The sequence below is a fragment of the Limnobacter litoralis genome (assembly GCF_030160455.1).
In the GTDB taxonomy this organism is placed as follows: Bacteria; Pseudomonadota; Gammaproteobacteria; order Burkholderiales; family Burkholderiaceae_B; genus Limnobacter; species Limnobacter litoralis.
The window spans coordinates 56,505-104,988 of record NZ_BSOJ01000028.1; the positions used below are offsets into that span (position 1 = coordinate 56,505).

The following is a 48,484-nucleotide window of genomic DNA, read 5'->3' on the forward strand; positions in this document are numbered from 1 at the left end:
AGCCATAGGTTTGCCAGACGCCGCGCGCGGCCGAGGTGACATGCAGTTTTTCTATGTCAATGGCCGCTTCGTGAAAGACAAGCTGTTGAATCACGCTGTTCGTGCCGCCTATGAAGATGTGTTGCATGGCGACAAGTTTCCGGCCTTTGTGCTGTTTTTGAATTTGCCGCCCACTGAAGTGGACGTGAATGTACACCCTGCCAAAACAGAAGTGCGATTCCGCAATTCAAAGGCGGTGCACCAATGGGTCAGGCAGGTGATTTTGTCCGCCTTGTCGAGTTCCCGTGCGGTGTCTGAGCTCAGTCCCGCACAAGCCGATCTCCAAGCCGCACCCTCGCAGGGGCAGCCTTCCTGGGTGAACAGTCAGGCGGGTCGCACTGCTTACCCCGCGCCGCAGCCCAGGGCTGGTGTTTTGCCCTTCGCCAGGGAAGGGCTGGCCGATTATCTCCAAGCCTATCAGCCCTTGCCGCAAACCATTGAGAAGCCAGTGGGGCAGCCTGTTCCCCGGCCCTTGTCGAACGCGTCGCCACTGCCCGTTTCAAGGCCCGATGAATATTTGGGTCAGGCCGTGGCTCAAATTCACGGCATCTACATTTTGGCTCAAAGGGCCGACGGTCTTATTGTGGTGGACATGCACGCCGCGCATGAGCGTGTGCTTTACGAGCAGTTCAAACAGATTCTGGATGGGCGGGTACAGGCCGCTTCCCAAGAGTTGCTGGTGCCCATCCTCGTCAATATCGACCCCCGACTCAGCGGCGAAGTCGAAAACGGAAGCGAAGTCTGGCAAAAACTGGGTTTCAGGTTGAGTCTGGTCTCACCTCAGGAAATCGCCGTGCGTGCCATGCCAACCTTGCTGCTGGGCCAAGACGTGGCGGGCCTGCTTCGCCAATGGCTGGGCGATCTTCAGAGTTTCGGGGTTGCGCATGTGCTTGAAAGGCATCGCAATGAGTGGTTGGCCACTTTGGCTTGCCACACAGCCGTACGGGCCAATCGAAGTTTGTCTTTGGTCGAAATGAACGCCTTGCTGCGCGCCATGGAGCAGACTGAACGGTCAGACCAGTGCAACCACGGACGGCCGACTTGGCGTCATTTTTCAATGTCCGAAATGGACAAATGGTTTCTCAGAGGGCAGTGAATCAATTGGGCAATTCCATTCCTGCGCTCGCCATTGTGGGACCCACGGCCTCCGGCAAGTCTGCGTTGGGTCTCTGGTTGGCCCATGAGGGTTTGCCAGTTGAAATCATCAGCCTGGATTCCGCACTGGTCTTTCAAGACATGAACATTGGCACTGCCAAACCCACACCTGAAGAACTGGCCCAGGTGCCACACCACTTGATCGACATCATCACACCGGAGCAAAGTTTCAGTGCGGCAGACTTCTTGAGCGAGAATGAACGCTTGATTTCAGAGATTCGTGGCCGTGGTAAAGTGCCGGTGATCGTCGGGGGCACCATGATGTATTACCGAGCGATGCTCAGCGGCATGGATGATCTGCCCCAGGCAGATCCGCAAGTGCGTGCAGACATTGACGCATTCGCAAAACAAAAGGGTTGGCCTGCTGTTCATGACGAGTTGGCCAAAGTGGACCCGGAAACGGCAGCCAGGTTGTTTCCAAACGATTCCCAGCGGTTGCAAAGGGCTCTGGAGGTGTACCGCCTGACCGGTTTGCCATTGTCGTCGTTTCACAAGCGTGGAGAGGAAGGTCAACAAAGGCAGCTACCCACCTTGTCGCTTGAGCCGGCAGATCGATCTGTCTTGCACGACCGCATTGAACAGCGGTTTCGCAACATGTTGGATCAGGGATTGGTTCAGGAAGTGGTCGGTTTGCTCGAAAAATACACCTTGAATGCAAACATGCCTTCCTTGCGGTGTGTGGGGTACAGGCAGGTTCATCAATACCTTCAAGGTCAATGCACTTACGATCAAATGATCGCCCAGGGCATTGCCGCAACCCGACAGCTGGCCAAACGTCAAATTACCTGGCTAAGGTCAACACCCCACAAACACGTGGTCGACCCGCTTCAATCCGGTTGGATGGAGCAAGTCAAACCGTGGTTGATTGCCCAAGTCAGTGAATTGGCAGCAGGAATACCAAGGGCAGGCTGAACGCAGCACCCACGGTGCTTAATGAAATCAGGCAGGCCACCAGTGGCGCATTGCCTCCCATTCGGGCGGCCAGAATGTAGGCACTGGAAGCGGATGGCAAAGCCGCAAAAATCACCAGCATCCGTGTTTCATCGATGGTCAGGTGGGCCCAGTGTGCATAACCCAGGGCCAGAATTGGGGAAACCAGCAATTTCAGTGTCAACCACCACACCGAGATTAACCAGTGGCCGCGCAAGCCCGAAAACAACAGGCCTGCACCCACTGCCATCAAACCCAGTGCAACAGCGGCTTGCCCCAGTCTGGACAGCGTCTCCATGACGGGTGCCGGCACTGGCAGGTGGAGCAGCTTGGCGCCAATTCCCAATAAAGTACTGATCACCAAAGGGTTTTTTAGAATTTCCAGCGGAATTTGATGGTATTTCCCCTTGCTCATGCTGCCCACGGCAATGACATTGCAAAGGGGGACTGCAATGGCCATCAAAATGGCGATGTGCGCAACGCCTTGGGCGCCATCGATTCGACTGGCAAGTGCCAGTGCAATGTATGAGTTGAAGCGGTAGGCGGTTTGTAAACCCGAGGCGAAGTCGACCCGATTCATGTGGCTCAGTGGTTTTGCCACCGCGCCCAGGAGAGTGGCGGCCAATACGACAAAGGCGCTGCCAGCCCCAAATACGCCGGCCTTGCCCAGTTCTATTTCGCTGTGAACTATCGAGTAGAACAACAAGCACGGGAACAAGACGAAATAAACCAGCTTTTCGATGGTGGCCCATGCAGACGCTGGCAACCAAAAGCGCCTGAGTGCGAACCCCAGCGCGATGACTGCAAAATCAGGAAACAGGATGAGTGGCGACAAACGTTAAAAACCCGCCATCAGGCGGGTTGCATACAGAGGGGTCAATCAAGAAGGGCTGACAGGGTCAGCCCTGTCAAACTTAAACCGAGAAAGACGACCCGCAGCCGCAAGTTGTGGTTGCGTTGGGGTTCTTGATCACAAATTGGGCACCGTTCAGGTCCTCTTTGTAATCAATCTCGGCGCCTGTCAGGTACTGAAAGCTCATGGAGTCGATCAGCAGGCTTACACCGCCTTTGTCCAGCACGGTGTCGTCTTCATTCACGTCTTCATCAAACGTAAAGCCGTACTGAAAGCCCGAACAACCGCCACCCTGAACGAACACGCGAAGTTTCAGGTTTGGATTGCCTTCCTCGTCGATCAATTCTTTCACTTTGGTGGCCGCTGAATCGGTGAAAATCAGCACGCTTGGCATTTCGGTAGTTGCTTCCATCTTGTGTTCCTGCTTAAGTGTTACTTGACGCCAAGGCCAGCTTGCCTGGTGTCGTATCCAGATGATCATGGTGAAGGGTTCCGTCTACGACGGCACCAGGATGCATCTCCAACGCCTTATATCTTACGTCACCCGAGACTTTAGCGGAAGGGTGCAGCTCCAAAAGTTCTTCGGCATGAACTGGCCCGGAAATTGAACCACTGACCACAATGTGTCCCACTTCCACAGACCCAGTCACTGTGCCGCTTTCTGAGATGACCAGCAATGACTTGTCATTGGAGTCTGTGGTGACATTTCCCAACACCTGGCCATCGATTCGCAGTCCGCCTTTGAAGTGGACATCGCCTTCAATGCGCATGTCTGCACCGATCAGGCTTTGAATGGGCAGCATTCCCTTGCGTTTTTTACCGAACACTTTCACTGTGGGTTTCACCTATAGTTTGAGTAGCGATTGGGCGCGGATCACCCCGTCTTCAAGAATTCGCATTTCCACACTGATCACCTTCTCACCCGGGGGAATGGCAAACATGCCGCTCACCCTTGAAAAACGCACCAGCTTGATCTTGAATTGTGGATCCTTCGCTTCCGACTTGTCTGGGTGAACTATGACATCCGTTTTGTCTTTGTTCAAGACTTTCACCAAGACCTGCACACCCAGATTGACTGCAGGACGCTGGCTACCCTGAATAACCAGTGCTTTGTAGCGGTATTGACCCGGGATGGTGTCCTTGTTGACTTGAAGGCGCTTCAGCGAGATTGCACCCTGCATGCTTCCGGGGATAAAGCCTTCGAAAAACGCAAGGTCTTCCTTGAGTTTGGCGTTCTCAGCCTCAAGGTTGTTGATCAGCAATGTGAGCTTTGCGTTGGCGTCTTTGTCCAGCTTCGCCAGTTCTCGCGTTCGATCGGTTTCTTCGCGCAGTTGCCCTGCCTCTGATTCAACCTTTTGAAGGCGCTCATGCAGGCTGGACAGTTCGCTTGTTGAAAAAAGACGTCGCACGGGGTTGGTTTCTGGACCCAGCAGCCCGTAAATACCAATGAGTACCAAAATCAACAGGCCGCTTGCCAGGCCGGCCAGGTAGGACACCCATTTTGCACGCTTGATCTCGGGCAAAAAGGTGCGCGTCATGTTTTTCAGTCGTCTGCCAGTCATCCGCTTGTGCGCTTTGCTTAAGGTGCCAGCGGAAGCTGCTCTAGACCCATGTGCTCGGGCAGATCAAACAACAAATTCATGGCCTGAACAGCCTGACCGGATGCGCCCTTGACCAAGTTGTCAATGACCACGAGAATCACCGCGGTGTCACGGCCTTGCGGCTGGTGAACGGCAATTCGAGCGTAATTTGAGCCGCGTACCGATTTGGTCTCGGGCAAAGATCCTTTCGGCATCACATCGATGAAATACTCATTGTTGTAATGCTGCTCGTACAGGGCTTGCAAGTCGATGGATTTGCCTTTGTCGTTGAGTTTGACGTAGATCGTGGCCAGAATGCCCCGAACCATCGGCACCAGATGTGGTGTGAAGGTCAACTGCACGGGGCGTCCCGACATGGCCCTTAGGCCTTGCTCAATTTCCGGCAGGTGTCGATGACCAGACACGCCATACGCTTTGAAACTTTCGCTGGCCTCTGAGAAAAGAGAGCCCACGGTGGCCTTGCGGCCTGCGCCTGACACACCCGATTTGCAGTCGGCGATGATGTTTTGTTCGTCGATAAGCGCTTCGTCTTGCGTCAACAGGGGCTTTAATCCAAGTTGGACGGAAGTGGGGTAGCACCCGGCCAGCCCAATTAGACGGGCATTCTTCATTTTCTCGCGAGTGGCCTCCACCAAACCATACTGAGCCTGCTTCAACAGCTCGGGCTCGCTGTGTGGCATGCCATACCACTTGGCAAATTCCTCGGTGTTTTGAAGCCGAAAGTCAGCGCCCAGATCAATCACGCGAATGCCGTGTTGCACGAGTTCAGCCGCTTGAGCCATGGCTACGCCATGTGGCGTGGCAAAAAACACCACATCGCAGGCTTTCAATGACTCCAATGTGGGTTCGGTGAAACGGATGTTTACCTTTTTTCGCAGGGCAGGAAACATGTCAGACACGGGCTGATCGACTTCTGCCCGGGATGTGATTGCCTTGAGTTCCACTTGAGGGTGTAGGGCCAGTAGCCTGAGTAATTCGGAACCCGTGTATCCAGTTCCTCCAACAATACCCACCTTGATCATTGCGTGTCCTCTTTCGTGCCTTGTATCAATAAAAAAAGCCGCATCGAAATGCGGCTTTTGATTGTAACCCAGCAGGGAGGGTTGCTGGGGTGTCTTCTGCAGTGTTGCAGAAGTGCGAATTAACGCTTGGAGAACTGCTTCCGGCGACGCGCTTTGCGAAGACCGACTTTCTTACGTTCAACTTCACGTGCATCGCGAGTGACCAGACCTGCTTTGGACAGGGTTGGCTTCAGTTCAGCGTCGAAGTCGATCAGTGCGCGGGTAAGGCCGTGGCGAACTGCACCAGCCTGACCTGTTTCACCGCCACCACGGACGTTGACTTTGATGTCGAAAGTTTCCTGGTTCTCGGTGAGAACCAGCGGCTGACGAGCAACCATTTGACCAGTTTCGCGGGCGAAGTACTCAGTGAGTGGCTTGCCGTTCACGATGAACTGACCTGTACCTTTTTTGATAAAGACCCGTGCCACAGAGCTCTTGCGGCGACCGGTTCCGTAATTGTATTCACCAATCATGCTGGACCTCAGATTTCAAGTGGCTTGGGTTGTTGGGCTGCATGCGGATGATCAGCGTCAGCGTAAACCTTCAGCTTTTTGATCATTGCGTAGCCCAATGGACCTTTCGGCAACATGCCTTTGACGGCTTTCTCAAGCGCACGGCCTGGAAAACGCTCTTGCATTTTGTCGAAGTTTGTTTCGTAAATACCACCTGGGTAACCTGAGTGGCGATAGTACTTTTTGTTCAGGCCTTTGGTGCCTGTCACGCGAATCTTGCCTGCGTTGACAACAACGATGAAATCGCCGGTGTCGACGTGGGGTGTAAATTCAGGTTTGTGCTTTCCGCGCAGACGACGTGCAACTTCACTGGCTACCCGTCCGAGAACCTTGTTCTCTGCGTCGATCACAAACCAATCACGCTGAACCTCATGAGGTTTCGCTGAAAAGGTTGGCATAGTAAATTCCTAATTAGGTTTGAGCTTGAAAATATTCACCTGTACCGCTTCTTATCTTTTGCGTTGGGTGCAACCCAAGGCAAATCGTGAAGGCTCTCCCGACAGGTAACTTTCTATTTTAGCAAAGAATTTTGGTTTGCGTTACACTTTTGCGAAAAAAAAACCCGAGCAAATCGAAATCTGCTCGGGTTTAATCCACACCAAAGGAGGAGGGTGGAGGAGACAATCTTGCGCGTTGCGGAAAACAATCCGGATTGAGCTGACTATTGGCCTTTCGGTTGTTGCATCGTTTCGCGACCACAACTGAAGTTTATTTGCTTTTCTTGTGCACCGCAAGGTAAGAAGTGCAAAGTTGTGTAAAGTACGCGACATCTGTGGTTTCTACTTATTTTTAAAATAATTTATTTAAAATCAATAGGTTAAATTATTTTTATATAACTGAACGGTCAGTTAAATAGGAAAATAAAATTTTCTTATCATCGCTATAAGTTTTTTGTGCTTTGCACAATGCTGAAAATGTTGCTTTTTAAAGAGGATTTTTAATGGAAGCAGTGGTTAGTTGGTCCGGTCTGCCCGGCATGAGTTTTGTGGCCACCACCGGCAGTGGCCATCTGGTTTGTATGGATGGTGCCCCTGATGGTGGCGGGCAAAACCTGGCCCCGAGACCGATGGAACTGGTGTTGGCTGGCACTGGGGCTTGCACCGCCTATGACGTTGTCTTGATTCTTAGAAAGAGTGGACAAGACATTCGAAATTGTCAGGTGTCGATGAAGGCCGAGCGCGCCGAGGCTGCGCCCAAGGTGTTCACCCGGATTGTTTTTCATTTCGTGGTGACGGGTCGTTCACTGAAGCCCAATCTCGTAGACAGGGCCATTAAGCTGTCTCATGAAAAGTACTGCTCGGCCTCTGCCATGTTGGGAAAGACGGCTGAACTTGTCTTTACCCATGAAATTGTTGAGGATCTGGATGGGACCGTGCTTGCCTCAAGCGGTGAGAGCGATTAAATCTTGTCTGCCAGGGTGGTCATGACCTTCGACATGGCCCGCATGGCAAGCTTGATCGGCAGCGGTAAATCCTGCCCGCCGTGATCTCGGGCGGTTTGGCCGTGCTCAATTTCGTCTTGTTTCATTTGTTCGACAATTGCACGACTGGCCCGATCCTCTTCGGGCAGTCTCTTCAGGTGACTGTCCAAATGCTGCTCTACTTGCTTTTCTGTCTCGGCCATGAAGCCGAGGCTGACCGCTTCGCCCATCTGCCCAGCCACCAGACCCAACGCGAAGGCGCCGCCATACCAAAGCGGGTTCAGCAGGCTGGGGCGGCCGCCGAGTGCTTTCAGTCTCTCCTGTGTCCAAGCCAAGTGGTCATTTTCCTCTTGAGCGGCCAGTTTGAATAAAGTCTTCTTTTCAGGGTCGTTGGTGCTCATGGCCTGGGCTTGGTAAAGTGCCTGTGCACAAATTTCACCCACGTGGTTGACTCTCATCATGCCAATGATGCTGCGTTTCGTGCCCTCGTCAAAAACCGTGTCGTTCGTGCCGAGGCAGTCAGCGGGGGATTGTCTTTGAGCCGTAGCGGGTGCAGCCAAAATTTTGAGCGCGCGGTCCGCCTCACTGATGAAACTGTCCAAGGTAGGGGGGAAGGGTTTCCTCATGCTGCTTAATCCTAAGGACGATTTTCTGAATCAACACTGTATTTTATCAAAGACAGTCTGTAAAATCCCGCTCAACGCGCAACGATTCATAACGTCCCCGTGTTGTCTGTATTCACCGGTCGGTGTCTTGGGCTGCATGTTGGCGTTTTTACACAGAGCCTCAACATGACCAAGAAAAAGCTGTTCATCAAAACCTTCGGCTGCCAGATGAATGAATACGACTCCGACAAAATGGCGGATGTGCTCGGTGCTTCCGAAGGGCTTGAAAGAACCGATTCCCCCGACGATGCGGACGTTATCCTCTTCAATACATGCTCGGTCCGTGAAAAAGCCCAGGAAAAGGTCTTCAGCGATCTGGGGCGGGTCAAGCACCTCAAAAAATCCAATCCAAACCTGATTATTGGTGTGGGCGGTTGTGTAGCCAGCCAGGAAGGGCAGGCCATTGTTCAACGTGCACCCTATGTGGATGTGGTGTTTGGCCCTCAAACCTTGCATCGTTTGCCGCAACTGATCGAGAAAAAACGTTCCACCAACCGGGCGCAGGTTGACATTTCCTTTCCTGAAATCGAAAAGTTCGACAATTTGCCTGTTGCCAAGGTCACCCATGCCAGCGCATTTGTGTCCATCATGGAAGGTTGCAGTAAATACTGCAGTTTCTGTGTGGTCCCTTACACGCGCGGGGAAGAAATTTCCCGTCCTTTTGAAGATGTGTTGACCGAGGTGGCCGATCTGGCGGACCAAGGCATCAAAGAAGTGAATCTGTTGGGTCAAAACGTCAATGCCTACCGCGGAAAAATGGGCGACAGCGCTGAAATTGCCGATTTTGCATTGTTGCTTGAATATGTCGCCGAAATTCCGGGCATTGAACGCATTCGCTTTACCACCTCGCACCCCAAAGAGTTTGGTCAAAGGTTGATAGACGTATACGCCAAATTGCCCAAGTTGGTCAGCCACCTGCACCTGCCGGTTCAGGCTGGCTCGGATCGTATTCTTGCGGCGATGAAGCGTGGCTACACGGCGCTTGAATACAAGTCCATTATTCGCAAACTCCGCGCCATTCGTCCTGATTTGTCCATGTCGTCAGACTTCATCGTGGGCTTTCCGGGTGAAACCGAAGACGATTTCGAGAAAACCATGCAACTGATCGATCAGGTTGGGTTCGACACCTCGTTTTCTTTTGTGTACAGCCCGCGCCCCGGTACGCCAGCCGCCGATCTGGAGGACCTCGTGGATCAAAAAACCAAACTGGCTCGTTTGGCTCGACTCCAGAAAACCATTGAAGACCATGCTGCTTCAATCAGTCGTTCCATGGTCGGCTCGGTTCAGCGCATTTTGGTTGAGGGGCCTTCGAAAAAGAACCCCGATGAATTGTCTGGTCGCACCGAAAACAACCGGATGGTGAACTTTGTCGGCAATTCAAGGTTGATTGGTCAAATGATTGACGTCCGTGTGGTGGACGCTTTGGCGCATTCTCTTCGAGGTGAAGTCCTCACCGTTGACGCTTGAGTGCTGTTAAATCAGGCCCTTTTTCGGGTATGCTTCAGGCATTATCGTAGAAAAAAGGTGACGGTCACCTATGTCCGACCCGAGTCATTCGCAGTCCTCGCATCGCAAAGAGCGTGGGCTGCTTGAACGTCTTTCCTACCTTCTGCTTCGCGAGCCGGAGGACAGGGAACAGCTACTGGAAGTGCTTCAACATGCGCATGAGCGCAATCTGCTGGATGCCGACGCGCTCTCCATGATCGAAGGGGTTCTTCAGGTGGGGGAGCTGGCTGCCCGAGACATCATGATCCCTCGTGCCCAGATGGACCTCATCGACATCGAGGACGATCTTCATCAAATCGTGACCTTCGCGGTCGAGAAGGCCCATTCCCGTTTCCCGGTTTACGAGGGTTCCCGCGACAACGTCATTGGTGTCTTGTTGGCGAAAGATCTATTGCAGGGTCAGCTTCAGGATGAGGTCGATCTGCGTGACATGTTGCGTCCGGCTGTGTTCATTCCTGAAAGTAAACGGCTGAACGTGCTGTTGCGCGATTTCAGACTGAACCGCAACCACATTGCCCTCGTTGTGGATGAGTTCGGTGGTGTAGCGGGCCTGGTGACCATTGAGGACGTACTCGAGCAAATCGTAGGCGACATTGAGGATGAATACGATTTTGACGAAGAAGCCGGCAATATCGTGAGTCTTGAAGGCAATGAGGTCGGTGTCTATCGTGTGCGTGCCGTCACTGAAATTGAGCAGTTCAACGAAGTCTTTGGCACCGAGTTTTCCGATGAACAATCCGACACCATTGGTGGCTTGATTGCGGATCATCTTGGTCGAGTCCCCAGACGTGGCGAAGTGATTGTCATGCCACCCATCCGATTTGAAGTGATGCGAGTCGATGCCCGGCAGTTGCATGTTGTAAAAGTGCAGCGCATCGATCCAGATCGCCCCACCGATTCGCCCAGCACTTTTGATTCAACCGCCTCCAGCAGCAACTCACAGTGATCTTTGTGTTCTTCTCCGGCCTTCTGGCGGGCGCTCCCTGGGTGGCGTCGTTTGCGCCGTTCGGTTTGTGGTGGCTTGGGCTACTGCAACTCGTGCTGCTGGGTTTGTACGTCAGTGGGCCATTTGCGGCTAAGCCACTGAAGTCTTTTGTATTGGGGCTGGGTTTCGGTTTCGGGGCCTTCGTCATTGGGGTGTCGTGGCTTTACATCAGCCTGCACACCTATGGCGGACTGCCCGCTGCTCTGGCAGGGCTGTCCGTGGCTGCGTTTTCCCTGTATCTGGCCCTGTTCGGCGCGTTTGCTTGTGCTGTAACGGCAGCAACTGCGCCGGTGTGGTCGCGTTATCCTGCTTTGTTGCCTTGGTGGTGGGCAGCCCTCTGGACATTTTTCAGCTGGTTCCGGGCCACCTTGTTCACCGGTTTCTCCTGGCTCAATCTGGGGGATTCTCTGGTGGATTCGCCGTTCTCAGGCGCGCTTGCCTGGTTCGGCAATTATGGTTTGTTGTTTTTCTTGCTGGGGGCCGTGTTTGCGGTTTGGGTCGGAATACAAAAAAAGCGCATTCTCGTTTGGGTCCCAGGTCTGGCCGTACTCGCCGCGCTGGCAGGGCAGACCTTGGTTCCCCTGAATATTCAATCGACCGCGCCCATCACGGTGGTGGGCGTGCAGACCAATGTGGACCAAAGTATCAAGTTTGATCCTGACCTCATCAGTCAAAACATGGCTTCGGTGTTTGAATTGGGTGATGCTGCTCGGCGACAGGTGCCGCAAGGTGGCCTGCTGATCTTTCCAGAGACGGTTGACCCGCTGATTTGGTCGGACACGCCACCCGAGTGGCAAACCAGATTTCATGATTACGCCAGTGACGGTAGAAAGGTGGTCATGGGCGCTGCACTTCAGGAAGGCCATGATTTTTACAACTCGATCGTCCTGTTTGACGGAACCGAGTCCAGGCTCGATCTCGAGGCGCCCAACGTTCGGCATGACAAAAGGCATTTGGTGCCCTTCGGTGAGTTCATTCCTTTTGGGTTTCACTGGTTTGTGAGAATGCTGAACATGCCCATGGGCGAATTTGCATCGGGCAAAGGTGCCATGGTGCCATTCGATGTGGGTGGCGGCAATCGCATGGCCTCGTCAGTGTGCTACGAGGACACTTTTGGTGGCGAGTTCGCAAATTTGCTGGCCAATGCGACAGTTGAGCCAACCGTGCTCTTGAATTTGAGCAATCTGGCCTGGTTTGGACAATCGTGGGCGCTGGAGCAGCACGCCCAGATGGGCCGCGCCCGTGCCGCAGAACATCGCAAGCCCGAGGTCAGAGTGACCAACACCGGCTTGTCTGGTCTGGTGGACGAATATGGGCAATGGATTCAGAAGGTGCCTCCAGGTGTCAAAGCCACGTGGAAGGCCCAATTTGTCGGTAAAAAAGGGCTGACGCCTTTTGCTCGAACCGGGCCCCTGTTGTGGTATTTCATCTGGATTGGCCTGCTTGTTGCTTTTGCGCTGTCAGCCTTGCGCTTACGGGCTTACAATAGGCACATTGTGTCATCCACCAATTAATACGCTATGGTTTCAATCAGTCCAATCAGCGAGATCGTTGAGGAAATGCGGTCTGGCCGCATGGTCATACTTGTCGATGAAGAAGATCGCGAAAACGAGGGCGACCTTGTGCTCGCTGCCGACTTTGTCACGCCCGAAGCGATCAATTTCATGGCCAAATACGGTCGGGGTCTGATTTGTCTGACCCTGACGGAACAGCGCTGTCGCGAACTGGGCCTAAGGCCAATGGTTGCAGCCAACGGTTCGTCCCACGGCACCAATTTCACGGTTTCCATTGAGGCGGCCGAGGGCGTGTCAACCGGTATTTCTGCAGCCGATCGCGCGCGCACCATTCGAGTGGCGGTCAACCGCGATGCTAAACCGGCGGATTTGGTCCAGCCCGGTCACGTATTTCCTTTGTCTGCAGTCAATGGCGGCGTGCTGATGCGTGCAGGGCACACAGAGGCGGGTTGTGATCTGGCCGCCATGGCAGGTCTGACGCCGGCTTCCGTCATTTGTGAAATCATGAAAGACGACGGCACCATGGCCCGATTGCCCGATCTCATGGAGTTTGCGAAAGAACACGGTTTGAAGATTGGCACTATCGCTGATCTGATTCATTACCGCAGCTCCCATGAATCACTGGTGGAGCGCGTTCATGAACGTCCAATTCAGTCGGATCACGGCGTGTTTCGCGGTGTTGCTTACCGAGACAAGCCAACCTCAGGTGCACATTTTGCGCTGGTGTATGGCGACGTCAAAGCCTCGGAAGAAACCCTGGTGCGCGTGCACGAGCCCAGTTCAATTCTGGACTTGCTGGAAGCAACCTTGTCCGAACACTCCTTCTCCATTCCGGCGGCCATGAAGCGCATCGTTGAACATGGTTCAGGGGTGATCGTGCTGCTGAATTGCAATGTGTCCTCCGAGCGTTTGTTGGGGCAGTTCAAGTCACTGGACGAAATTGAAGAAAGCGGGGCCACTTCACGCAAAGGCGCAGGGTCGAGCCCCGACCTCCGTACCTACGGGGTAGGCGCCCAGATTTTGAAAGACCTTGGCGTTGCCAAGATGAAGTTGTTGTCCAAACCCCGAAAGATGCCCAGCATGACTGGATTCGATCTGGAAATTTCTGGTTATGTTCACGGAGAAGCCAAATGAGTAACAGTCCCGGTAGTGTGCCCGCCAACCTCAATGGAGACGGCATTCGAGTAGGCGTTGTTCAGGCCCGCTTCAACGAAGAGATCACCAATGGTCTCTGGAAGGTCTGCTGCGCCGAGCTTCTTCGCCTGGGTGTGCAAAGTGAAGATGTGCTTCACATCACCGTACCGGGTGCCATGGAAATTCCTGTCACGCTCGACAGATTGGCCTTGTCCGGCGAATTTGACGTCCTGATTGCATTGGGTGCCATCATCAAGGGCGACACTTATCACTTTGAGATTGTGAGCAACGAAAGCGCTCGCGGCGTGTCGGACGTGGCCCTTCGCCACAACCTGCCGGTTATCAACATGATTTTGACCACCTACACTGAAGACCAGGCGATTGAGCGCATTGAAGACAAAGGTGTGGATGCCGCCCGAGGTGCCGTCGAAATGGGGAACCTCATGATGGCGATGGACGACAATCTTCCGCTGGAAGACGAGTTGGAAGAAGAAGACGATGAGTGAAGTGGATCAAAAAAGAAAAGGAATGCACACCCGCAATGCGCGCAGACGATCCAGAGAACTGGCGTTGCAGGGTTTGTATCAGTGGTTTTTAAACCCCGTTGACGCCGGGGCCCTGGATGCGCATCTTCGCGATGCGCCGGGGTTTGCCAAGGCAGACATGGTTCATTATCAATCCCTGTTGCATGGCAGCCTTAAAAATCTGCAGACTCTCGCGGATTTGCTGACCCCGCACCTTGACCGAGGCTGGGATGAATTAAGCCCAGTTGAAAAATCTGTGTTGGTCTTGGGGGCACGTGAGCTGGTAGAACATCCCGACATTCCCTATCGGGTGGTCATCAACGAAGCGGTCGAGTTGACCAAAACCTTTGGTGGCACGGATGCACACCGCTTCGTGAATGGGGTACTCGACAAACTCGCCCAGCAGGTGCGAGAAGTTGAGGTACAAGCCGCCGCTCGCGACTGAATTCTTCAGCGATGGAGTTTGATCTCATTCGAACCCACTTCGCACTGCCTTTTCAGCATTTGGCAGACGCATCGCACCCGCGAATTATTCGAGGCATCGGTGACGATTGCGCCCGATTGCGTCCAGATGATGGGCAGGTGATGGTGATCTCCACAGATCTGCTGGAATCCGGAATTCATTTCTTTGATGACGCTTCGGCGTTCGAGTTGGGCTGGAAATCACTGGCCGTAAACCTGTCGGACCTTGCGGCATGCGGTGCAGAGCCTTTGGGTTTTGTATTGGGTCTGGGTCTGTCGAGTGTTTGTCACGATTGGTTGTCCGGGTTTTCCAGAGGCTTGCTGGCCGCAGCCCAAGAATACAACTGTCCCTTGGTGGGCGGGGACACCACCCGACGGCAGTCGGGCCTGGGTATTTCCATCACAGTGATGGGTCAACACCCAGCCAGTCATCAAGGCTATGACCGCGCTGCAGCCCAGTTGGCTGACCGTGTCTGGGTCACTGGTGTGCCAGGTTTGGCTCGCTTGGGGCTGCTTCTGGAATGTCAATCTCGCGGTTTGCCGCTCTCTTTGCCCCCATTTTCTCAAGAACATTTACTTGCCCTGTTGAACAGCACGCCAGCTTTGGTTCGCTCCAAAGCACTTGATGCGCTGCACAAGCCCAGGCCCCCCCTTCAATTTTCAATGGCCTTGCGACCGATTGTTCATGCGGCACTGGATTTGTCAGACGGCATGACGGGTGACTTGGCCCACATTGCCAGTGCCAGCAAACTCGGGATTGAGTTGGAAGAAGACGCGCTGGATTGCGTGTGGCAGCAGGTGTGGGGCGATTCAAAGCTTGATTTTGCGTTTTCCAGAGCGCTTGCACTTAGCGGTGGCGACGATTACCAACTGGCGTTTTGTGCCCAAGAAACGCGCTCCGAGGAAATTCAATGGCTGGGTAGTCGTCACCAAGTGCAGGTCACTCCCATTGGGCGGGTTTGCTCAAGCGAGGGGATGTTTTTCAGGTCGCTCAATGGTAATGTAAGGCCACTGGCCATCGGCTCTTTCGCTCATTTCGCTTTTCTGAAGCCATCCCATGACTGACACGCCCTTTTCAACCACGCCGAGGATCAAAAAGCCAGGATGGGGTTTTATGCTGTCCAACCCCCTGCATGTTTTTTCTCTGGGGTTTGGCAGTGGTTTGGCCTGGTTCAGTCCGGGCACCTTCGGCACTTTGATGGGGTGGTTGCTGTATGTTTGGATCAACCCCCGGATGACCGAGGGCACATGGCCTGTGTTGATTGCCATTGCTTTCGTCGCCGGTTGTCTGTTTTGCCACGTGACGGGCAGGGCGCTCGGCGTGGTTGATCACGGCGGCATTGTATGGGATGAAATCGTGGCCATTTGGATTGTCCTGTTCGTGGCCGCACGGTATTTTTCATCGCCGTTCGAACAGTTGTTCTGTGTGCTGGTGTTCCGGTTTTTTGACATTGCAAAGCCGCCGCCCATTCGCTGGTTCGACCGCCATTGGAAAAACGGGTTCGGCGTGATGTTCGATGACGTCGTGGCGGCGTTGATGAGTTTGTTGACCCTGGCCGCTTATGTGTATGTTTTTCGCCTTGGGGGGCATTGATGGAACCCGCCTTGGTTGATTTACTGAGCAGTGTATCTGCGCTTTTTTTGGCAGAAAAGAAAAAGCTGGCCGTCGTCGAATCGTGCACGGGCGGGCGTTTGGGGGCAGCGCTGACCTCCGTACCAGGGGCCAGCCAGTGGTTTGAGGGTGGGTTCATCACCTATTCCAATGTCGTCAAAATGAAGCAGGTTTACGTCAGGGAGTCCACGCTTCAGGAAAATGGCGCGGTCAGTGAGGAGTGCGTCAAAGAAATGGCCAACGGCGGTATGATTGCCATGAACGTGGATTGTGCGCTGTCGATTTCTGGAATCGCTGGGCCTGACGGTGGTTCAGAAGACAAGCCTGTGGGTACGGTCTGGATGGGGTTGGCTGTCAGGCACCGGAAAATTGAAGCACACCGCTTTCATTTCCATGGCGATCGAGAGGCAATTCAACAACAGGCCGTGGCAGCAGCCTTAAATTTGCTGGGTTCTGTTAATTTTAAAAAGACTGTATAGAAATACAGCTTTATTTGTGCAATAATCTGCGTACTCCCAATTTCACGATCAAAGGCATCAACTCATGGAAGACTTGCGTACCAAGAATCAATCTGCAGACAAAGTAAAGGCCCTGGCTGCGGCACTGGGTCAAATTGAAAAGCAGTTTGGCAAAGGCAGCATCATGCGCTTTGGCGAAGGTGAGGTAATTGACGACATCGAAGTGGTGTCTACTGGTTCGCTGGGTCTGGATGTGGCGCTGGGTGTGGGCGGTTTGCCTCGTGGTCGTGTGGTTGAAATTTATGGCCCTGAATCTTCAGGTAAAACCACCCTGACCCTGCAGGTGATTGCAGAAATGCAAAAGCTGGGCGGCACTTGCGCGTTTATTGATGCTGAGCACGCTCTGGATGTCCAATATGCTCAAAAACTGGGTGTCAATCTGCCCGACCTCCTGATTTCTCAGCCCGACACTGGTGAGCAGGCTCTGGAAATTGTGGACGCACTGGTTCGTTCTGGCTCCGTTGATTTGGTGATTGTTGACTCGGTTGCTGCGCTTACTCCCAAAGCCGAAATTGAGGGCGACATGGGCGATTCCCTGCCTGGTTTGCAAGCACGCTTGATGAGCCAGGCCCTGCGCAAATTAACAGCCAACATCAAAAGAACCAATTGCCTGGTGGTTTTTATCAACCAGATCCGCATGAAGATCGGTGTGATGTTTGGTAGCCCTGAAACCACCACAGGTGGTAATGCGTTGAAGTTTTACAGTTCAGTGCGTCTGGATATCCGCCGAATCGGTTCAATCAAAAAAGGCGAAGAGGTCATCGGCAGTGAAACACGAGTGAAGGTTGTTAAAAACAAGGTCAGCCCACCGTTCAAACAGGCCGAGTTCGATATTTTGTATGGTCAGGGCACTTCTCGCGAGGGTGAAATCATTGACCTGGGTGTGGCCAACGGTTTCGTGGACAAGGCGGGTGCCTGGTATGCCTACAACGATGAAAAGATTGGTCAGGGTAAAGACAATGCCCGTGAGTTCTTGAAAGCCAATCCGGCCATCGCCGTTGAAATTGAGAACAAGATCCGCGAAAAGCTCGGCGTGAAGGCAGTTGCGTCTACTGCACGCAATGAGGCATCCGCTTAATAGGCGCAAAGTGGCCGCCAGAATCAAGGCGGTCGATCTATTGTCGCGTCGGGAACATTCCCGCCGCGAGCTATTGGCCAAACTCTTGACCAAAGGCTATTCTCAGGAAGAGGCTGAAGACGCCGTCGATTGGGCCATGAAACAAGGCTTCCAGTCAGATGAGCGTTTTTCGAACAGCCTCTTTCGTCGTCGTGCACCCACTTATGGCGATCAATTCATTCAGGCTGAGCTGGACCAGCATCAGGTCGGTGTCACTCTTTCGGGGCAGGTTGATGATTTGGAGCCCGAAGAGGTGCGTGCGCGGAAATGGCTTGAGCGGCGATATGCAGCCAAGCTAGCCGCTGCACTGGCATGCGAAGACACGGATCACCGTGAAAATCTGCTTCAACTGAAGGCCAAAGCCATCCGGGCGTTGGGTGCCCGTGGGTTTCACTTTCACAACATCAATTTGGCATGGACTCGTTTCCTTCAAGATCATTCGGAAGATGCGTGATATGATCCATCTCGGCTTATGTGTTTAAATAGAAGTGATAGTCTAGATACTTGACGAAGCGTCGGGTAGCGGCACAAACAGCAAAGACGAATTGATGAAAACAGTTTCCTCACGCATGTTCTGCATGCTTCATTTTTGTTTCGGCAATCTTCACGGGTCGCCAGCAGCACTGTCACGCATTTTCAAGCACTCTTCCAAATTTGAACTTGTCAGTCAACCGCCTGTCGGAATTTGATTGACTCAAGCTAACTCTTCCCCTCGAAGGATTGCAAATGAAAATTCATGAGTACCAAGGCAAGGAAATTTTAAAAAAGTACGGCGTGGCTGTTCCCACTGGATATCCATGTTTCTCTGTGGACGAAGCTGTGGCTGCTGCTGAAAAACTGGGCGGACCGGTCTGGGTGGTAAAGGCTCAGATTCACGCAGGTGGACGAGGCAAGGGTGGTGGCGTTAAGGTCGCCAAAAGCATGGACGAAGTAAAAACATACGCCAGCCAGATTCTCGGCATGCAGTTGGTGACTCACCAAACAGGACCTGAGGGTCAGAAAGTAAGTCGCCTCTTGGTTGAAGAGGGCGCAGACATCAAGAAAGAATACTACGTTGGTATTGTGGTCGACCGCGTTACCCAGCGCGTCTGCATCATGGCTTCCAGCGAAGGCGGCATGGAAATTGAAGAAGTGGCAGAAAAGACGCCAGAGCTGATTCACAAGGTGTACGTCAACCCAGTCACAGGTTTGACTGATTCTGAGGCCGATGATCTTGCCTCAAAAATCGGCGTGCCAGCTGCTTCAGTTGCCAAGGCGCGCGTTATTTTCCAGGCCTTGTACAAGGCTTTCTGGGACACCGATGCCAGCTTGGCAGAAATCAATCCTCTGATTTTGACCGGATCTGGTGACATCGTCGCGCTGGACGCGAAGATCAACTTTGACTCCAACGCCCTGTACCGTCATCCAGACGTGGTCGCCATGCGCGATCTCGCTGAAGAAGACCCCGCCGAAATTGAGGCCAGCAAGTTTGATCTGTCTTACATTTCTCTGGATGGCAACATTGGCTGTCTGGTCAATGGCGCAGGCTTGGCCATGGCCACCATGGACACCATCAAGCTGTTTGGTGGCGAGCCAGCCAACTTCCTCGACGTGGGCGGTGGTGCCACCACTGAAAAGGTGACTGAGGCCTTCAAGATCATGTTGAAGAACCCCAATTTGAAAGCCATTCTGGTGAACATCTTCGGCGGCATTATGCGCTGTGACGTGATTGCCGAAGGTGTGGTTGCTGCGTCAAAGGCCGTTGGTTTGAGCGTTCCACTGGTCGTTCGCATGAAGGGCACCAACGAAGACCTGGGCAAGAAAATTCTGGCGGATTCCGGTCTTCCCATCATCGCAGCAAACACCATGGGTGAAGCCGCGCAAAAGGTTGTGGCTGCTACCAAGTAAGGTTCAACAATTAACACGGGGTTGAGCCTTGCGGCTCCCCCGACTTTCATAGAAGGACAAACAGATGTCAATTCTGATCAACAAGGACACCAAGGTCATTACCCAGGGTATTACAGGTAAAACCGGTCAATTTCACACTCGCATGTGTCGCGATTACGCCAATGGCAAAAATTGCTTTGTAGCAGGTGTAAACCCCAAAAAGGCCGGAGAGGATTTCGAAGGGATTCCAATTTATGGCACTGTTTCCGATGCAAAAAAGCAGACAGGCGCTACTGCCTCGGTTATTTACGTTCCACCTCCCTTTGCGGCGGCAGCCATTTGGGAGGCAGTTGAGGCCGATTTGGACTTGGTGATCTGTATCACCGAGGGTATTCCTGTTCGTGACATGATCGAGGTGCGCGACCGTATGAAGCGCGAAGGGCGCAAAACCGTCTTGGTGGGTCCAAATTGCCCAGGCGTTATCACACCTGATGAAATCAAAATCGGCATTATGCCCGGTCATATCCACAAGAAAGGACGGATCGGCGTGGTTTCACGCTCTGGTACCCTGACTTACGAAGCAGTTGGCCAGTTGTCTGAGTTGGGCTTGGGCCAGTCCAGTGCCGTGGGCATCGGTGGTGATCCAGTCAACGGCTTGAAGCACATTGAGGTCATGAAGCTGTTCAATGACGATCCCGACACCGACGCCGTCGTCATGATCGGCGAGATCGGCGGCAGTGACGAGGAAGAGGCCGCATTGTGGGTGAAAGAGAACATGAAAAAGCCTGTTGTGGGCTTTATCGCCGGTGTTACTGCGCCCCCCGGAAAACGCATGGGCCACGCTGGCGCCATCATTTCTGGTGGCAAAGGCACCGCTCAGGAAAAGCTCGCCATTATGGAAGAATGCGGCATCACCGTGACGAAAGATCCTTCTGAAATGGGCAAGTTGCTGAAAAAGGCGATTGGTGCCTGATTAGCCATTTTCCTTGGTTAAGTAGAAATAAAAGCCCCCCTAATCCTGTTAGGGGGGCTTTGTTTCTTAACCTTATCAGGGGTGTTTAAGGCGATAACCCAAAGCGAACAATAGAGGCTCCTGCATCGCTTTTTACAAAGGGTTACGCACTCATGAACAGCACATTCAAATCACAAAACACGAATCGCGAGAGCGGTTTTACTTTGATCGAGTTGATGATCGCCATTGCGATTGTCGGTATTTTGGCCTCCATTGCGGTGCCTGCATTTTCCAATTATCTGGGTCGGGCTAGAATTTCAGAGGCAATCAATTATGCAGAGGGTTGCAAAACGGGTTTCCTTGAATATTATTCAACCAACGGTACGCTGCCAAATGACAACGTAAAGGCCAATTGTCCATCCATTCAAACTGACAACGTTCAGCGTGTTGTCATTTCAAATTATGGTATCCAAGTACAGATGGCCACCGGTGCCGGGAGGACAGCAATTCCGACCGACATGCGTGGACGATACGTCTACCTGCAGCCTTTGCAGGCGGATGGAACACTGGCGGTAGCAGGCAATCCGATCGTGTCCTGGAAGTGCTCAGTGTCAACCAATGCAAGCGGTGGGGTTGCCAATTCAAAAGCGAAAGACCTGGTGCCCGCGATTTGCAGGAACGATCCGGTCACACCATAAGAGCCGTAATTTCCGAATCTATCATTCAACCTTTGAAGTCACTTTTCCCACCCGTCTTCTCCAGAAGACGGGTTTCTTTCATGACCATGCCTTTGTCGATGGCCTTGAGCATGTCGTAAATGGTCAGAAGGCCAATCTGTACACCAGTCAGTGCCTCCATCTCGACTCCTGTCTTTCCGAAGGTTTGAGCCGTGCAGATGCACGCTACTTCGTGGTTTTCATCGTCAAGTTCAAAATCGACAGCCAGACGGGTCAGGGGTAGCGGGTGACACAGAGGAATGAGGTCTGAGGTGCGTTTTGCACCTTGAATAGCTGCAATCCGTGCGACTCCAAGCACATCACCTTTTTTGCTGGTCCCCGCCTTCAGGGCCGCGTAGGCTTTGTTACCCAGCGCAATTCGGCCAATGGCGGTGGCTTTGCGTTCGGTTTCCTTTTTTGCCCCCACATCCACCATGTGCGCGTTACCTTGCGCATCGAAATGGGTGAGCCCCTGGTCTTGAAATACTTGGTCTGGCCTGTCCATATTTACTTTTCTTTACTTCATTGAACCTGTTGGACACCGGCTGGATATTGAAGTCGGCGTTGCTCGCGTTATCATAGTCTAATTGCATTTCCTGGAAGACACCATGCGCCTCTTGCGCCCCAGAAAATGGCTGCTTTCAGCCTGTTTTGCCACTGTGTCACTGAGCGTGTTGAGTTCGAATCTCTATGCAGACGGCATTGGGAACCTCCCCAACCTTGGCGATGCTGGCAGCAGCGAGCTCTCCGTGCAGGATGAGAAGAAGCTGGGAGACCTCATCATGCGGGACTATCGCACGTTCGGTCAAATCAACGACGACAGCGAAATTACGGGTTTTCTGAACCGATTTGGTGCAAAAATCGTAACGGCTGCCGGTGCCTCTCCCTCTGACTTTGAATTTTTTCTGGTGACCGACAAAACCATCAACGCGTTTGCATTGCCTGGTGGTCACATTGGGGTGAACAGCGGTTTGATCGCATCGGCTCACACTGAGTCTGAACTGGCCTCGGTTCTAGCGCACGAGGTTGGACACGTCACTCAGCGACACATCGCACGCATGTACAGTCAGCAGAAGCAGACCAGTCTGGTCTCTGCCGCTGCAATTATTGCCGGTATTCTTTTGGCATCGAGCAATCCGGATGCCGCGCAGGGTGTCATCGCCGCTGGTGCAGGCTATTCAGTCAATCAGCAATTGTCTTTTTCCCGAGATTCAGAAAGGGAAGCAGATCGGGTCGGTTTTGCAACGCTTGAAGCGGCTGGGTTCAATCCCCAAGGTATGGTTGATTTCTTCGGTCGCCTTCAGAAGAGTGCGCGCCTGTATGAAAACAACGCGCCTGCTTATCTGCAAACCCACCCTTTGACCGCCGAGCGGATTGCGGACATCAGAAACCGCGCGGGATTGGTCCCCGAGAAAAAGGATTACAACGACGACCCGCTTGAGTTTGAACTGGTGCGGGTCAAGGCAATTGTTGTAGCAGACAAATCTCCCCAGGACCTGAATGATCAACTTCGAATTTTTCAGGAGCCCATGATTCAGGAGAACATTAAGAACCCGGTGGTTCTTGCCTACGGGCGCAGCCTGGTGTTGTCAAAACTGGGCAAAACGCAGCAGGCTTTGACAGAGGTTACCAAGGCGATTGACCTCTATGATCAAGGGCGCTCTGTGGTCAAGGTTCAGGTGATGCCCGCCATGCTGCAGGCTGAGCGGTTGCGCTTGCGCTTGAAGCTTTATGACACCGGTCGTCCTGATTTAGTGCCCAATCGCGCAGACAGCACTTTGAACCCACAAGAAAAGAAGCTGTTGGCAGATCTGGAAGATTTCCGTGAGACCTACAAGGGCAACATGTCTGTGAAATTGCTGTATGCCCGTGGATTGCAAAGCTTGGGCCTGCATGAAAAGGCCGAACAGTTCTTACGGGATTTGACAGCGGCTTACCGCTCCAATGGGGATCTATTTGAGTTGGCCGCCAAAAGTGCCCAGGCGCTGGGTAAGCAGGCCGATCAACATTATTTCCTGGCTCAGTCCTATGCTGCACGCGGTGCTTACTTACCCGCCATTGAACAAACGCAGATTGCGAAGCGTTTTGCCACCAACGATTATTACTTGCTGGCGGAAATTGACGCCAAGCAGCGAGAGTACAAGCAAAAGGCCGATGAACAGCGCGAGATGATGAAGTCAATGAAGCAGTAAACCACGGCTTCAACGGGTCATCATTCGCGCATTCGGGCCGAGGGTGTCTTATTAAGCCGTCTGGTGATAACTCAAAACCCGATTGACCTCATTGGCTGAACCCAATACCACCGAGCATCGTTGGTGAAGATCAAGTGGCTCAATATCCAGAATACGGGTTTCCGCGTCGCACGCTGTACCGCCTGCTTGTTCCACCAAAAAACTCATGGGGTTGGCCTCGTACATCAAGCGGAGCTTGCCCGGTTTGCTAGGGTCGCGTTGGTCTTTGGGGTACATGAAGATTCCGCCGCGAGTCAAAACCCGGTGCACATCAGCCACCATCGACGCGATCCACCGCATGTTGAAATCTTTGCCACGTGGACCGGTTTTACCCATGAGCAATTCTTCAATGTATTTTTGCACCGGGGCGTACCAGTGACGCTGGTTTGACATGTTGATGGCGAACTCTTTGGTGTCTTCCGAAATTTGCATTCTTTCGGCCGTCAATACAAACTCGGCTGCCTCTCTGTCCAAAGTAAAGCCATACACGCCATCACCAAAGGTAAGCACCATCTGGGTTTGAGGACCGTACACAACGTACCCGGCTGCAACTTGGGTGTGGCCAGCTTGCAAGAATGATTCGTTGGTAATCAAGCCATTTTCAGGGTTTTGAAGCACGGAAAAAATTGTGCCGATTGAGACATTCACATCAATGTTGCTGGAGCCGTCCAACGGATCGAACAGAACGAGATAGGGACGGTCCTCACAGCCACGCACGGGTGAGCAATCGTCAAGCTCTTCTGAGGCCATTCCGGCCACCACACCTGTCTGCGCCAGAGATTCAAGCAGCATGTCGTTTGCAATGACATCCAGTTGCTTCTGGGTCTCGCCTTGTACATTTTCTGTTCCTGCTGACCCCAAAATACCAGCCAATGCACCCTTGTGAATGTTGGCAGAGATGTGTCGGCAGGTGTCGGCCATGGCTTCGATTAAGACAACCATGGCGGCATCGATACCGCCTTTGCCTTGCTTCGTGGTGCAAACATTTAAAAAATCAGACAAATTCGTTCTAGTCATTTGAGCATGAGCCTGTGTTTGAGAGGTATGAATTAGTGTGCTGGCAGGGCACCCAGTGCCTTGCTGATGATTTCATGCACATCGGGTGACAATCCATCGTGGGCATTGATCTTCTCGAGCGCAGCACGCGCCTGCGTCTGCAGGCTTGGAGTCAATTTGCTCCAGCGGTCCAGCGCGCGGGCCATGCGTCCAGCAACTTGAGGATTGATGGCGTTGAGTTCAATCACCAGAGAAGCCCAAAGCTGATAACCCACGCCCGTGTGTTGATGAAATACGCTGGGGTTTTGCATGGCAAATGCTGCGAGTACAGAGCGTGCCCGGTTTGGATTCTTCAGATTGAAGGCCGGGTGTTTCAGCAAGGCTTGAATGCGTTCCAATGGATTGCCGGCTGGATGGCTGGCGGGCGTCGTCGCTTGTGTCATGAACCACTTGTCCAGTGCCAGTGCTTCTTTCTGGAACATATTGAAAAACTGGTCCAGTTCGCTTTGAGCGTCTTCCGCATTGTGGGCAAGAAGATTGAGCGCACCGAGGCGATCGGTCATGTTGTCAGCTGAAAGAAATTGACTTCGAGCGAGGCTTTGACCCGGTTCATCGACGGTCAGGTAGGCAAGAGAGGCATTTTTCAAAGCCCGTTTGCCCGCCGCCACGGCGTTGTACTCATAACGTTCCGTATGGGTTGCTCTAGCTTGGTAGAGTTTGAGCAAGGGGCCCTGATTGCACGCAGCGAGGTATTCACGCAAGGTTTGCCGTGCAAAATGCAGGGCAACGGGGTCTACAAGTCCGTCAAACAGTTCAAACAAGGTGTTTTCGCTGGGCAAAGCGATCGCCAAAGCCCTGAAGCCATCCGACAGGCTGGGGTCTTCAAGGAGGTCGGCCATCATGAGATTGGCGGCCTGAACCAGTTTGCCTGAGGTGTCTCCGGAAGATTGGTAGATTTCGAAGATGGCTTGCGTAAATACCTGCTGACCAGCGTCCCACCGGTTGAACGGATCATTGTCATGGCGCGCCAAGAAAACCAGTTCTTCGAGACTGTACTCGGCTCGAACCTGCACAGGGGCGGAAAATCCGCGAAACAGTGAGGGCACCGTGCCCTTTGCAACACCTTGGAACACAAATACTTGTTCCGTTTCGGTGAAATTCAGAATGTCACCCGATAAGGCGTTTTTGGGGCTTTTGAGCTGCAGAGGCAGGTCAAGGCCTGTGTTGCTGACCAGACCTATTCTCACCGGAATGTGAAACGCCGGTTTTTCAGCTTGACCGGGTGTTGGTGCGCAGCTTTGTTTGAGCGTCAAAACCAATTCAGATTCATCGGCCTTGTAATGCCAGCTCGCCGATACATTGGGTGTGCCTGCCTGAGAATACCAGTGTCGGAATTGCTTTAAATCTTGATCGGGCTTGATTTCTTGCAGAGCCGTTTCCATGGCAGCCACAAAGTCTTCGCAAGTGGCCGCTTGACCATCGTGTCTGTCAAAGTAGATGCGCATACCCCGCTGAAACTGCTCCTCGCCCAACAGTGTGTGTTGCATCCGAATGACCTCAGCCCCTTTTTCGTACACGGTCACGGTGTAGAAGTTGTTGATTTCCTGATAGCTGTCGGGTCGTATAGGGTGTGCCATGGGGCCCGCATCTTCAGGAAATTGCGCTGCACGCAGCACCTTCACATCATCGATGCGTTTCACGGCCCTGGCAGATGCCGCCTGTTGTGCATCAAGCCCTTTGGCAAGCATGTCGGCTGAAAACTCCTGATCTCTAAACACGGTGAGACCTTCTTTCAGGGAAAGCTGAAACCAGTCCCGGCAGGTGACGCGATTACCCGTCCAGTTGTGAAAATATTCATGGCCAACCACACTTTCCACATTTTCGAAATCAATGTCGGTGGCCAGTTGAGGGTTGGCGAACACGAACTTGGTGTTAAAAATGTTCAACCCCTTGTTCTCCATCGCCCCCATGTTGAAGTCGGCCGTGGCCACAATCATGAAGCGGTCCAGATCAAGGTCAAGGCCAAATCGTTGCCTGTCCCATTCGATGGCGTGCTTAAGGCTCTGCATGGCAAAGTCGGTTTTGTCGAGGTTGCCGGGTTCGACCCAGACCTGCAGCAAGGCAGGTTGACCGTTGGATTTTGTGATGGATTCTTCTTGGCAGACAAACTGACCCGCGACCAGCGCAAACAGGTAGGCCGGTTTCGGAAAAGGATCTTCCCACACGGTCCGGTGCTTTCCATCGGGCAACTTCTGACTGTCGATCAGGTTTCCATTCGACAATGTGACCGGGTAAGCAGCCTGATCGGCTCGAAGTGTAACTGTGAACCGGCTCAATACGTCTGGTCGATCCGGAAAGTAGGTAATGCGGCGAAAACCCTGCGCTTCACACTGGGTGAAAAAATTGCCGTTGGACATGTACAGACCTTCCAGACGTGTATTGCCAGATGGTCGAATACGAACCGCAATTTCAAGTGTGCCTTGCTTTGGCGCGTTGGGGATGATCAGCTGGGTGTCGGTCTGCTGGTACAACGATTCATCCAGCAATTTTCCGTCGAGCGTGACGCATTCCAGTTGCAGATCCTCACCATCCAGAACAATTGGCAGGCCCTCAGCTTGTTGTAGATGCCAAGGTGAAAAATCCAGTCTGCTTTTAACCAGAGTGCTTTCTGCATCCAGATCAAATTCGAGCAGCGTGCGGTCTATTCGGTGGTTCGGTGTTGAATAGTCTTTGCGGTAATGGGTTACTGCGCTTTGTGGATTTTTCATTCAGTGCTGCATCCTTGGCGAGGCCATTGAATCAATCAGTGGTCGTGCTTGTGGTCGTGATGGTCGTGGTGGTGAGCATGATCGTGGTCATGGCCGTGATCATGGCCGCAGCAATCGTTATGTTTGATTTCTGGCACACTGATTTCGACGATAGGACCCTGGGTTTGCGTGAAGCTCAAGCCAAAATGCTCAAGCATGTGCATGCAATCATGACTGGCAACAAGCAGGATTGAGTCATCAAGCAACTGTACGGGCCACATGCTCAGGCCCGCGACGTGCAAAAATTCTTCCACGTTGGCCTGTTGTCTTGGCACCTGAAAAAGATCCTCAGAGGCCGCTGCAACAATCAGCCAATCGTTGGCAGACGAAATAAGTCGATCACCCACTTCAACAGGATCTTCGATGTGGCATACAAGTTGTGTTCCATCAACAGCCACGCAATCGTGTGGTACTTCTTGCCGTTGATCGAAGGTCAGTTCTACGGTTTTTGCATTCTTGAGCAAAACCGAAGCGACTTTCTGGCTTGACTTGATGACTTTGTTAAACACGGGCCCCTCGTGGGTGTGGTGCGAGTGGTCGTGATGCTCGTGATGGTGATCGTGTGCCATGAGTGTTGCTTAATCCCTGAAATTTTCAAACCCGAGAGGGGTGTCTGTGACATTCTTTTTGAGCAATGCAATTGCGTTTTGCAGATCGTCCCGTTTTGCACCCTGAATGCGCACAGTGTCGCCCTGGATGCTGGCTTGCACCTTCATTTTGCTGTCTTTGATTTCCTTGACCACTTGTTTGGCCAGGTCTTTGTCCAAGCCGTTTTTAATCAATACATGTTGCTTGAGTTTGTCACCGGAAATTTTTTCTTTTTTGTCAAAGGTCAGAAAACGGACATCCACATTGCGCTTCGCAAATTTGCTGCGCATGACCTCAGCAACCTGTTCAAGCTTGAAATCGTCATCAGCGAAGAGATATAAAATGTTTTCCGCCAGTTCTATCCTGGCGTCAGAGCCTTTAAAATCGAAACGATTGGAGATTTCTTTGTTGACCTGGTCCACGGCGTTACGCACTTCGATCAGGTCTGGTTTGCAGACCACATCAAAAGACGGCATAGTTTTTTCCTTCCAACATAATGCTTTATTGTAATCTTTTGGACCTGCCGAATGTCGCCCTCGCTGATTCCCGCTGAAGTTGATCTTCAACCTCTGCACACTTTTCACCTGCCAGCTCGGGCCGGGCACTTTCGATCCATCTGCAATTCGGACGATTTGAGGGCCTACGCCGTCCAGGTTCGCCGCGGTGAACCCGTCGTGTTGCTCGGGGAAGGCAGCAACACCGTGTTTCTCTCCGATTTGCCTGCACACACCGTGTGGCAAATGAGAATGCGTGGCCGAAGTTACCTGGGAGTTCGCGAGAGCTGTCATCATTTGCGCGTGATGGCCGGGGAGAATTGGCATGAACTCGTGGAATGGACCGTGGCCATGGGTTGGCCTGGCCTTGAAAACCTGGCCCTGATTCCGGGGGCGGTGGGTGCAAGCCCGGTGCAGAATATTGGCGCTTACGGGCTGGAGTTGAAAGATCGAATTGCCGGGGTTGAAGTGTTTGATGTTCAGTCAGAAACGGTCAATTTCATGTCTGCGGCTGAATGTCAGTTTGCCTACAGGGACAGCCTTTTCAAGGCTCGAGGGCCGCAGCATTGGGTGATTACGGCGGTTCACTTTGCATTACCAGTCGTCTGGAACCCCGTTTTGAATTACGGCGATCTTGCTGCCAGAGTGGCGTCTATTGGGTTTCTTCATCCTTTCAATGTCATGCAAGCTGTCATTGACATTCGGACCTCAAAATTGCCAGATCCAGAAGTGTTGGGCAACAGTGGCAGTTTTTTCAAAAATCCGATTGTCGATGAAAGGTGCGGAGCACAGTTGCAACTCGATCATCCCGGCGTGCCCGTTTACCCTGTAGAGCATGGCCAATTCAAGCTTGCTGCAGGTTGGCTGATCGATCAGTGTGGATTGAAAGGGGTCAAGGTGAGGGGTGTTTCTGTTTACAGACAACAAGCCTTGATTCTGGTCAATGAAGGCGAGGGCGATGGGCAAGCCCTGCTGCAGTTGATTTCAACTGTCAAGCAACGGGTTTTTGAGAAGTTTGGTGTCATGCTGGAACCGGAGCCCAATCTGCTTGGGCAGCCGGTTCCATGCTGATCAATTTGAATTAGCCGCCGCGTTTATTGGCCGCATTTTTGGCGATACGCAAGCGCAGGGCGTTCAGCTTGATAAAGCCTGCGGCATCGGCCTGATTGTAAGCGCCACCATCGTCGTCGAATGTTGCAATCTGTTCGTCAAACAGTGTGTTTTTCGAGTCTCGAGCAACCACCGTGACACTTCCTTTGTACAGCTTGACGCGAACCCAGCCGTTCACACCTGCCTGAGTGTGATTGATCAGCACTTGAAGCGCCTCGCGTTCAGGTGCCCACCAGTAGCCGTTGTAAATCAGGCTGGCGTAGCGGGGCATCAAATCGTCTTTCAGGTGGGCCACTTCGCGGTCCAGCGTGATTGATTCAATCGCACGGTGAGCCTTCAAAATGATGGTACCGCCGGGTGTTTCATAACAGCCGCGAGACTTCATGCCGACATAGCGGTTTTCGACCAGATCCAGTCGACCAACACCGTGCTTCCCACCCACTTCGTTCAAGTGTGTCAACACTTGTGCGGGGGTCATTCGTGCACCGTTGATGGCAACAATGTCACCCTTGTCGAATTCGAGATCCAGATACTCGGGGGCGTCAGGCGCGTCTTCCGGCCTTACAGTCCAACGCCACATGCTCTCTTCGGCTTCAGCCTTCGGGCTTTCAAGGTGACGGCCTTCGTAGCTGATGTGCAAAAGGTTGGCGTCCATGGAGTAGGGGGCTCCACCGTTGCGGTGTTTCATGTCGATAGAGATACCGGCCGCCTCAGCGTAGGCCAGCAATTTTTCACGCGACAGCAAATCCCACTCCCGCCAAGGGGCGATGACCTTGATATCGGGACGCAAGGCGTAGTAACCAAGCTCGAATCGAACCTGATCGTTGCCTTTGCCTGTGGCGCCATGAGAAACCGCATCCGCTTGGGTCTGGTTTGCGATCTCGATCTGCCGCTTGGCGATCAAGGGGCGTGCGATCGAAGTGCCCAGCAGGTATTCACCTTCATAGATGGTGTTTGCCCTGAACATGGGGAACACGAAATCCCTGACGAATTCTTCTTTCAAGTCGTCAATGAAAATGTTCTCAGGTTTGATACCAAACTTGAGTGCCTTTTGACGCGCAGGTTCCAGTTCTTCTCCCTGACCCAAGTCTGCCGTGAAAGTCACAATTTCGCATTGGTAATTGTCTTGCAGCCATTTCAAAATCACAGAGGTGTCCAAACCACCTGAGTAGGCCAGTACTACTTTTTTAACGTCGCTCATGTTTCTCGTGTCTTCAATTGAAAATAGTTAAGTTCATTTACGTCCAAGCATCAGAAATTCCATCAGGGCTTTCTGTGTGTGCAGCCGGTTCTCCGCCTCATCCCACACCACACTTTGTGGGCCGTCGATGACTTCTGCACTGACTTCTTCACCCCGGTGCGCGGGCAGGCAATGCATGAAAACCGCTTCAGGATTTGCCACTGCCATCATTTCTGCGTCAACCTGAAAATCGGCAAATGCTTTGCGTCGGGCTTTGTTTTCGTCTTCGAAGCCCATGCTGGTCCACACGTCGGTGGTGACAATGTCGGCGCCCTCACAGGCTTTCATCGGGTCCGCAAACCATTCATGATGGGTGCCTTTGATATTCACCTTGCTGACGTCAATGTTGTAATCACTTGGCGTAGCAATGTTGACCTTGAAGTCCAGCAATTCGGCGGCCTGCAACCAGGTTGCGCAAACGTTGTTGCCGTCACCCACCCAGGCCACGGTTTTGCCCTGGATATCCCCCCGATGTTCGATGAAGGTAAAAATATCGGCCAGTGTTTGGCATGGGTGATATTCGTTGGTCAGGCCATTGATGACCGGCACTCGTGAATGATTGGCAAACCGTTCGACGATTTCTTGCTCGTAGGTTCGGATCATCACGATGTCACACATCCTTGAGATGACCTGGGCGGCGTCTTCCACAGGTTCGCCGCGCCCCAACTGGGAATCACGGGTGTTCAGGTAGATTGCCGATCCGCCAAGTTGATGCATACCTGCTTCAAAACTGAGTCGTGTCCTGGTCGATGCCTTCTCAAAAATCATGACCAAAGTTCGATCTTGAAGAGGATAGTAAGGCTCGTAGCGTTTGAATTTGGCTTTGATGTCGCGGGTGCGATTCATCAAATAATCAAATTCATCGCGCGTAATGTCATTGAATTCTAGAAAGTGTTTTATTGTCATTTTTTGCTCCATACCCCTCCTGCACCATTTACGGCGTTTGCAAAAACGTCCGAATGATGGGCGCAAGCTCAGTGGCCAGCAATTCCGCTTCTTCGTGTTGAATCACCAATGGTGGCAATAAGCGCACCACATTGTCTCGGGTCACGTTAATAATCAGGCCTTTGTCACGTGCAATCGCGACCAGTTCGGCACAGGGTTTCAGTAGCTCAATTCCAATCATCAGGCCACGTCCGCGAATTTCGCGCACACCGGCAACACCCGCAAGTTCACGTGTCAGGGTTGCTCTGATCAATTGGCCCATGGCCGTCGCGTGCTCAAGCAATCCTTCTTCGGCCATGACCTGAAGGGTAGTGAGCGCTGCCACGCTAACCAGCGGTCCGCCTCCGAATGTGGTGCCGTGCGAGCCCGGGCCCATGACTTGATATGCGGGCCCAGCTGCAAGACAGGCGCCAATGGGTACACCTGAACCCAAGCCTTTGGCCAAAGTGATGACGTCAGGTTGTATGTCGGCGTGCTGAAATCCAAACCATTTGCCGGTTCGGCCTATGCCGCTTTGCACCTCATCGATCATGAGCAGCCAGCCGTTGTCGGAGCAAAACTGACGCAAGGTGCGCAGGTAATCTGCGTCAGCAATGTTGATGCCGCCTTCACCTTGGAGAACTTCCAGCAACACAGCCTGAATTTCAGGATTTTCGGCTTTGGCCTGTTCAATGGCTGCCATGTTTTTGTAGGGCACACGAACGAATCCCCCCGGCAATTCACCAAATCCGACCTTGGCCTTTTCGCTGTCTGTTGCCGCCAGTGTGGCAAGCGTTCTGCCATGCCAGGCGCGTTCCATCACGATGATTTTGGCGTTGTTGATGCCGCGCTTGTAGCCGTAGTGGCGCGCCAGTTTGATGGCAGCCTCATTGGCTTCAGCACCTGAATTGCAAAAGAATGCCTCTTGCATGTTGGACAAGCGGCATACCTCATCGGCCAATGCCGATTGCTCTACGATTCCGTACAGGTTGGACGTGTGAATGAGGCGCGCCGCCTGATCGGCGATTGCCTTGACCAGCTTTGGATGATTGTGCCCAAGCCCGTTGACTGCAATGCCTGCCAATCCGTCGAGGTACTTTTTGCCGTCCGTGCTCCACAGCCAAGCGCCTTGCCCGTGCGTAAAAGCAATGGGCTGACGCGAATAAGTTTTCATCAGATGATCAGTCAAGGTAATGCTCGCAATCAAATTAACGGGACTTATAAAAAATGAAACGCAGCCAGAAGCTGCGTATCATGCAGAACGAAATTGTACGATAAATCAAGGTTTAAGGGCTAGCCCTGGCGGTGTGCAGACTGTCTAAAGGAATCGAGTTCAGACGGTAAGAATCTGGATCGAATCCAGTCAGGTGCCAATTTTGACAACGTTTGATAGCTTTCAAGGGGAAATATCCGGCCTGAGGTTCTTACATTGTCGATTTTCATGGAATCGACGTTGTCCCTGCTCATGACGGGCTCTCCGGGCAGCAATTCCATAAAAAACGCTTGAAGCTTGGCGGCAGCGTTGGGAATCGGGATGATCAAAGGTGATTTGTCCACTGCATGCGCAGCCAAGGCCACCAATTCGGCCAGTGTGAATGTTTCAGGCCCAACCAGATCAAAGGTTGTATGAACAGTTATTTTGTCTTCGTCGGCCACCGATTTCGCAACCGCTGCACCCACATCATGAACACTGACGGGCTGAAATTTCGTTTTGGCCCCAGCCAATGGAATAACTGGAAACAGACGGCTCAAGGCTGCGAAGGTGTTTAAAAATTTGTCCGCTGGCCCGAAAACGACAGAGGGTCTGAGAATGGTCCATGCCAAACCACTGTCTTTTACAATGGCTTCGCCGTCGGTTTTGGATCTCAGGTACATGGACGGTGCCGGGTTTTGTACTCCAATACCCAGTGCGCTGATGTGCACCAGTCGATTGACGCCATGCTTCGACATGACCGAGCAGAGCGCCTTTGGAAATTCCACGTGGTTGACCCGGAACGATTGTCCATAAGGTTTGCCTTTCTTGCTGTGCAATACGCCCAGCAGGTTCACCACGATGTCTTGCCCTGTCACCAGCTTGCCGAGTGTCGCGCGGTCATGGATATTGGCTTTGACAACCTGACAGGTTGGCAGCATGGAAAGGTGTTTGCCCTTGTCCAGCCTGCGGGTCGGTACCGTCAGTCGGTGGCCTTGTGCGGCGAGCTGGTTGCAGACGGACTGGCCCAGAAAGCCAGAACCTCCGATGATCAGGATATTCTTCGGTCTGCTCATGTTTGAAAATGAAGTTGTGAAATCGTTAATCGGTATTACGGATGATACCCAGCCTCTCTTTCAATGAAATAGAGGAGTTATTCAGAAGCAGAGAGTATGCAACGGTATTGGACATCACGTTTTTGACATATTCGCGTGTTTCGTCAAACGGGATCAGTTCTGCAAACATCGCACCCTCCATGGCGCGATTGCCCAATCGTTTTTTCCAGCTTGCCGGTCTACCGGGGCCTGCATTGTATCCGGCTGAAGCAAGCACAGGGGAGTTGTCCAGCTTTTCGTAGACCATTTTCAGGTAGCTGGTACCCAACAACAAATTTGAATCAATGTCGTTGAGATCCGCCTTGGAAAATTGGCCAAATCCGATCTTTTTGGCCACATACTTTGCTGTTGCCGGCATGATCTGCATCAAGCCACTTGCCCCTACCCCTGATCTCGCAATCGTGACAAAACGGGATTCCTGTCGAATCAGGCCATACACCCATGAAGCATCAATACCGATGGCTTTGGTTTGGGCTTCCATGTTGTCTTTGTAGGGCGTCAGGTATCTCAAGTACAGGTCGTGCTCGTCTTGTGTTTTGTCTGCGGCGGCGATCGCTCGATCGTACAGCTCGTTGTTGTTGGCCCAGGTTGCAGCAGCCAGCAGTTGTCGATCATTCATCTGCGCGGTTTGCAGATTGAATTCCCAAAATCCTTCAGTTCTGAAGCCCGCGTTGTACAACGCAAGTGCACGTTGTAAGCCTGCATTGTTTTTGGCCTCTTTTAATTCTTCGGCCGTGACGAATTTGGGTTTGGGGGCAGTGCCGATGGTTTGCCCGAGCTCTTCCTCAGCCAGCTTGCCGTAAAAGGTGAAGGGTCTTGCAATCCGGATCCAGTTCATGCGGGCCTGGTCAAGTTGTCCTTTCGAAGCCAAAGCACGGCCGGTCCAATACAGCCACACGGCGTCATTTTGATGATCAGCGGGCAATTCTTTGACGGCTTGAATCAAGGCAGACCAATCCTCATTGAACAAGGCGGCTCTGACTTTCCATTCCTGCTGTTCAAGGTTCATGACCTTCGGATTGCTGAATGAATAATAATCTTCAGCCCGTTTGTCCCATTGCAGGGCGGCCCGATAACCAATTTCGGCCCACAACCAGGCCTTGTTGGTGTCTGAAAGCTGTTTGCCGAATTGCAATTGCAACCCTTCAGCAACACCATCTGGATCGCTTCTGGTCTGACGTGCCAACGCACTGGCCAGATAGAGGTCGTTCTCTGCCGAGTACTTTTTTTGGTTTTTAAGGAATTGCTCGGGTTTGAAAATGGCCGTGTGCAACAGGTCTTTGTCGATGTATTTACCCCAATGCGTGTCTTGAAGTTCATCGACAAAGGCAAGCGCGTTGGTCAACTGGTTGTTGGCCACAAGGTTGAGAATGCGAAGGTCCAGAAGGTCAGCCGACACAATTTTTCTTTCATAGAAAGACTTCAGCATGACTCGGCATGTCTTTGGCAGTCGCTGATCCGTATTCAAAACCACCATGACGTCGCTTTTGACCACTTCGCCTTGGTCGGCTGACAGCAACATGTCTGCGCACTGGACATCCTGGTCGGGTTTGTACCTCAGCAATGCACGTTGTTGCTGGTAGCGTTCCCACTTTCCAGCGCGTGCAAGTTGCCCCAGCCACTGGCGTCGCAATTGTTCAGCAGGCCAGCTGTTCTCACTGGCTTGAAGCACGGGGATCACAGCACCCGCCGACCAGACCGTCGGATCGTCGTCGGGATCGTCCGATAGGGTCGGAGTCTTTCCACGTTGGCTTAAACGAAATGCCCAAACCTCTGCATAGGGCTTGAACGGACTGTTTTTAGGCAACTGCGAGGTAAGCTGATTGAAGGTCTGTACATCGCCTTGAGCATAAGCATCCTTGATTCGCTGTAAAGTGTTGTCAGGTCCACTGAATGAAATTGCCATGGCCGTCGTGGGTACGAGCAGGGCAACTGCCATCAACTTGTGGAAGACACTGTACGGCTTGAAGAATCTGGCGGGCTTTATGAGCATGAATCCCATCAATAAAATAGAACTTAGAAAAAATCTGATAAATCGCCGCTTGTCATTGAATTTCGGGCAAATTGAGGCTGATTCAATCTTGATCAAGCAAGCGCTTATCACTTTACTCCAATCGCTGGATGTCTGCACGGTTGCGCTTTACTATCCGATCAAGCAAGAGCCCGATTTGCTGGCAATTTGCGAAAGTACAACGTTAGACAAGGTTCAGTGGTGCTTGCCGCGTTGTCGGGTAGAAGGACCCGATCGCTGGCTGGATTTTCTTCAGTTCAAGGCGGGAGATCCCCTGGTATCGGGTCTGTATCAGATTCCCACCCCACAGCGTGAAGTGCAGGTCGTTCCAGACTGCCTGGTACTGCCTTGCGTCGGCTTTAACCGAGACGGTGCAAGGCTGGGTTATGGCGCAGGCTGGTACGACAGAACGCTTGAAAAATCAATGCCCAAGTACACGATCGGTGTGGCTTACGACTGGTCTGAGCTTGCTGTTCGGTTTCAAGAAAAACACGATCGCTTGATGTCCTTTGTTGTCACCCCCACACGCGTTATGAAAACAGCCCCTACGGCTTGATTCTGTCCAGAATGGCCAGCGTCGCGTCTGCGGAGTTCATCGTGTAAAAATGCAGTCCGTCAACGCCTTCATTCACCAGCTTGTTGCACATTGACGCAACCACTTCAAGACCGAATTCCCGAATACTGTCCCTGTCGTCACCAAAACTTTGAAGTCTGTTTCGGATCCAGCGAGGAATTTCAGCGCCACAGGCGTCTGAAAAGCGCGCCAACTGGCTGTAATTGGTGATTGGCATGATGCCCGGAATGAGCGGTATGTCCACTTCTGCCTTGACCTTGTCCCTGAAATAGAGAAATGCGTCGGTGTTGAAGAAATACTGGGTTATTGCCGAATTTGCGCCGCATTTGACCTTGTTTACAAAAGCCTTTAGGTCGTCTGTAGGGCTTTTTGCCTGTGGATGGGTTTCGGGGTAAGCCGCGACCTCAATGAAAAAGTGGTCACCGGTTTCTCGACGAATAAAGCTGACCAGTTCGCTGGCGTATCGAAATGAACCGGAGGACAGCATGCCGGAGGGTAAATCGCCCCGTAATGCGACAAGCCGTCGTATGCCGTGCGATTTGTATTCCAGTAGCAGCTCGCGGAGCTCACTTTCTGTTGAGCCAATGCAAGACAGGTGGGGGGCCGCCTCCGAGCCCGCCCGTTGAATATCTAGGACAGTCGTCAGTGTGCCTGCCTGTGTAGATCCGCCCGCACCAAAAGTCACCGAAAAAAACTCGGGGCTTCTTTCGGCCAGTCGGCGGTGAACCTCTTTGAGCTTTTCAGCGCCTTCGGCGGTTTTCGCAGGAAAAAATTCGAAACTGATGTTCATGTTTTGGTGTCAATTTTGTTTGCGCACATGCGCGAAATATTCTTGGTTGCCATCGCCGCCAGTAATAGAGCAGGGAAAAAAATCAAGTAGCTCTAGCTTGCAGTTTTCACATCGTATTCCCAAATTTTGCTTGATGCTGGGTAGGTGACCTTGTAGGTCTTTCACGATTCCGCTTTTCCCCAGTGCGGCTGGCCCTAGTTCAAACTGCGGCTTGACCAAAAGCAGTGCCTGTTTGCCGACATCCATCAGACTGGCCACATTGTGAAGCACTTTCTCCAGGCTGATGAATGACAAATCAGCCACTACCAGGTCAAAAGGCAGGCAGTCGGGTTTCGCTGTCAGCATGCGTGTCGTTAATTCTTCGACGTTTACCGTTTTCAGGTTGACACCTTCCAACGAAAGAACCGATGGATGGTTCTTGAGCTTTGGATGCAATTGATCTCTGCCCACATCAATACCCACAACACTCAATGCGCCTGCTTGCAACAGGCAGTCCGTAAAGCCTCCGGTGGACTGCCCGAGATCCAGACATCGCAATCCGTCGACATTCAGGCCGGTGTGTTGCAGGGCGCCCGACAACTTGACGCCACCACGCGAGACGAAGCGGCCAGCCGCATCATCCAGCAGCTTCAGTTCAACGTGGGCTTCAATGCCTTGCGACGCTTTTTTAACGGTCTCAAACTGGGTGCCAAACCTGGCGCAAACCAGGCCCCTGGAGATCATGTCCTGTGCCTGTGCACGTGAAGTGCACAGGTTTCGGTTCACCAGGGCGAGGTCGGCGCGCAAGATTAAATGGCAGGCAAATATCAGTAGCGGTAGTGCTCAGGCTTGTAAGGGCCTTCGGATTGCACGCCAATGTAGGCCGCCTGAGATGGGCTCAGTTCGGTGAGTTGTGCGCCAATCTTCAGCAAGTGCAAGCGTGCAACCTTTTCGTCCAGGTGCTTGGGCAGCACATAAACGCCTACCGGGTATTTGTCAGCATTGGTCCACAGCTCAATTTGCGCGATGGTCTGATTGGCAAAGCTCGAAGACATCACAAACGAGGGGTGACCAGTTCCACAACCCAGGTTCACCAAGCGACCTTCAGCCAGCATAATGATGCGCTTGCCGTCCGGGAAGATGATGTGATCAACCTGGGGTTTGATGTTCTCCCAACGGTACTTTTTTACGCTGGCGATGTCGATTTCATTGTCGAAGTGCCCAATGTTGCAAACAATCGCTTGGTCTTTCATCTTGATCATGTGATCGTGCGTGATGATGTCTTTGTTGCCAGTGGCGGTCACGAAGATGTCCGCCTTGTCGCAGGCGTAGTCCATGGTGACCACTTTGTAGCCTTCCATCGCAGCCTGCAGCGCACAAATCGGATCAATTTCTGTCACCCAAACTTGCGCAGACAATGCACGAAGCGCCTGGGCTGAGCCCTTGCCCACGTCTCCGTAACCGGCCACGACGGCGACCTTGCCGGCAATCATCACGTCGGTGGCTCGCTTGATACCGTCCACCAGTGATTCACGGCAACCATACAGGTTGTCGAATTTGGACTTGGTGACTGAGTCGTTCACGTTGATCGCGGGGAAGGCGAGCTCGCCCTTCTTGTGCATTTCGTAAAGGCGGTGAACGCCAGTTGTAGTTTCCTCGGTCACACCCCGAACTTCTTTGAGGCGCTTGGAATACCACTTTGGGTCTTTCTTCAGTGTCGCGCGAATGGCGTTAAACAAACAAACTTCCTCTTCGCTGCCAGGGTTGTCCAGAATCGACTGGTCACTTTCAGCTTTGGTGCCCAGGTGGAGCAGCAATGTGGCGTCTCCACCGTCATCCAGGATCATGTTTGTGTAGCCACCGTCCGCCCATTCAAAAATACGGTGTGTGTAATCCCAATAGTCAACCAGGTTTTCGCCTTTAACCGCAAAAACCGGAATGCCTGCGGCAGCAATGGCGGCGGCGGCATGGTCTTGAGTGGAGTAAATGTTGCAAGATGCCCAGCGCACTTCGGCGCCCAACGCCACCAAGGTTTCAATCAGAACCGCAGTCTGAATGGTCATGTGCAATGACCCGGTGATGCGTGCGCCTTTGAGTGGTTTGGAAGATGCGTACTCCGAGCGAATAGCCATGAGGCCGGGCATCTCGGTTTCAGCAATGGCAATTTCCTTGCGTCCAAAATCAGCAAGGCTGATGTCTTTGATCTTGAAGTCTTCAGCACCAGAGGCTGTTACGGGTTTGGCGATAGCGTTCATCACGCCCTCCTTTAAAAAGTCCAAAAAAGAAAGAAGCGTGAGCGCCGTTGTTTATTTTGAATTCGAGCCTAGCATCAGGTAAACCCAATGTCGCAACGCTCCTCGAATTTTTGAATTTTATCAGTTTCCCGTGACTTCGGGGCGTAGACAAATTGTCCTGCCCCCGAAGCAACGATTAAAGGCCTGCAGCAGCGCGCAAAGCCTCGGCTCGGTCTGTTTTTTCCCAGGTGAACTCTGGTTCTTCACGGCCGAAATGGCCGTAAGCGGCAGTTTTTGCATAGATCGGACGCAAGAGGTCCAGCATCTTGACGATACCCTTGGGTCTGAGGTCGAAATGCGCCGCAACCAACTCAGTAATTGCCTGATCTGAAATACGCCCGGTGCCGTAGGTGTTTACCGTGATCGATGTCGGTCTTGCCACGCCAATCGCGTAACTGACCTGCACCTGGCATCGTTCCGCCAAACCAGCGGCCACGATGTTTTTGGCCACATATCGGCCCGCGTAAGCTGCCGAGCGGTCCACCTTGGAGGGGTCTTTGCCGGAAAATGCACCGCCGCCGTGGGGTGCTGAACCCCCGTAGGTGTCCACGATGATCTTGCGGCCTGTCAAGCCACAGTCCCCTTGCGGGCCGCCAATCACAAAGCGCCCAGTGGGGTTCACCAGGAAGTTGATGTCGCCTTTGATGAGTTCTTTGGGCAATACGGGCTTGATGATTTCTTCAATCACAGCCTCGCGCAGGTTCGCAAGTGCGATGTCAGGGTGATGTTGTGTCGACAAAACCACCGTGTCGATCGAATCTGGCTTGCCATCCACATACCGCACTGTGACTTGGGATTTGGCATCGGGTCTCAACCAGTTCAAACGGCCATCTTTTCGAAGCAGGCTTTGGCGCTGCACCAACTTGTGAGCCAGGCTGATGGGCAACGGCATCAGTTCAGGCGTTTCACGGCAAGCATAGCCAAACATCAAGCCCTGATCACCCGCACCTTGGTCCAGATTGTCATCGTGTGCCTTGTCAACGCCCTGGGCAATGTCAGGGCTTTGCTTGTCATAGCAAACCATGACTGCGCAGGCTTTGTAGTCGATCCCATAATCGGAATTGTCATACCCGATGCGTTTGATGGTTTCCCGGGCCACGTCGATGTAGTTGACCTGGGCTGTGGTCGTGATTTCACCCGCCATGACCACCAAACCAGTGTTGGTCAGAGTTTCAGCAGCAACTCGCGCTGTAGGGTCTTGTTCGAGAATGGCATCCAGAATGGCATCTGAAATTTGGTCAGCCACCTTGTCTGGGTGGCCCTCAGAGACAGATTCGGATGTGAATAGAAAATCGTTAGACATAAAAAAACTCCAAGGTTGATACGGCGAAGCCGGTACACAATCTGTGGAGCTCGGCGACGCTTTAGCAGATTTATTTTTAGTTCGCCCCGCAAGTTGTCGTGTTAACTCAGCGAACGCAATTAATATACAACATCTGCGCTAAATGTCAAAACGACTGACTAGACCAACTGGATGATCCGTTTACTTTTCTACTTTCTGTCACGCTGGCCGCTCTGGGCTCTTCACGCTTTCGGTTCGGCTCTGGGGTGGGCCATCTACACTTTATCCCCCTCCTATCGCCGCAAAATGTTCGCCCATGCCTCGGTGGCTTACCCTGACCCTGCACTGTGTAAAAGGGTCGTTCACTCGTCTGTCGGGCAGGCGGGAAAGGCCATTCTTGAGCTGCCCTTTTTGTGGGGAAGAACCACCGCTGAAGGGGCAGCATCTTGCACTGATTACATCGGATGGGAGGTTATTGAGGCCGCCCAGCGCGCCGGCAAAGGCATCATATTTCTAACGCCGCACTTGGGCAGTTTTGAGTCCACGGCGCAGGTGTTTTCTGCCCGTGCGCCGATTACCGTGCTTTACCGGCCCAATCGCAATGCGCAATTGCAGCAGATCATCGAAGCAAGCCGCAAGCGCGAGAATGTGGCCATTGCGCCCACAACACTGGCGGGAGTTAAAGTTCTTTTGAAAGCGCTTCGTCGCGGCGAGGCAGTGGGCATGTTGCCCGATCAAGTGCCCAATTATCAGGAGGGTGTTTGGGCACCCATGTTCGGCAAAACGGCTTACACCATGACCTTGCCTGCAAGTCTTTTTCACGCAAGCGGTGCCACGATCATTCTGGCCTTGGGTATTCGCAAACCCTGGGGGCGCGGTTTTACCCTGATTCTTGAAAAAGGTCCTGAATCCTTGAGCAAAGAACCCCATCTTGCTGCCGCTGAAATCAACAGGGCCATGGAGTCGCTTATCATGCGGTACCCCAGCCAGTACTACTGGGGATATGAACGATACAAAGCGCCCAAAGGGCAGCCTGACAATCACAATCAGACGGAGACCGTTCTTTGACCCGATTTTTCATTCGCGCCTGGTTTGGCCTTCATGTCTTGCCATTCTCGATGTATCGATTGCTTGCATTTGTCGTGTCTGCGTTGCTGGCAATCCTCGTGTTCGCTTTCGGTGCTGAACGTCGCAATGTCACCCTGATCAATCTCAAATTGTGTTTTCCTGAGTCCAGCCGCGCTCAGCGTCTTGCCTGGACTATTCGGCACATGTTTCTGTACGTCCGCACTTTTCTGGACAGGGCCTGGTTGTGGAACTGCACCGAAGCTCAGTTGCGTGAGCGCGTGGTCATCACCAACCCCGAAAGAATCCAGGCGCATTCACCCGGAAAATCGAGAATCTTTTTGGCTCCCCATTTTTTGGGTCTGGATGCTGCATGGTCAAGATTGGGCCTGGAAGTGGACATGGTTACCATGTATTCCAACCAGAAAAATCTGGTGTTGAATGAGGTGATCAGGCAGGGGCGTGAGCGATACGGTGACCAACTCCTGCTGTCTCGCCAGCAAGGTGTGCGCCCCCTTATTCAAGCCATGAAAAAGGGGCGGCCTCTGTACTACCTGCCAGATATGGATTTTGGAGAAAAAGACTCAGTCTTTGTCACGTTTTTTGGTGTTGAGGCAGCCACCGTCACTGCAGTCAGTCGCCTTTCGCGAATGCTGGATGCGGATGTCATACCGGTCACCACGATGTTTCGCGGTGGCAAGTATGAAGTGACACTGCATTCCCCTTTAAGCAACTTTCCATTGGCTGACGACGCCGAATCGACCCAATACCTTAACCATTGCATTGAAAAATGGGTTAAAACTAATCTCGTACAATACCTCTGGTTACACAAGCGATTCAAAACCCGGCCGCCTGGGCAAACTCGCTTTTACTAGGCAAACAGCACCATGACACCAAGTCGCATTCCTTTTACAAAAATGCACGGAGCGGGCAACGACTTTGTCGTTTTGAACAACCTCGATGGCCACATCGCCATTACCTCTGAGCTTGTCAAGAAAATGGCTGACCGTCATTTCGGGGCTGGTGCCGACCAGGTATTGATTGTCGAGCCGCCTGAAAACGCATCCAATCACTTCAAGTATCGAATCTTCAATGCGGATGGTCAGGAGGTTCAGCAATGCGGAAATGGCGCGCGCTGCTTCGCTCAATTCGTACTTGAAAAAAAGCTGACGTCCCATCGTGCCATTCGCGTTGAAACGCTGGCTGGGGTCATTGAGCCTGAATGGATTGAGCAGAACTGGGTGCGAGTCAACATGGGTCCAGTCGTATTTGATCCTGCAAGGGTCCCGTTCAATGCCGAAGGTCTGCAAAAGCGTGAACTGGGTAAAGCGGCACAATATCAGTTACCCGTAGACACCGGTAACCACACCGAAAATCTCTGGGTCAGCGTTGCATCCATGGGCAATCCGCATGTGGTCCTCAATCTGTCCTCGCCCGTCAGCGATGCATTTGTTCAGCATGTGGGTACCACGCTGGAAAGTCATCCCAGATTTCCGGAAAGGGTCAATGTGGGATTCATGCACATCATCGACCGAAACAGAATGAATTTGCGTGTTTTTGAAAGAGGGGCGGGTGAAACCCTGGCTTGTGGTACCGGCGCATGTGCCGCAGCCACTTGCGGTATAGCCCACGGTTTGCTTTCCAATCGGGTCACTGTGGTCAAGCGCGGCGGCACATTGACCATCGAATGGGATGGAGACAGCAATTCCCCCGTCTGGATGGAAGGTCCAGCAGTCACCGTATACGAAGGAGAGTTTTATTTATGAGTCTGGACGCCCAGCAAGTCGGCGATTTTCTGAAAGCCAATCCTGATTTTCTCAAGCAAAATCCTGGAATCCTCGCCTTTGTGCATTTGCCTTCCGGTTCCGCCGGCGGCAATGTGGCCTCTTTGCATGAACGACAAATGCAGACCATGCGAGACAAGGTCAAAGCGCTAGAGCACAAGTTGGTCGAGTTGTCTCGTGCTGCGGTGGAGAATCAATCCATCATCGACAGTTTGCAAGCGGTGCAGCGGCGTTTGCTGATGGTTCAGGATGCCGAGCAGCTTCCAAGCCTGATTACACAACTCATCGGTCAGCATTTTCATGTGCCGATGGTTAAACTGGTGCTTTGGCGAGATCAATCAGTTGATCAGGCGGATGTGGACATCGTCAATTCCATGAACAGCCTGTTTTGCGGATTCGCCGAGAACGCGCCGACCTTGGCGGTGTTTGAAGGTGAATCAGTGCAACCTCGCTCTGTCGTTTTAATTCCCTTGAGGGTGGGTGCAAGTCCCGAGTCGTTTGGTTGTCTGGGTCTTGGCTCAAGCGACAAGGATCGGTTTGCCCCCAACCTGGAAACTGATTTTTTGGCCACTTTGGCCGAAATGGCATGTGCAGCGCTAAGTCGACTGAACAAAGCAGCCAACTGATTCAGGCCTACCTGGATCATCTGCTGTTGGTGAGGCGATACAGTCCTCACACTGTCAGTGCGGTTCGGCAAGATCTTAATTTGATCGCCGGTGATCCAGCTCAGGCAAGTCAGCAACATCTGAAATCTCTGTTGGTTCAGCGCCATGCCTCGGGTCTGGCACCTTCCTCGCTTGCGCGGATGCTCTCCAGCTGGCGTGGCTTTTTTGCACACCTGCATGAAGCGGGCACCCTTGCAAGCAACCCAGCGTTGGGGCTTAGAGCGCCAAAACTGCCGAAGCGCCTGCCCAAAGCAGTGTCGGTGGACCATCTCAACGGCTTGTTAAGCGGGCCTTTGCCGAAAGCCCCATTTTCTCATGCAATTGCACACCTTCTAATCGAGTTGTTGTATGCCACAGGTTTGCGCATCAGTGAGGCGATTGCGCTGGAGTTGCCCCAACCTACGACTTCGAACCAACGCTCATGGATCAACGTTGATCGCGCTGAATTGCAGGTTCTCGGCAAGGGGGGCAAGGCGCGGATAGTTCCTCTGACTCGCATACTGGTCGATTTGATCCATCAGTGGCTGTCGATCAGAGCTTCTGTGCTTCAGGATCACGGTGTGTCCCTGGCTGAATTTCCGTATTTGTTGGTGTCGGCCAAGGGCAGGGCATACGGCGTGAGGCAAGCCCAAAAAGACCTTGCAGCCTATGCAAAACACAGGCAATTGCCCGTTCACTTGCATCCCCACATGTTAAGGCACTCTTTTGGCAGCCATGTATTGCAAGAATCGCAGAATTTAAGGGCGGTTCAAGAACTGTTGGGTCATTCATCCATCGCATCGACGCAGGTCTACACCTCGCTCGATTTCAAGCATCTTGCCAAGGTGTACGACGAATCTTTTCCGAGATCAAAGCGAAAATAATGTGCTCCGCGCCTTTAAATCGCTGCAGTCCTTCATTCGAAATGGCGCTTAATGGATTTGTTCCAACAGCTTGACCGCATTCGTGCCTGTTGCGTTCTGTGGAGCAACAGCGTCGTCGGCCATCGCGAATGCAGTCAATTCCCTTGAGGTATTGTGGCTTGGGTCATCGTGGCCGAAACGCGCTCTGGATTGAATCAGGTTGTCAACGATGTATTGACTGTCCTCACCAAAGTGGGCCTTTGCATACAGCACTGCAATCGCGTCCGCAAACAATTCCTGCTTGAAAACCACGGACGGAGAGCCCCCCATGGCTGTGTTGACACCACCCAGTGCGCGAAGCGTATCCCCTGTAATTTCGTAATTCGAAGTAAAGCGTTTGCCTTCTTCCATGCAGTGTCCTACCTCGTGAGCGATCGACGCCGCAATGATCTCGTCCCATTTTGAGGTGTTGTCGGAATTGATGAAACGACCCCACTGCGCCCAGGCTTCATCTGTCGTGTTGATGATCAATGCACAGCTCCCGTTTGAATAAGCCATCGCTCCCAATGGAGTTGGCTCAGGTCTGCGGGTCACCACGAGTGTCGGATCAATGCTCGGATTGTCGGCCTTCAGGTTGGCGATCACCTCATGGGCGATCTTTTCCACACGATCCACTGGCAGGTCTCTTTGAGAAATGGCGCCAAACCCGAGGGAGAGTGAGAGCAGGAATGAAAACATGATTCAAGTCCGAAAGTATTCGCTTGAATTCAGTTTCCTGCTTTGGTCGATTTGTTCGTCTTTGGAAAAGAGACCAATATTTACAGCAATTTAGTCTAAGTAGGAGTGCTTGGAGAAACGTGCGTCAGAATTTCCCTGACAAGCTCGGGGCCTTTCATCAGAGTGCGCCTCCAGTGCATGGCGTTGCTCGCCAGTTCTGCGTAGTGCTGTTGAACGCCGTTCCATGTTTTCGCAAGTGACTCGGTTTGGTCAAGTCCGTTCCAGTTCAGCCAGAGTGACCACATGGCATGCCTGGCCTCAGACGACAAATTGGCACCATACAGATTGAAAAATGCCGTCAGCTTTTCCTCATGGGCGCCATCCCCGGTCGGGTAAATTTGCCAAACAAATGGGCGACCTGACAATTGAGCCCTTACGAAAGAGTCTTCCCCTCGAATAAACAGAAAATCATGTGCCGCCAGTCTTTCATCAAATTGGTACTGTGGGCAAAATGCCAGTGTCGTGTGGTCCGTGCTGTCTGTCTCTTCAATTTGTGACAGTGTGTGAACACTGAAAAAATGAACGTTTTGATCGGCCACTTTCATCAGTTCACTGATACGTTCAGGGGTGTAACAGAAAATGAAAATCCGCTGAAAGCCGTTCGCGATTTCAGTTGTTGGTGGTTCAATTTCACGCCAGTCCGCATAGATGAGGCCACCGGTTTTACGGCTGAAGCCGGGGTAAACATAAGTACTCTTGTGGCCGGTCGACGGAGAAATGGATTGTGTCCAGTGAAAGTCCTCAACCCATTGTTCTGCGCTCAGGTAATCAACGACGAACCAGGGCGATTGTGAGTACGCCTTCTTGAGTTGTTCGATCGTATTCGAAATGTTTGCACTGGCTTCAGATGAACCAAAAGGATGAAGAATCAATGCAACGTCTGCCGGCAGGCTTTTCGGGAGTTCTTCACTTTCAGTGTGAACAATTGTGAGCCTTTCAATTGATTCATCCCCAAGCAGGGTAAACAAGGCCTCGCTGTTGTTGTGAATCAGCGTCACAGTGTGTTGTTCAGCACAAAGGCGCCTGGAAATGCGCAGGCAGAAGCCGGCATCCCCAAAATTGTCCAGAACATCACAAATGACTACGATTTGCACCGATTTCAAGTCTCAATAAAAAAGGGGGCTGCAATAAGGCCCCCTGTTGACTGCGTCGCGATATTGTCTTACTTCACCCGGTTGCGATATTCAGCCGTGCGGGTGTCAATTTCAACCTTGTCGCCAATTTCTACAAATGCAGGAACCTGAATCTCGTATCCTGTGGGCTTGATGCGTGCCGCTTTCATGATCTTGCCTGAGGTGTCGCCCCGAACCGCTGGCTCTGTGTATTCCACTTCCCGAACCACGCTGGTGGGCAGTTCGACAGACAATGCACGTCCATCGTAGAAAACCACTTCGCAAGGCATGCCATCGTCCAGGTAGTTCAGTGCGTCGCCCATGTTCTCGGCTTCCACTTCATACTGATTGTATTCAGCATCCATGAAAACATACATGGGATCGGCAAAGTAAGAATAGGTCACTTCCTTGCGATCAAGAACGAGCAACTCAAACTTCTCGTCTGCCTTGAATACGGATTCCATGCCTGCACCGGTCAGCAGGTTTTTCATTTTCATTTTCACAACGGCGGCATTTCGACCAGACTTGTTGTATTCCGTTTTCAGGACAACCATCGGGTCCTTGCCGACCATTACCACATTACCCAGGCGAACTTCTTGAGCGGTTTTCATCGTGACACTATCGCATTTTAAAAAAAGAAGGCTCGTATTGTACTTGATGTAAACGGCGTGGCAAGAGCCTGATTTCAAAACAACATCGGGTCCACTTCCATGTACAGGCCTTCCTTCAAATGCTGCGGAAGGGTGTAAGCACCAACCCGCTCTCTGTGCAACTGAACAACCCGATTGCCCGTTGCCGCAATCATTCGCTTAACCTGATGATATTTTCCGGTGGTGATACCCAATCTTATTTCGCGCGGACCAAGCCGTTCAACTCGGCTTGCACAGATAAGCTCCTCTTCATCATCAAGCTCAACACCGTCAAGAAGCCTTTGCACAGCCAGGTCGGGAATCACATCGTCGGCTGTCAAGCGGTAGATCTTTTCAATTTGATGCTGTTCGCCGCGTTTGCCACTGATTACTTTGTGGATGAACTGGCCGTCGTCTGACAGAAGTAACAAGCCGGTGGTGTCGACATCCAGCCGGCCTGCTGCCTGAACACCTCGGTTCAACATATAAGAAGGTAAGAGGTTGAAGATGGATGGATGTCTCGAGGGCTTGTGAGAGGTCTCATATCCAGCCGGTTTGTTCATCAGAATGTATAGCCGTTCTTTCAAAACATAGCTTTGGCCATCTATTTTTAGCTCGTCTCCCCATTTAAGCAGATCAATTTCTGGGTCTAGTCGTTTGCCATTGCAAAAAATTTCGGAATTCCAGAAAAAATTTTCACAAATTTTTCTGGATCCAAGTCCTTGTGCTTGCAGGATTTTTACGCTCGGATGTACTTTCATGCTTCGGTTAAATTCAACTTTCTTCGCAAAAGTGTTTGACAGGTTTAAAAAGGATGTGCATAATCTCGTTTCTCTGCTGC

51 protein-coding genes and 1 riboswitch (1 of these 52 running past the window's edge) are annotated in these 48,484 nt (G+C 52.4%); of the genes, 25 read left to right on the forward strand and 26 right to left on the reverse strand.

Features of this window, described 5'->3' with window-relative positions:
• Both mutL and miaA read left to right on the forward strand, forming a co-directional pair.
• Positions 1-1,135, forward strand: partial view of a DNA mismatch repair endonuclease MutL gene (gene mutL / locus QQJ87_RS11695; protein WP_284281937.1) — the 3' portion only. Its footprint begins 704 nt before the window's first position; 1,135 of the gene's 1,839 nt are visible here — the last part of the coding sequence; the start codon falls outside the window, past its left edge; it ends in the stop codon at positions 1,133-1,135.
• Positions 1,114-2,106 carry a tRNA (adenosine(37)-N6)-dimethylallyltransferase MiaA gene (miaA, locus tag QQJ87_RS11700; protein WP_431310100.1) on the forward strand — a complete coding sequence of 331 codons (993 nt, stop codon included), beginning with the start codon at positions 1,114-1,116 and terminating at the stop codon, positions 2,104-2,106. The genes mutL and miaA overlap by 22 nt, the downstream gene beginning before the upstream one ends.
• On the opposite strand, the gene QQJ87_RS11705 is transcribed toward miaA, so the two are convergent.
• The 7 genes from QQJ87_RS11705 to rplM form a co-directional block, all read right to left on the reverse strand.
• Positions 2,069-2,959, reverse strand: a complete 891-nt coding sequence (locus tag QQJ87_RS11705) for an AEC family transporter (RefSeq protein WP_284281939.1) — start codon at positions 2,957-2,959, stop codon at positions 2,069-2,071. The genes miaA and QQJ87_RS11705 overlap by 38 nt on opposite strands.
• A 79-nt stretch (positions 2,960-3,038) precedes the next feature.
• Complete coding sequence (gene erpA / locus QQJ87_RS11710) at positions 3,039-3,389, reverse strand: iron-sulfur cluster insertion protein ErpA (protein WP_284281941.1); 351 nt, start codon at positions 3,387-3,389, stop codon at positions 3,039-3,041.
• Positions 3,390-3,402: 13 nt separating this feature from the next.
• The gene (locus QQJ87_RS11715) at positions 3,403-3,804 is read right to left on the reverse strand and encodes a bactofilin family protein (protein ID WP_414674861.1); all 402 of its coding nucleotides are present in this window, start codon (positions 3,802-3,804) and stop codon (positions 3,403-3,405) included.
• A gap of 18 nt (positions 3,805-3,822) precedes the next feature.
• Entirely contained in the window at positions 3,823-4,539 is a 717-nt protein-coding gene (locus QQJ87_RS11720) for a DUF6776 family protein (protein ID WP_284281942.1), read from the reverse strand.
• 17 nt (positions 4,540-4,556) lie between these two features.
• Positions 4,557-5,600, reverse strand: coding sequence for an N-acetyl-gamma-glutamyl-phosphate reductase (gene argC, locus QQJ87_RS11725; RefSeq protein WP_284281943.1), 1,044 nt, complete (start codon positions 5,598-5,600; stop codon positions 4,557-4,559).
• 119 nt (positions 5,601-5,719) lie between these two features.
• The gene (rpsI, locus tag QQJ87_RS11730) at positions 5,720-6,112 is read right to left on the reverse strand and encodes a 30S ribosomal protein S9 (protein ID WP_284281944.1); all 393 of its coding nucleotides are present in this window, start codon (positions 6,110-6,112) and stop codon (positions 5,720-5,722) included.
• An 8-nt stretch (positions 6,113-6,120) separates the two neighbouring features.
• Entirely contained in the window at positions 6,121-6,549 is a 429-nt protein-coding gene (gene rplM / locus QQJ87_RS11735) for a 50S ribosomal protein L13 (protein WP_284281945.1), read from the reverse strand.
• Between the two features lie 542 nt (positions 6,550-7,091).
• On the opposite strand from rplM, the gene QQJ87_RS11740 reads away from it, so the two are divergent.
• Complete coding sequence (locus QQJ87_RS11740) at positions 7,092-7,553, forward strand: OsmC family protein (RefSeq protein ID WP_284281946.1); 462 nt, start codon at positions 7,092-7,094, stop codon at positions 7,551-7,553.
• Here the strand turns inward: QQJ87_RS11740 and coq7 are convergent.
• Positions 7,550-8,173 (reverse strand): 2-polyprenyl-3-methyl-6-methoxy-1,4-benzoquinone monooxygenase, encoded by a 624-nt coding sequence (gene coq7, locus QQJ87_RS11745; protein WP_284281995.1) that lies wholly within the window; start codon positions 8,171-8,173, stop codon positions 7,550-7,552. The two genes, QQJ87_RS11740 and coq7, sit on opposite strands and share 4 nt — an antisense overlap.
• 189 nt (positions 8,174-8,362) lie before the next feature.
• On the opposite strand from coq7, the gene miaB reads away from it, so the two are divergent.
• The 14 genes from miaB to QQJ87_RS11815 all read left to right on the forward strand — a co-directional run bounded on the left by miaB (position 8,363) and on the right by QQJ87_RS11815 (position 21,124).
• On the forward strand, positions 8,363-9,703 hold the full coding sequence (gene miaB, locus QQJ87_RS11750; protein ID WP_284281947.1) for a tRNA (N6-isopentenyl adenosine(37)-C2)-methylthiotransferase MiaB: 1,341 nt from the start codon (positions 8,363-8,365) through the stop codon (positions 9,701-9,703).
• Positions 9,704-9,773: 70 nt separating this feature from the next.
• The gene (locus tag QQJ87_RS11755) at positions 9,774-10,688 is read left to right on the forward strand and encodes a CorC family transporter (protein WP_284281948.1); all 915 of its coding nucleotides are present in this window, start codon (positions 9,774-9,776) and stop codon (positions 10,686-10,688) included.
• Positions 10,685-12,241: an apolipoprotein N-acyltransferase gene (gene lnt, locus QQJ87_RS11760; RefSeq protein ID WP_284281949.1), complete on the forward strand. Its 1,557-nt coding sequence runs from the start codon at positions 10,685-10,687 to the stop codon at positions 12,239-12,241. The genes QQJ87_RS11755 and lnt overlap by 4 nt, the downstream gene beginning before the upstream one ends.
• Before the next feature lie 60 nt (positions 12,242-12,301).
• Positions 12,302-13,375, forward strand: coding sequence for a bifunctional 3,4-dihydroxy-2-butanone-4-phosphate synthase/GTP cyclohydrolase II (gene ribBA / locus QQJ87_RS11765; protein ID WP_431310101.1), 1,074 nt, complete (start codon positions 12,302-12,304; stop codon positions 13,373-13,375).
• Complete coding sequence (gene ribH, locus QQJ87_RS11770) at positions 13,372-13,881, forward strand: 6,7-dimethyl-8-ribityllumazine synthase (protein WP_284281951.1); 510 nt, start codon at positions 13,372-13,374, stop codon at positions 13,879-13,881. Before ribBA ends, ribH begins: the two co-directional genes overlap by 4 nt.
• Positions 13,882-13,903: 22 nt before the next feature.
• A complete protein-coding gene (gene nusB, locus QQJ87_RS11775) occupies positions 13,904-14,344 on the forward strand; it encodes a transcription antitermination factor NusB (RefSeq protein ID WP_284281952.1) in 441 nt (146 codons plus the stop codon).
• Between the two features lie 11 nt (positions 14,345-14,355).
• Entirely contained in the window at positions 14,356-15,426 is a 1,071-nt protein-coding gene (gene thiL / locus QQJ87_RS11780; protein WP_284281953.1) for a thiamine-phosphate kinase, read from the forward strand.
• Entirely contained in the window at positions 15,419-15,955 is a 537-nt protein-coding gene (locus tag QQJ87_RS11785; RefSeq protein WP_284281954.1) for a phosphatidylglycerophosphatase A family protein, read from the forward strand. Before thiL ends, QQJ87_RS11785 begins: the two co-directional genes overlap by 8 nt.
• On the forward strand, positions 15,955-16,452 hold the full coding sequence (locus tag QQJ87_RS11790) for a CinA family protein (RefSeq protein ID WP_284281955.1): 498 nt from the start codon (positions 15,955-15,957) through the stop codon (positions 16,450-16,452). Before QQJ87_RS11785 ends, QQJ87_RS11790 begins: the two co-directional genes overlap by 1 nt.
• A 64-nt stretch (positions 16,453-16,516) precedes the next feature.
• Positions 16,517-17,569 (forward strand): recombinase RecA, encoded by a 1,053-nt coding sequence (gene recA, locus QQJ87_RS11795; RefSeq protein WP_284281956.1) that lies wholly within the window; start codon positions 16,517-16,519, stop codon positions 17,567-17,569.
• Positions 17,570-17,579: 10 nt separating this feature from the next.
• Positions 17,580-18,062, forward strand: a complete 483-nt coding sequence (locus QQJ87_RS11800) for a regulatory protein RecX (RefSeq protein WP_284281957.1) — start codon at positions 17,580-17,582, stop codon at positions 18,060-18,062.
• A gap of 272 nt (positions 18,063-18,334) precedes the next feature.
• Positions 18,335-19,495 (forward strand): ADP-forming succinate--CoA ligase subunit beta, encoded by a 1,161-nt coding sequence (sucC, locus tag QQJ87_RS11805; RefSeq protein WP_284281958.1) that lies wholly within the window; start codon positions 18,335-18,337, stop codon positions 19,493-19,495.
• A 64-nt stretch (positions 19,496-19,559) separates the two neighbouring features.
• On the forward strand, positions 19,560-20,447 hold the full coding sequence (gene sucD, locus QQJ87_RS11810) for a succinate--CoA ligase subunit alpha (RefSeq protein WP_284281959.1): 888 nt from the start codon (positions 19,560-19,562) through the stop codon (positions 20,445-20,447).
• A gap of 152 nt (positions 20,448-20,599) precedes the next feature.
• The gene (locus QQJ87_RS11815) at positions 20,600-21,124 is read left to right on the forward strand and encodes a pilin (protein ID WP_284281961.1); all 525 of its coding nucleotides are present in this window, start codon (positions 20,600-20,602) and stop codon (positions 21,122-21,124) included.
• A gap of 25 nt (positions 21,125-21,149) precedes the next feature.
• Here the strand turns inward: QQJ87_RS11815 and moaC are convergent, their stop codons facing one another.
• A complete protein-coding gene (gene moaC / locus QQJ87_RS11820) occupies positions 21,150-21,647 on the reverse strand; it encodes a cyclic pyranopterin monophosphate synthase MoaC (protein ID WP_284281963.1) in 498 nt (165 codons plus the stop codon).
• Between the two features lie 103 nt (positions 21,648-21,750).
• Here moaC and QQJ87_RS11825 point away from each other — a divergent pair, with 103 nt between their 5' ends.
• Entirely contained in the window at positions 21,751-23,334 is a 1,584-nt protein-coding gene (locus QQJ87_RS11825) for a M48 family metallopeptidase (RefSeq protein WP_284281964.1), read from the forward strand.
• A gap of 51 nt (positions 23,335-23,385) precedes the next feature.
• Here QQJ87_RS11825 and QQJ87_RS11830 read toward each other — a convergent pair whose 3' ends face one another.
• Genes QQJ87_RS11830 through QQJ87_RS11845 form a run of 4 tightly spaced genes read right to left on the reverse strand, consistent with a single transcriptional unit; the run spans position 23,386 to position 28,240 of the window.
• Positions 23,386-24,390, reverse strand: a complete 1,005-nt coding sequence (locus tag QQJ87_RS11830) for a class 1 fructose-bisphosphatase (RefSeq protein WP_284281966.1) — start codon at positions 24,388-24,390, stop codon at positions 23,386-23,388.
• 32 nt (positions 24,391-24,422) lie between these two features.
• The gene (gene pepN / locus QQJ87_RS11835) at positions 24,423-27,137 is read right to left on the reverse strand and encodes an aminopeptidase N (protein WP_284281967.1); all 2,715 of its coding nucleotides are present in this window, start codon (positions 27,135-27,137) and stop codon (positions 24,423-24,425) included.
• A gap of 35 nt (positions 27,138-27,172) precedes the next feature.
• The gene (locus QQJ87_RS11840; protein WP_284281968.1) at positions 27,173-27,745 is read right to left on the reverse strand and encodes a UreE family protein; all 573 of its coding nucleotides are present in this window, start codon (positions 27,743-27,745) and stop codon (positions 27,173-27,175) included.
• A 9-nt stretch (positions 27,746-27,754) separates the two neighbouring features.
• Positions 27,755-28,240, reverse strand: a complete 486-nt coding sequence (locus tag QQJ87_RS11845) for a YajQ family cyclic di-GMP-binding protein (RefSeq protein ID WP_284281996.1) — start codon at positions 28,238-28,240, stop codon at positions 27,755-27,757.
• A 51-nt stretch (positions 28,241-28,291) separates the two neighbouring features.
• On the opposite strand from QQJ87_RS11845, the gene murB reads away from it, so the two are divergent.
• Positions 28,292-29,329, forward strand: a complete 1,038-nt coding sequence (murB, locus tag QQJ87_RS11850) for a UDP-N-acetylmuramate dehydrogenase (protein ID WP_284281970.1) — start codon at positions 28,292-28,294, stop codon at positions 29,327-29,329.
• Positions 29,330-29,339: 10 nt separating this feature from the next.
• On the opposite strand, the gene QQJ87_RS11855 is transcribed toward murB, so the two are convergent.
• From QQJ87_RS11855 to QQJ87_RS11875, 5 genes are all read right to left on the reverse strand, one after another.
• Positions 29,340-30,569, reverse strand: coding sequence for an argininosuccinate synthase (locus QQJ87_RS11855; protein ID WP_284281971.1), 1,230 nt, complete (start codon positions 30,567-30,569; stop codon positions 29,340-29,342).
• Positions 30,570-30,602: 33 nt separating this feature from the next.
• A complete protein-coding gene (gene argF, locus QQJ87_RS11860; protein ID WP_284281972.1) occupies positions 30,603-31,514 on the reverse strand; it encodes an ornithine carbamoyltransferase in 912 nt (303 codons plus the stop codon).
• Between the two features lie 28 nt (positions 31,515-31,542).
• The gene (locus QQJ87_RS11865) at positions 31,543-32,721 is read right to left on the reverse strand and encodes an aspartate aminotransferase family protein (protein ID WP_431310102.1); all 1,179 of its coding nucleotides are present in this window, start codon (positions 32,719-32,721) and stop codon (positions 31,543-31,545) included.
• Between the two features lie 104 nt (positions 32,722-32,825).
• Positions 32,826-33,800: a complex I NDUFA9 subunit family protein gene (locus tag QQJ87_RS11870; RefSeq protein ID WP_284281974.1), complete on the reverse strand. Its 975-nt coding sequence runs from the start codon at positions 33,798-33,800 to the stop codon at positions 32,826-32,828.
• A 25-nt stretch (positions 33,801-33,825) separates the two neighbouring features.
• The gene (locus tag QQJ87_RS11875; protein ID WP_284281975.1) at positions 33,826-35,832 is read right to left on the reverse strand and encodes a lytic transglycosylase domain-containing protein; all 2,007 of its coding nucleotides are present in this window, start codon (positions 35,830-35,832) and stop codon (positions 33,826-33,828) included.
• On the opposite strand from QQJ87_RS11875, the gene QQJ87_RS11880 reads away from it, so the two are divergent.
• On the forward strand, positions 35,831-36,406 hold the full coding sequence (locus QQJ87_RS11880; RefSeq protein ID WP_284281997.1) for a 5-formyltetrahydrofolate cyclo-ligase: 576 nt from the start codon (positions 35,831-35,833) through the stop codon (positions 36,404-36,406). The two genes, QQJ87_RS11875 and QQJ87_RS11880, sit on opposite strands and share 2 nt — an antisense overlap.
• Here QQJ87_RS11880 and metF read toward each other — a convergent pair.
• The 4 genes from metF to metK all read right to left on the reverse strand — a co-directional run bounded on the left by metF (position 36,396) and on the right by metK (position 40,790).
• On the reverse strand, positions 36,396-37,214 hold the full coding sequence (gene metF / locus QQJ87_RS11885) for a methylenetetrahydrofolate reductase [NAD(P)H] (RefSeq protein WP_284281977.1): 819 nt from the start codon (positions 37,212-37,214) through the stop codon (positions 36,396-36,398). The genes QQJ87_RS11880 and metF overlap by 11 nt on opposite strands.
• Before the next feature lie 9 nt (positions 37,215-37,223).
• Complete coding sequence (locus tag QQJ87_RS11890) at positions 37,224-38,000, reverse strand: TlyA family RNA methyltransferase (RefSeq protein ID WP_284281978.1); 777 nt, start codon at positions 37,998-38,000, stop codon at positions 37,224-37,226.
• A gap of 20 nt (positions 38,001-38,020) precedes the next feature.
• Positions 38,021-39,448: an adenosylhomocysteinase gene (ahcY, locus tag QQJ87_RS11895; RefSeq protein ID WP_284281979.1), complete on the reverse strand. Its 1,428-nt coding sequence runs from the start codon at positions 39,446-39,448 to the stop codon at positions 38,021-38,023.
• A 32-nt stretch (positions 39,449-39,480) separates the two neighbouring features.
• Positions 39,481-39,558: riboswitch (S-adenosyl-L-homocysteine riboswitch) on the reverse strand.
• A 65-nt stretch (positions 39,559-39,623) separates the two neighbouring features.
• On the reverse strand, positions 39,624-40,790 hold the full coding sequence (gene metK, locus QQJ87_RS11900) for a methionine adenosyltransferase (RefSeq protein WP_284281980.1): 1,167 nt from the start codon (positions 40,788-40,790) through the stop codon (positions 39,624-39,626).
• Positions 40,791-40,961: 171 nt separating this feature from the next.
• On the opposite strand from metK, the gene QQJ87_RS11905 reads away from it, so the two are divergent.
• The 5 genes from QQJ87_RS11905 to QQJ87_RS11925 are packed head-to-tail and all read left to right on the forward strand — an operon-like array spanning position 40,962 to position 45,146.
• The gene (locus tag QQJ87_RS11905; protein WP_284281981.1) at positions 40,962-41,837 is read left to right on the forward strand and encodes a lysophospholipid acyltransferase family protein; all 876 of its coding nucleotides are present in this window, start codon (positions 40,962-40,964) and stop codon (positions 41,835-41,837) included.
• Entirely contained in the window at positions 41,834-42,709 is an 876-nt protein-coding gene (locus tag QQJ87_RS11910; protein WP_284281982.1) for a lysophospholipid acyltransferase family protein, read from the forward strand. The genes QQJ87_RS11905 and QQJ87_RS11910 overlap by 4 nt, the downstream gene beginning before the upstream one ends.
• Positions 42,710-42,721: 12 nt before the next feature.
• Positions 42,722-43,600, forward strand: coding sequence for a diaminopimelate epimerase (gene dapF / locus QQJ87_RS11915; protein ID WP_284281983.1), 879 nt, complete (start codon positions 42,722-42,724; stop codon positions 43,598-43,600).
• Positions 43,597-44,244: a DUF484 family protein gene (locus QQJ87_RS11920; RefSeq protein ID WP_284281984.1), complete on the forward strand. Its 648-nt coding sequence runs from the start codon at positions 43,597-43,599 to the stop codon at positions 44,242-44,244. The genes dapF and QQJ87_RS11920 overlap by 4 nt, the downstream gene beginning before the upstream one ends.
• Positions 44,205-45,146 (forward strand): tyrosine-type recombinase/integrase, encoded by a 942-nt coding sequence (locus tag QQJ87_RS11925; protein ID WP_284281985.1) that lies wholly within the window; start codon positions 44,205-44,207, stop codon positions 45,144-45,146. The genes QQJ87_RS11920 and QQJ87_RS11925 overlap by 40 nt, the downstream gene beginning before the upstream one ends.
• Before the next feature lie 48 nt (positions 45,147-45,194).
• Here the strand turns inward: QQJ87_RS11925 and QQJ87_RS11930 are convergent, their stop codons facing one another.
• From QQJ87_RS11930 to QQJ87_RS11945, 4 genes are all read right to left on the reverse strand, one after another.
• A complete protein-coding gene (locus QQJ87_RS11930) occupies positions 45,195-45,863 on the reverse strand; it encodes a hypothetical protein (protein WP_284281986.1) in 669 nt (222 codons plus the stop codon).
• Positions 45,864-45,958: 95 nt separating this feature from the next.
• Positions 45,959-46,996, reverse strand: a complete 1,038-nt coding sequence (gene earP, locus QQJ87_RS11935; RefSeq protein ID WP_284281987.1) for an elongation factor P maturation arginine rhamnosyltransferase EarP — start codon at positions 46,994-46,996, stop codon at positions 45,959-45,961.
• Positions 46,997-47,064: 68 nt separating this feature from the next.
• The gene (efp, locus tag QQJ87_RS11940) at positions 47,065-47,625 is read right to left on the reverse strand and encodes an elongation factor P (protein WP_284281989.1); all 561 of its coding nucleotides are present in this window, start codon (positions 47,623-47,625) and stop codon (positions 47,065-47,067) included.
• 74 nt (positions 47,626-47,699) lie between these two features.
• Positions 47,700-48,484 (reverse strand): 16S rRNA pseudouridine(516) synthase (locus QQJ87_RS11945; RefSeq protein WP_284281990.1); only part of this gene is annotated, 785 nt, incomplete at its 5' end.

Bases quoted from the DNA above. Each gene is read 5' to 3' on its own strand.
- miaA (WP_431310100.1), top strand. From the start codon at position 1,114: ATGGTTTCTCAGAGGGCAGTGAATCAATTGGGCAATTCCATTCCTGCG.
- erpA (WP_284281941.1), bottom strand. From the start codon at position 3,389: ATGGAAGCAACTACCGAAATGCCAAGCGTGCTGATTTTCACCGATTCA.
- QQJ87_RS11720 (WP_284281942.1), bottom strand. From the start codon at position 4,539: ATGACTGGCAGACGACTGAAAAACATGACGCGCACCTTTTTGCCCGAG.
- argC (WP_284281943.1), bottom strand. From the start codon at position 5,600: ATGATCAAGGTGGGTATTGTTGGAGGAACTGGATACACGGGTTCCGAA.
- rpsI (WP_284281944.1), bottom strand. From the start codon at position 6,112: ATGATTGGTGAATACAATTACGGAACCGGTCGCCGCAAGAGCTCTGTG.
- rplM (WP_284281945.1), bottom strand. From the start codon at position 6,549: ATGCCAACCTTTTCAGCGAAACCTCATGAGGTTCAGCGTGATTGGTTT.
- QQJ87_RS11740 (WP_284281946.1), top strand. From the start codon at position 7,092: ATGGAAGCAGTGGTTAGTTGGTCCGGTCTGCCCGGCATGAGTTTTGTG.
- miaB (WP_284281947.1), top strand. From the start codon at position 8,363: ATGACCAAGAAAAAGCTGTTCATCAAAACCTTCGGCTGCCAGATGAAT.
- QQJ87_RS11755 (WP_284281948.1), top strand. From the start codon at position 9,774: ATGTCCGACCCGAGTCATTCGCAGTCCTCGCATCGCAAAGAGCGTGGG.
- ribBA (WP_431310101.1), top strand. From the start codon at position 12,302: ATGGTCATACTTGTCGATGAAGAAGATCGCGAAAACGAGGGCGACCTT.
- ribH (WP_284281951.1), top strand. From the start codon at position 13,372: ATGAGTAACAGTCCCGGTAGTGTGCCCGCCAACCTCAATGGAGACGGC.
- nusB (WP_284281952.1), top strand. From the start codon at position 13,904: ATGCACACCCGCAATGCGCGCAGACGATCCAGAGAACTGGCGTTGCAG.
- thiL (WP_284281953.1), top strand. From the start codon at position 14,356: ATGGAGTTTGATCTCATTCGAACCCACTTCGCACTGCCTTTTCAGCAT.
- QQJ87_RS11785 (WP_284281954.1), top strand. From the start codon at position 15,419: ATGACTGACACGCCCTTTTCAACCACGCCGAGGATCAAAAAGCCAGGA.
- QQJ87_RS11790 (WP_284281955.1), top strand. From the start codon at position 15,955: ATGGAACCCGCCTTGGTTGATTTACTGAGCAGTGTATCTGCGCTTTTT.
- recA (WP_284281956.1), top strand. From the start codon at position 16,517: ATGGAAGACTTGCGTACCAAGAATCAATCTGCAGACAAAGTAAAGGCC.
- sucC (WP_284281958.1), top strand. From the start codon at position 18,335: ATGAAAATTCATGAGTACCAAGGCAAGGAAATTTTAAAAAAGTACGGC.
- sucD (WP_284281959.1), top strand. From the start codon at position 19,560: ATGTCAATTCTGATCAACAAGGACACCAAGGTCATTACCCAGGGTATT.
- QQJ87_RS11815 (WP_284281961.1), top strand. From the start codon at position 20,600: ATGAACAGCACATTCAAATCACAAAACACGAATCGCGAGAGCGGTTTT.
- moaC (WP_284281963.1), bottom strand. From the start codon at position 21,647: ATGGACAGGCCAGACCAAGTATTTCAAGACCAGGGGCTCACCCATTTC.
- QQJ87_RS11825 (WP_284281964.1), top strand. From the start codon at position 21,751: ATGCGCCTCTTGCGCCCCAGAAAATGGCTGCTTTCAGCCTGTTTTGCC.
- QQJ87_RS11830 (WP_284281966.1), bottom strand. From the start codon at position 24,390: ATGACTAGAACGAATTTGTCTGATTTTTTAAATGTTTGCACCACGAAG.
- pepN (WP_284281967.1), bottom strand. From the start codon at position 27,137: ATGAAAAATCCACAAAGCGCAGTAACCCATTACCGCAAAGACTATTCA.
- QQJ87_RS11840 (WP_284281968.1), bottom strand. From the start codon at position 27,745: ATGGCACACGATCACCATCACGAGCATCACGACCACTCGCACCACACC.
- QQJ87_RS11845 (WP_284281996.1), bottom strand. From the start codon at position 28,240: ATGCCGTCTTTTGATGTGGTCTGCAAACCAGACCTGATCGAAGTGCGT.
- murB (WP_284281970.1), top strand. From the start codon at position 28,292: ATGTCGCCCTCGCTGATTCCCGCTGAAGTTGATCTTCAACCTCTGCAC.
- QQJ87_RS11855 (WP_284281971.1), bottom strand. From the start codon at position 30,569: ATGAGCGACGTTAAAAAAGTAGTACTGGCCTACTCAGGTGGTTTGGAC.
- argF (WP_284281972.1), bottom strand. From the start codon at position 31,514: ATGACAATAAAACACTTTCTAGAATTCAATGACATTACGCGCGATGAA.
- QQJ87_RS11870 (WP_284281974.1), bottom strand. From the start codon at position 33,800: ATGAGCAGACCGAAGAATATCCTGATCATCGGAGGTTCTGGCTTTCTG.
- QQJ87_RS11880 (WP_284281997.1), top strand. From the start codon at position 35,831: ATGAATCCCATCAATAAAATAGAACTTAGAAAAAATCTGATAAATCGC.
- QQJ87_RS11875 (WP_284281975.1), bottom strand. From the start codon at position 35,832: ATGCTCATAAAGCCCGCCAGATTCTTCAAGCCGTACAGTGTCTTCCAC.
- metF (WP_284281977.1), bottom strand. From the start codon at position 37,214: ATGAACATCAGTTTCGAATTTTTTCCTGCGAAAACCGCCGAAGGCGCT.
- ahcY (WP_284281979.1), bottom strand. From the start codon at position 39,448: ATGAACGCTATCGCCAAACCCGTAACAGCCTCTGGTGCTGAAGACTTC.
- metK (WP_284281980.1), bottom strand. From the start codon at position 40,790: ATGTCTAACGATTTTCTATTCACATCCGAATCTGTCTCTGAGGGCCAC.
- QQJ87_RS11905 (WP_284281981.1), top strand. From the start codon at position 40,962: ATGATCCGTTTACTTTTCTACTTTCTGTCACGCTGGCCGCTCTGGGCT.
- dapF (WP_284281983.1), top strand. From the start codon at position 42,722: ATGACACCAAGTCGCATTCCTTTTACAAAAATGCACGGAGCGGGCAAC.
- QQJ87_RS11920 (WP_284281984.1), top strand. From the start codon at position 43,597: ATGAGTCTGGACGCCCAGCAAGTCGGCGATTTTCTGAAAGCCAATCCT.
- QQJ87_RS11925 (WP_284281985.1), top strand. From the start codon at position 44,205: ATGTGCAGCGCTAAGTCGACTGAACAAAGCAGCCAACTGATTCAGGCC.
- QQJ87_RS11930 (WP_284281986.1), bottom strand. From the start codon at position 45,863: ATGTTTTCATTCCTGCTCTCACTCTCCCTCGGGTTTGGCGCCATTTCT.
- efp (WP_284281989.1), bottom strand. From the start codon at position 47,625: ATGAAAACCGCTCAAGAAGTTCGCCTGGGTAATGTGGTAATGGTCGGC.